The 55,956-nt window shown below is 71.5% G+C and carries 56 protein-coding genes and 1 pseudogene (1 of these 57 only partly in view); 22 read left to right on the top strand and 35 right to left on the bottom strand.

Going from position 1 to position 55,956, the window contains the following annotated elements; genetic code table 11:
- Positions 1-561 carry the 5' portion of a PQQ-binding-like beta-propeller repeat protein gene (locus AB0J64_RS16015; RefSeq protein ID WP_364026805.1) on the bottom strand. The gene continues 471 nt to the left of window position 1, outside the view, so the window shows 561 of its 1,032 coding nt (coding positions 1-561); it begins with the start codon at positions 559-561; the stop codon falls past the left edge of the window.
- 104 nt (positions 562-665) lie between these two features.
- Between AB0J64_RS16015 and holA the strand changes: the two genes are divergently transcribed.
- Positions 666-1,637 (top strand): DNA polymerase III subunit delta, encoded by a 972-nt coding sequence (gene holA, locus AB0J64_RS16010; protein WP_364026802.1) that lies wholly within the window; start codon positions 666-668, stop codon positions 1,635-1,637.
- A gap of 159 nt (positions 1,638-1,796) precedes the next feature.
- On the opposite strand, the gene AB0J64_RS16005 is transcribed toward holA, so the two are convergent.
- Together AB0J64_RS16005 and AB0J64_RS16000 are read right to left on the bottom strand one after the other, a co-directional pair.
- Positions 1,797-2,927 (bottom strand): epoxide hydrolase family protein, encoded by a 1,131-nt coding sequence (locus AB0J64_RS16005; protein ID WP_364026799.1) that lies wholly within the window; start codon positions 2,925-2,927, stop codon positions 1,797-1,799.
- A gap of 83 nt (positions 2,928-3,010) precedes the next feature.
- Positions 3,011-3,496, bottom strand: coding sequence for a MarR family transcriptional regulator (locus AB0J64_RS16000; protein ID WP_364026796.1), 486 nt, complete (start codon positions 3,494-3,496; stop codon positions 3,011-3,013).
- A gap of 68 nt (positions 3,497-3,564) precedes the next feature.
- Between AB0J64_RS16000 and AB0J64_RS15995 the strand changes: the two genes are divergently transcribed.
- Positions 3,565-4,755, top strand: coding sequence for an MFS transporter (locus AB0J64_RS15995; protein ID WP_364026793.1), 1,191 nt, complete (start codon positions 3,565-3,567; stop codon positions 4,753-4,755).
- Here AB0J64_RS15995 and AB0J64_RS15990 read toward each other — a convergent pair.
- From AB0J64_RS15990 to AB0J64_RS15965, 6 genes are all read right to left on the bottom strand, one after another.
- A complete protein-coding gene (locus AB0J64_RS15990) occupies positions 4,748-5,440 on the bottom strand; it encodes an ABC transporter ATP-binding protein (RefSeq protein ID WP_364026790.1) in 693 nt (230 codons plus the stop codon). The two genes, AB0J64_RS15995 and AB0J64_RS15990, sit on opposite strands and share 8 nt — an antisense overlap.
- Complete coding sequence (locus AB0J64_RS15985; protein WP_364026787.1) at positions 5,433-6,350, bottom strand: ABC transporter ATP-binding protein; 918 nt, start codon at positions 6,348-6,350, stop codon at positions 5,433-5,435. Before AB0J64_RS15985 ends, AB0J64_RS15990 begins: the two co-directional genes overlap by 8 nt.
- A complete protein-coding gene (locus tag AB0J64_RS15980; RefSeq protein ID WP_364026784.1) occupies positions 6,347-8,914 on the bottom strand; it encodes an FtsX-like permease family protein in 2,568 nt (855 codons plus the stop codon). Before AB0J64_RS15980 ends, AB0J64_RS15985 begins: the two co-directional genes overlap by 4 nt.
- On the bottom strand, positions 8,911-11,964 hold the full coding sequence (locus AB0J64_RS15975; protein WP_364026781.1) for an ABC transporter permease: 3,054 nt from the start codon (positions 11,962-11,964) through the stop codon (positions 8,911-8,913). The genes AB0J64_RS15980 and AB0J64_RS15975 overlap by 4 nt, the downstream gene beginning before the upstream one ends.
- A 178-nt stretch (positions 11,965-12,142) precedes the next feature.
- The gene (rpsT, locus tag AB0J64_RS15970; protein ID WP_364026778.1) at positions 12,143-12,412 is read right to left on the bottom strand and encodes a 30S ribosomal protein S20; all 270 of its coding nucleotides are present in this window, start codon (positions 12,410-12,412) and stop codon (positions 12,143-12,145) included.
- 108 nt (positions 12,413-12,520) lie between these two features.
- Positions 12,521-13,507, bottom strand: coding sequence for a glycosyl hydrolase family 18 protein (locus tag AB0J64_RS15965; protein WP_364026775.1), 987 nt, complete (start codon positions 13,505-13,507; stop codon positions 12,521-12,523).
- A 56-nt stretch (positions 13,508-13,563) separates the two neighbouring features.
- On the opposite strand from AB0J64_RS15965, the gene lepA reads away from it, so the two are divergent.
- Complete coding sequence (gene lepA / locus AB0J64_RS15960; RefSeq protein ID WP_364026772.1) at positions 13,564-15,390, top strand: translation elongation factor 4; 1,827 nt, start codon at positions 13,564-13,566, stop codon at positions 15,388-15,390.
- Between the two features lie 18 nt (positions 15,391-15,408).
- A complete protein-coding gene (locus AB0J64_RS15955; RefSeq protein ID WP_364026769.1) occupies positions 15,409-15,900 on the top strand; it encodes a GNAT family N-acetyltransferase in 492 nt (163 codons plus the stop codon).
- Positions 15,901-15,906: 6 nt separating this feature from the next.
- On the opposite strand, the gene AB0J64_RS15950 is transcribed toward AB0J64_RS15955, so the two are convergent.
- Both AB0J64_RS15950 and ccmA read right to left on the bottom strand, forming a co-directional pair.
- Positions 15,907-17,472, bottom strand: a complete 1,566-nt coding sequence (locus AB0J64_RS15950) for a DUF6297 family protein (protein WP_364026766.1) — start codon at positions 17,470-17,472, stop codon at positions 15,907-15,909.
- Entirely contained in the window at positions 17,472-18,095 is a 624-nt protein-coding gene (gene ccmA / locus AB0J64_RS15945; protein WP_364026763.1) for a heme ABC exporter ATP-binding protein CcmA, read from the bottom strand. The genes AB0J64_RS15950 and ccmA overlap by 1 nt, the downstream gene beginning before the upstream one ends.
- A 165-nt stretch (positions 18,096-18,260) precedes the next feature.
- On the opposite strand from ccmA, the gene AB0J64_RS15940 reads away from it, so the two are divergent.
- Entirely contained in the window at positions 18,261-18,503 is a 243-nt protein-coding gene (locus tag AB0J64_RS15940; RefSeq protein ID WP_364026760.1) for a hypothetical protein, read from the top strand.
- Positions 18,504-18,716: 213 nt separating this feature from the next.
- Here the strand turns inward: AB0J64_RS15940 and AB0J64_RS15935 are convergent, their stop codons facing one another.
- The 3 genes from AB0J64_RS15935 to AB0J64_RS15925 form a co-directional block, all read right to left on the bottom strand.
- Positions 18,717-19,424, bottom strand: coding sequence for a response regulator transcription factor (locus AB0J64_RS15935; RefSeq protein ID WP_364026757.1), 708 nt, complete (start codon positions 19,422-19,424; stop codon positions 18,717-18,719).
- 145 nt (positions 19,425-19,569) lie between these two features.
- A complete protein-coding gene (locus AB0J64_RS15930; protein ID WP_364027061.1) occupies positions 19,570-20,850 on the bottom strand; it encodes a histidine kinase in 1,281 nt (426 codons plus the stop codon).
- Positions 20,850-21,338: a hypothetical protein gene (locus AB0J64_RS15925; RefSeq protein WP_364026754.1), complete on the bottom strand. Its 489-nt coding sequence runs from the start codon at positions 21,336-21,338 to the stop codon at positions 20,850-20,852. Before AB0J64_RS15925 ends, AB0J64_RS15930 begins: the two co-directional genes overlap by 1 nt.
- Before the next feature lie 125 nt (positions 21,339-21,463).
- Between AB0J64_RS15925 and AB0J64_RS15920 the strand changes: the two genes are divergently transcribed.
- The gene (locus tag AB0J64_RS15920) at positions 21,464-22,108 is read left to right on the top strand and encodes an MOSC domain-containing protein (protein ID WP_364026751.1); all 645 of its coding nucleotides are present in this window, start codon (positions 21,464-21,466) and stop codon (positions 22,106-22,108) included.
- 26 nt (positions 22,109-22,134) lie between these two features.
- Here the strand turns inward: AB0J64_RS15920 and AB0J64_RS15915 are convergent, their stop codons facing one another.
- On the bottom strand, positions 22,135-23,343 hold the full coding sequence (locus tag AB0J64_RS15915) for a styrene monooxygenase/indole monooxygenase family protein (protein WP_364026749.1): 1,209 nt from the start codon (positions 23,341-23,343) through the stop codon (positions 22,135-22,137).
- 75 nt (positions 23,344-23,418) lie between these two features.
- On the opposite strand from AB0J64_RS15915, the gene hemW reads away from it, so the two are divergent.
- Complete coding sequence (gene hemW, locus AB0J64_RS15910) at positions 23,419-24,639, top strand: radical SAM family heme chaperone HemW (RefSeq protein ID WP_364026746.1); 1,221 nt, start codon at positions 23,419-23,421, stop codon at positions 24,637-24,639.
- Here hemW and AB0J64_RS15905 read toward each other — a convergent pair.
- The 3 genes from AB0J64_RS15905 to AB0J64_RS15895 are packed head-to-tail and all read right to left on the bottom strand — an operon-like array spanning position 24,636 to position 27,027.
- Positions 24,636-25,397, bottom strand: a complete 762-nt coding sequence (locus AB0J64_RS15905; protein WP_364026743.1) for a DUF4870 domain-containing protein — start codon at positions 25,395-25,397, stop codon at positions 24,636-24,638. The two genes, hemW and AB0J64_RS15905, sit on opposite strands and share 4 nt — an antisense overlap.
- Entirely contained in the window at positions 25,394-26,209 is an 816-nt protein-coding gene (locus AB0J64_RS15900) for a DUF3097 domain-containing protein (RefSeq protein WP_364026740.1), read from the bottom strand. Before AB0J64_RS15900 ends, AB0J64_RS15905 begins: the two co-directional genes overlap by 4 nt.
- A 17-nt stretch (positions 26,210-26,226) precedes the next feature.
- Positions 26,227-27,027, bottom strand: a complete 801-nt coding sequence (locus tag AB0J64_RS15895) for a hypothetical protein (RefSeq protein ID WP_364026737.1) — start codon at positions 27,025-27,027, stop codon at positions 26,227-26,229.
- A 158-nt stretch (positions 27,028-27,185) separates the two neighbouring features.
- On the opposite strand from AB0J64_RS15895, the gene hrcA reads away from it, so the two are divergent.
- The 3 genes from hrcA to AB0J64_RS15880 are packed head-to-tail and all read left to right on the top strand — an operon-like array spanning position 27,186 to position 30,077.
- Positions 27,186-28,199 (top strand): heat-inducible transcriptional repressor HrcA, encoded by a 1,014-nt coding sequence (hrcA, locus tag AB0J64_RS15890; protein WP_364026734.1) that lies wholly within the window; start codon positions 27,186-27,188, stop codon positions 28,197-28,199.
- An 11-nt stretch (positions 28,200-28,210) separates the two neighbouring features.
- Entirely contained in the window at positions 28,211-29,350 is a 1,140-nt protein-coding gene (gene dnaJ / locus AB0J64_RS15885; RefSeq protein ID WP_364026731.1) for a molecular chaperone DnaJ, read from the top strand.
- Position 29,351: 1 nt separating this feature from the next.
- Entirely contained in the window at positions 29,352-30,077 is a 726-nt protein-coding gene (locus AB0J64_RS15880) for a 16S rRNA (uracil(1498)-N(3))-methyltransferase (protein WP_364026728.1), read from the top strand.
- A gap of 30 nt (positions 30,078-30,107) precedes the next feature.
- Here AB0J64_RS15880 and AB0J64_RS15875 read toward each other — a convergent pair whose 3' ends face one another.
- Positions 30,108-30,752 carry a hypothetical protein gene (locus AB0J64_RS15875; RefSeq protein WP_364026725.1) on the bottom strand — a complete coding sequence of 215 codons (645 nt, stop codon included), beginning with the start codon at positions 30,750-30,752 and terminating at the stop codon, positions 30,108-30,110.
- On the bottom strand, positions 30,749-31,261 hold the full coding sequence (locus tag AB0J64_RS15870; protein ID WP_344987656.1) for a SigE family RNA polymerase sigma factor: 513 nt from the start codon (positions 31,259-31,261) through the stop codon (positions 30,749-30,751). Before AB0J64_RS15870 ends, AB0J64_RS15875 begins: the two co-directional genes overlap by 4 nt.
- A 278-nt stretch (positions 31,262-31,539) precedes the next feature.
- Here AB0J64_RS15870 and AB0J64_RS15865 point away from each other — a divergent pair, with 278 nt between their 5' ends.
- The 8 genes from AB0J64_RS15865 (at position 31,540) to era (ending at position 37,470) form a co-directional block, all read left to right on the top strand.
- Positions 31,540-31,884 (top strand): histidine triad nucleotide-binding protein, encoded by a 345-nt coding sequence (locus AB0J64_RS15865; protein WP_364026722.1) that lies wholly within the window; start codon positions 31,540-31,542, stop codon positions 31,882-31,884.
- A gap of 91 nt (positions 31,885-31,975) precedes the next feature.
- Positions 31,976-33,016 (top strand): PhoH family protein, encoded by a 1,041-nt coding sequence (locus AB0J64_RS15860; RefSeq protein ID WP_364026719.1) that lies wholly within the window; start codon positions 31,976-31,978, stop codon positions 33,014-33,016.
- Positions 33,013-33,489: an rRNA maturation RNase YbeY gene (gene ybeY / locus AB0J64_RS15855; protein WP_364026716.1), complete on the top strand. Its 477-nt coding sequence runs from the start codon at positions 33,013-33,015 to the stop codon at positions 33,487-33,489. The genes AB0J64_RS15860 and ybeY overlap by 4 nt, the downstream gene beginning before the upstream one ends.
- Positions 33,486-34,781 (top strand): hemolysin family protein, encoded by a 1,296-nt coding sequence (locus tag AB0J64_RS15850; RefSeq protein WP_364026713.1) that lies wholly within the window; start codon positions 33,486-33,488, stop codon positions 34,779-34,781. The genes ybeY and AB0J64_RS15850 overlap by 4 nt, the downstream gene beginning before the upstream one ends.
- 329 nt (positions 34,782-35,110) lie before the next feature.
- Positions 35,111-35,737, top strand: coding sequence for a hypothetical protein (locus tag AB0J64_RS15845; protein ID WP_364026710.1), 627 nt, complete (start codon positions 35,111-35,113; stop codon positions 35,735-35,737).
- 9 nt (positions 35,738-35,746) lie between these two features.
- The gene (locus AB0J64_RS15840; protein WP_364026707.1) at positions 35,747-36,064 is read left to right on the top strand and encodes a cytidine deaminase; all 318 of its coding nucleotides are present in this window, start codon (positions 35,747-35,749) and stop codon (positions 36,062-36,064) included.
- A gap of 2 nt (positions 36,065-36,066) precedes the next feature.
- Complete coding sequence (locus AB0J64_RS15835) at positions 36,067-36,543, top strand: NUDIX domain-containing protein (RefSeq protein WP_364026704.1); 477 nt, start codon at positions 36,067-36,069, stop codon at positions 36,541-36,543.
- A gap of 18 nt (positions 36,544-36,561) precedes the next feature.
- A complete protein-coding gene (era, locus tag AB0J64_RS15830) occupies positions 36,562-37,470 on the top strand; it encodes a GTPase Era (protein WP_364026701.1) in 909 nt (302 codons plus the stop codon).
- Positions 37,471-37,473: 3 nt separating this feature from the next.
- On the opposite strand, the gene AB0J64_RS15825 is transcribed toward era, so the two are convergent.
- The 7 genes from AB0J64_RS15825 to AB0J64_RS15795 are packed head-to-tail and all read right to left on the bottom strand — an operon-like array spanning position 37,474 to position 42,426.
- A complete protein-coding gene (locus tag AB0J64_RS15825; RefSeq protein WP_364026698.1) occupies positions 37,474-37,935 on the bottom strand; it encodes a hypothetical protein in 462 nt (153 codons plus the stop codon).
- A 52-nt stretch (positions 37,936-37,987) separates the two neighbouring features.
- On the bottom strand, positions 37,988-38,728 hold the full coding sequence (locus AB0J64_RS15820; RefSeq protein ID WP_364026695.1) for an urease accessory protein UreD: 741 nt from the start codon (positions 38,726-38,728) through the stop codon (positions 37,988-37,990).
- Positions 38,728-39,402, bottom strand: a complete 675-nt coding sequence (gene ureG / locus AB0J64_RS15815) for an urease accessory protein UreG (RefSeq protein WP_364026692.1) — start codon at positions 39,400-39,402, stop codon at positions 38,728-38,730. Before ureG ends, AB0J64_RS15820 begins: the two co-directional genes overlap by 1 nt.
- A 17-nt stretch (positions 39,403-39,419) precedes the next feature.
- Positions 39,420-40,106, bottom strand: coding sequence for an urease accessory UreF family protein (locus tag AB0J64_RS15810; protein ID WP_364026689.1), 687 nt, complete (start codon positions 40,104-40,106; stop codon positions 39,420-39,422).
- A 10-nt stretch (positions 40,107-40,116) separates the two neighbouring features.
- On the bottom strand, positions 40,117-41,823 hold the full coding sequence (locus tag AB0J64_RS15805) for an urease subunit alpha (protein ID WP_364026686.1): 1,707 nt from the start codon (positions 41,821-41,823) through the stop codon (positions 40,117-40,119).
- Positions 41,816-42,127, bottom strand: coding sequence for an urease subunit beta (locus AB0J64_RS15800; RefSeq protein ID WP_364026683.1), 312 nt, complete (start codon positions 42,125-42,127; stop codon positions 41,816-41,818). Before AB0J64_RS15800 ends, AB0J64_RS15805 begins: the two co-directional genes overlap by 8 nt.
- Entirely contained in the window at positions 42,124-42,426 is a 303-nt protein-coding gene (locus AB0J64_RS15795; RefSeq protein WP_344986305.1) for an urease subunit gamma, read from the bottom strand. The genes AB0J64_RS15800 and AB0J64_RS15795 overlap by 4 nt, the downstream gene beginning before the upstream one ends.
- A 137-nt stretch (positions 42,427-42,563) precedes the next feature.
- On the opposite strand from AB0J64_RS15795, the gene AB0J64_RS15790 reads away from it, so the two are divergent.
- Positions 42,564-46,043, top strand: a complete 3,480-nt coding sequence (locus AB0J64_RS15790) for a serine/threonine-protein kinase (RefSeq protein ID WP_364026679.1) — start codon at positions 42,564-42,566, stop codon at positions 46,041-46,043.
- Positions 46,044-46,059: 16 nt separating this feature from the next.
- Here the strand turns inward: AB0J64_RS15790 and AB0J64_RS15785 are convergent, their stop codons facing one another.
- The 3 genes from AB0J64_RS15785 to AB0J64_RS15775 form a co-directional block, all read right to left on the bottom strand.
- Positions 46,060-47,244: a glutamate--cysteine ligase gene (locus AB0J64_RS15785; protein WP_364026676.1), complete on the bottom strand. Its 1,185-nt coding sequence runs from the start codon at positions 47,242-47,244 to the stop codon at positions 46,060-46,062.
- Between the two features lie 35 nt (positions 47,245-47,279).
- Positions 47,280-47,624 (bottom strand): DEAD/DEAH box helicase, encoded by a 345-nt coding sequence (locus tag AB0J64_RS15780; protein ID WP_364026673.1) that lies wholly within the window; start codon positions 47,622-47,624, stop codon positions 47,280-47,282.
- 127 nt (positions 47,625-47,751) lie between these two features.
- Positions 47,752-48,477, bottom strand: a complete 726-nt coding sequence (locus tag AB0J64_RS15775; RefSeq protein WP_364026670.1) for a Mut7-C RNAse domain-containing protein — start codon at positions 48,475-48,477, stop codon at positions 47,752-47,754.
- A gap of 26 nt (positions 48,478-48,503) precedes the next feature.
- Here AB0J64_RS15775 and AB0J64_RS15770 point away from each other — a divergent pair, with 26 nt between their 5' ends.
- Positions 48,504-49,409, top strand: coding sequence for a TAXI family TRAP transporter solute-binding subunit (locus AB0J64_RS15770; protein ID WP_364026667.1), 906 nt, complete (start codon positions 48,504-48,506; stop codon positions 49,407-49,409).
- A gap of 30 nt (positions 49,410-49,439) precedes the next feature.
- Here the strand turns inward: AB0J64_RS15770 and AB0J64_RS15765 are convergent, their stop codons facing one another.
- From AB0J64_RS15765 to AB0J64_RS15745, 5 genes are all read right to left on the bottom strand, one after another.
- Positions 49,440-50,768, bottom strand: a complete 1,329-nt coding sequence (locus tag AB0J64_RS15765; protein WP_364026664.1) for a HAMP domain-containing sensor histidine kinase — start codon at positions 50,766-50,768, stop codon at positions 49,440-49,442.
- Positions 50,765-51,430 (bottom strand): response regulator transcription factor, encoded by a 666-nt coding sequence (locus AB0J64_RS15760; RefSeq protein WP_364026661.1) that lies wholly within the window; start codon positions 51,428-51,430, stop codon positions 50,765-50,767. Before AB0J64_RS15760 ends, AB0J64_RS15765 begins: the two co-directional genes overlap by 4 nt.
- A 9-nt stretch (positions 51,431-51,439) precedes the next feature.
- Positions 51,440-52,741, bottom strand: coding sequence for an MFS transporter (locus AB0J64_RS15755; RefSeq protein ID WP_364026658.1), 1,302 nt, complete (start codon positions 52,739-52,741; stop codon positions 51,440-51,442).
- A gap of 124 nt (positions 52,742-52,865) precedes the next feature.
- Complete coding sequence (locus tag AB0J64_RS15750; protein WP_364026655.1) at positions 52,866-53,840, bottom strand: GNAT family N-acetyltransferase; 975 nt, start codon at positions 53,838-53,840, stop codon at positions 52,866-52,868.
- Positions 53,841-53,907: 67 nt separating this feature from the next.
- Positions 53,908-54,153 carry a DUF2630 family protein gene (locus tag AB0J64_RS15745; RefSeq protein WP_364026652.1) on the bottom strand — a complete coding sequence of 82 codons (246 nt, stop codon included), beginning with the start codon at positions 54,151-54,153 and terminating at the stop codon, positions 53,908-53,910.
- A gap of 82 nt (positions 54,154-54,235) precedes the next feature.
- Between AB0J64_RS15745 and ddaH the strand changes: the two genes are divergently transcribed.
- A complete protein-coding gene (gene ddaH, locus AB0J64_RS15740; RefSeq protein WP_364026649.1) occupies positions 54,236-54,982 on the top strand; it encodes a dimethylargininase in 747 nt (248 codons plus the stop codon).
- A gap of 195 nt (positions 54,983-55,177) precedes the next feature.
- Positions 55,178-55,956 (top strand): annotated as a pseudogene (locus AB0J64_RS15735) (2-isopropylmalate synthase); the annotation flags it as partial.

The following is a 55,956-nucleotide window of genomic DNA, read 5'->3' as shown; positions in this document are numbered from 1 at the left end:
GACCGCTCCCGAGACTGACGGGATCCTCGCGACGCGTTCGCCGTTGCCGAGGTTCCAGGCGACCAACTCGTCCTCGTAGCGGGCGACGGTCAGGAGCCCTCGCCCGGACGGGATGGTCGCCAGGCAGTAGATGTCGGTATCCGGGCCGGTCAGCGTCCGCCCGATCTTCCGGCCCGATTCCAGGTCCCAGACCCGGACGGCCCCACCACCGTATTCAGGGCCGAGAATTGCCGCGAGATCACGAAAACCTCCGCCGGTCACCACGACCGGTCTGCCGTTCAGTTCGGCCGCCGTCAGCAGCGAGACGGTGTAGTGCGAGTCCGCCTGGTTCACCTCCTCGTACTCTTCCTGGACGTCTCCATGGAGATCGGGGATCTGCTCCTCCGGGGCGGCGGCGTCCAGGTCGAGAGGACATGCCCGCCGTTCGCCCGTGCGTAGGTCCCACGTCCAAACCGTCCCGGCGCGGTCGGCGCCGGCCACTCGCTGATCCAGAATGGCGAGCTTGTCGACCGCGTCATGGGTGTGACCGGAGAACCAGTGCAGCGGCCGGGGGGAGTCCATAAGCGCGGAGTCTACAAACGTTGCCGCTACACGCGGACAGAGCCAATGGTGCTCCAAGGGCTCTCAAGTACCGGGTTGTCGGTGGCGCATGGCATGCTCCTGACATGGCGGGAACCGATCCAGCACCTGTGACCCTGGTCCTCGGCGATGAGGAGCTGATGGCCGAGCGGGCGGTCAGCGGTGTCGTCGCGGCGGCTCGGTCCGCTGACCCGGCGGTCGAGGTGCATGACCTCGTGGGCGGCAAGGTCGGTGTCGGGGAGCTGACGCAACTGACCTCCCCGTCGCTCTTCGGCGATCGGTCCGTGGTGGTGATCCGATCGGCGCAGGATCTGGCGAAGGAAGTCATCGCCGAGATCGTCGTCTATGCCAAGCAGCCCTCCGACGACACCGTGCTGGTGCTGGCGCACCCAGGCGGGGTGAAGGGAAAGGCGCTGGTCGACGGGGTGAAGAAGGCCGGGGCCAAGGTGGTCACGGTCGACAAGGTCACCAAGGCGGGGGAGCGGCTCGACTTCATCAAGGGCGAGTTCAAGCGGGCCGGGCGGAGCATCGCCGGCGACGCGGCTCAGGCGTTGCTCGACGCCGTGGGCAATGACCTGCGGGAGCTGGCGGCGGCCTGCAGCCAGCTGGCGTTCGACACGGAAGACAAGACGATCAGCGCGGCCGCCGTGGCGCGCTATCACAAGGGCCGGGCCGAGGTGACCGGCTTCAACGTGGCGGACTCCGCTGTCGAGGGCCGCCTGGCCGACGCGCTGGAGCAGTTGCGGTGGGCTCTCGGCACCGGGGTCGCTCCCGTCCTGCTGGTGAGCGCGCTGGCCGGTGGGCTGCGCTCGCTGGCCAAGGTCGGCAGCGCGCCGCGCAACCTTCGGGGCGGGCAGCTGGCCAGCCATGTCGGTATGCCGCCGTGGAAGGTGGACCGGGTCAAGCGGCAGCTGAACGGGTGGGGGCCCGAGGGGTTGTCCAGGGCCATCCAGGCTGTGGCCAGTGCGGATGAGCAGGTCAAGGGCGGGGGAGCGGACCCGGCCTACGCGTTGGAGCATACGGTGCAGGTCATTGTCGCCTGCCGCACGGGGCGGTAGCGGGTCTCCCCTGCCCTGACGTGGTGTGGTGTCGTGCGGTGCCGTGTGCACGAGCGTCCAGCTGCCCTCGCCCCGCAGGTGGGTGCGGGCCTCGCACTTCGGCGTTGCCTTCTCTCCAGGGACGGGGTAGCGGGGCGAGGGGCGCAGCTTGGGCGGGTGTCAGGAGGTGCGGCGGAGAGGGCGGAAGAACGTGGTCAGCTCCCCATGCATCAGCTCCGGCTCCTCCAGCCCCAGGAAATGCCCCCCACGTCCAGGTTCGCTCCAGTGGCGGAGGTCGGTGCAGGATCGTTCGGCGATCGAGCGGGGGATGCCGGCCATGCACGGTTCGTGGCTGAGGGTGATGGCAGTCGGCACCGTGATCGGCGGACGAGGGGTGTTGTGCTCCCAGTCGTAGTACTGCCTGAACGAGGTGCCGATCGAGCCGGTCGCCCAGTACAGCGTCAGGATCGTGAGCAGGGTGTCGCGGTCGAAGCGGGACTCCACGTCGCCGTGGCAGTCGCTCCAATCCCGATATTTGTCGACTATCCACGCGGCCAGTCCGGCGGGTGAGTCGACCAGGGCGGCGGCGATGGTGTCGGGTCGCGTCCCCATGATGGCGCTGTAGCCGCCGTCCTGCTCGTCGTACGCCTCCTCCGCCGCCATGAACGCCTGCTCCTCCGCCGACATGGGCGGCTCGTCCAGCGAGGCGGGGAACGGTGGATGGATCAGGTGGATCCCGGCCACCTCTTCGGGATGAAGCGCGGCGAGCCACTGGATGGCCCCTCCGCCGATGTCGCCTCCGAAGGCGGCGTACCGCTCGTAGCCGAGGGTGTCGGTCATCAGCGTGTGCAGCGTACGCGCCATCGCGGCCCGGGTGAGCGGCTCGTCCGGCAGGTCGGAGTAGAGGAAGCCCGGCATGGACGGGATCACGACGTCGAAGGCGTCGGCCGGGTCGCCGCCGTGGCGGGCGGGGTCGGACAGGCGTGCCGCCAGGGGGAGCATCTCCAGGAAGCTGCTCGGCCATCCGTGGCAGAGGAGGATGGGCATGGGCGCGGGACCGGCCCCGGGGACACGTACGAAATGCAGGCCCCGCTCCCGGTAGTGCGGCAGCGCGTTGAGCTCCGCCTCCCGGGCGCGGTAGTCGAACCCCTCCGCCCAGTACGCCACGAGATCCCGCAGGTACGCGGGGTCGGCTCCGGCCTGCCACGGCCGCTTCCCGCTGCGATCCGTGAACCTGGTCGCACGCAAGCGAGCCCGCAGGTCGTCCAGCACGTCGCCGGGCACCTCGATGCGGAAGGGGGATGGGGCCACGTATTGCCTCCGAATCGCCGGAAATGACGTAACTGGCCTACCACCGGTGGCCTGCCTCGCTCAAATGGATTACCGGGCGCCCATCAGTGGCCGGCTTCCGCCTTAACCAGGAGCCGGTTGAGCAGGCCGTCCAGGAGGGCCTGGTCCGCGGGCGGGAGGGCGTTCACCAGGTCGGCCTCCACCTGCCCCCGGATCGTCATCGCGTCCATCCAGAGGTCGTGGCCCTTGGAGGTGAGCTCGACGTCAACCCGCCGGCGGTCCTCCGTGCTGCGCACCCGACGGACCAGACCCGATCGCTCCAGGGTGTCCAGCCGGCCCGTCATCCCGGCAGGGGAGAGCAGGAGGTCGGCGGCCAGCTCGGACGGGGTGGCCGAGCCGTCGCGCGCCACCAGCCGGTGCAGCGTCTCGAACTCGAAGTCCTGCATCCCCACCTCCTTCAGCGCCGCCTCCTTGGTGTGGGCCAGATGCTTGACGAGGAACTGCATCCGCGTCACGACCGCCTCCACCCGTTCGTCGAACGGGGCCCTGCCGCGCCAGCGGGCCAGGTGGCGATCGACCGAGTCCTCCATGCAACGGATCATACGACCGCAAGTATTTTGTTGACGAAACATTAGCTGGCGAAATATCCTGCTGACCCGTGATCAAGCGACTCCTCATCGGGCGGTGCCTGTCCGCGCTCGCCACCGCGCTCATCCCCACCACCCTGACGCTCGCGGTCCTGCGGGCGACCGGGGACGGCGGGGCGCTGGGCATCGTGCTGGCGAGCGAGATGGTGCCGCTCCTGCTGTTCCTTCCCGTGGGCGGGGTGCTGGCCGACCGGATCCGGCCCGAACGGGTCGCGCTGCTCGCCGACCTGACCCGGTGCCTGTCGCAGGCCGCCATCGCCGTGGAGCTGCTGCTCGGCGTGAACCGGCTCCTCGATCTGGCGGTGCTGTCAGCCGTGGCGGGGGTGGCCATCGCGTTCGGCAGCCCGGCCGTGCCGAGGCTGGTGGTCGCGGTGGTCCCCGGCGCGGACAGGCTGCGGATGAACGCGCGCATCGGCGTGGCCACCAGCCTGTCCGCGGTCGTCGCTCCGGCGCTGGCGGGGACGGTCACGCTGGCCGCCGGTCCCGGCTGGGCGGCCGCGCTCACGGCGGCGCTGTTCGCCTGCTCGGCGCTCACTCTCGGCGGGATCCGCACGCCCGCGGCGTCTCATGTCGGAAAGGTCTCCTCTTTCGGCAGGGACGTGGCCGAGGGGTGGCGGGAGGTCAGGGGGCGTCGATGGTTCCTGGCCTGCACGCTCGCGCACGGCGTGTGGCACTTCATGGCCGGGTTGTTCCTGACGCTCGCGCCCGTGACGGCCGTGCGGGAGCTCGGCGGCGAGGTGAGCTGGACGGTGATCGTGCAGAGCGGCACGGTCGGCCTGGTCCTGGGCGTGCTGGCCGTTCCTCGGCTGCCCATCCGCAGGCCGCTGGCGGTGGTCCAGGCCGGTGCCGCCTGCTACCTGCTGCCCATGGTGGCCCTGGCCGTGACGGCGCCCACCGCGGTGATGGCGGGCGCGTACTTCGTGGCGATGTTCGGGCTGGGGCTGCTCAGCCCGCTGTGGGAGACGGTGGTGGCCGACGAGATCCCGGAGCAGGCGCTGGGGCGGGTGCGCTCGTTCGACCAGCTCATCTCGTTCGCGTCGCGGCCGTTCGGACTGGCGGTGGCGGCGCCGCTGGCCGGCGTCACCGGGGTGACGGCGCTCGCCCTGACCGGCGGAGTGCTGGTCGCCGCCGCGAATCTCGCCGCCATCCTCCCGTCGCGACGGCACGCTCCCGCGGAAGGCGCCCCGGAGAGGGTCAGGTGAGTGCCGCCTCCTGCACGACGCCGTCGCTGATCTCGAGCACCCGGTCGGCCAGCGTGATCAGGCTGGGGTCATGGGTGGCGACCAGGGCCGTGACCCCTTCACTCCGTACGAGCGCCCGCAGCAGCTCCATGATCTGCCGCCCGGTCTGCGAGTCGAGCTGTCCGGTGGGCTCGTCGGCCACCAGCAGCCGGGGCCGGTTCGCCAGCGACCGCGCGATGGCGACCCGCTGCCGCTGCCCCCCGGACAGCTCGTACGGCCGCTGGTTGGCATGCTGCTCCAACCCCACCAGGGCCAGCAGCAGCCGGATGCGAGCCTCCCGCTCCTCCATCGGCATCCGCAGCAGCCGCATCGGCACCCCGACGTTCTCCGCCGCCGACAGCACCGGGATCAGCCCGAACGACTGGAACACGAACCCCACCACGTCCCGCCGCAAGGCCAGTAGCGCGTCCTCGGACATGGCGGTGACCTCGTGCCCGTCGACCACCACCCGCCCGGCGTCCGGTCTGTCCAGGCCGCCGATCTGGTTGAGCAGGGTCGTCTTCCCGGAGCCGGATCGCCCGCGCACGGCGACGAGCTCCCCAGGGAACACCGAGAAGGACACGTCCCGCAGCGCCACGACCTCCTTGGGCCCGCTGCGGTAGACCTTGCGCAGCCCTTCCACCACGAGCAGGGGCGAATCAGTCATCAGAGGGCTCCTCCCGGGCGGGCCACACGCCGATGTGGTCGGATTCGAGCTCGAGGCGTACGCGCCGCTCCATCTGGAGGGCGCTCATGAAGTCGCGTGGCAGCTGGAGCCGCCCCACCCGGTCCAGCACCGCGTACTCCTCGGCGACGATCTGCCCCTCGGCGCCCTCGCGCCGCAGCGTCTCGCTGCTGGTACGCCCGTCGCGGATGCCCACCGTACGGTCCACCTGCTCGGCCACCAGCGGATCGTGCGTCACGACGACCACGGTCACCCCCAGCTCCCTGTTGGCCTTCCGCAGCGCGTCGAAGACCTGCTCCGACGTCTCGCTGTCCAGCTCGCCCGTGGGTTCGTCGGCCAGGATGAGCTGTGGGGAATTGGCGAGCGCGACGGCGATGGCCACCCGCTGCTGCTCGCCGCCCGACATCTCGGGAACCTTGCGGTCGGCGCAGTAGCCGACCCCGACCAGCTCCAGCAGCTCGAGAGCCCGCCCTCCACGGCGCCCGGCCAGCTTCATCGGCAGCTCGACGTTCTCCCGGGCGGACAGGTACGGCAGCAGGTTCCGCGCGGTCTGCTGCCAGATGAAGCCCACCACGGACCGCCGGTACCGCAGCCGGTCACGGGCGTTCATGGACAGGAGGTCCATCCCCGCGACCTTCGCCACCCCGGCCGTCGGCACGTCCAGCCCCGACAGCACGTTGAGCAGCGTGGACTTGCCCGACCCCGAGGCGCCGACGATGGCCACCAGCTCGCCCTTGTCGATCACCAGGTCGAGCCCTTGCAGGGCGACGACCTCGACGCCCTCGGTCTTGTAGATGCGCACCAGGTTGTCGCACACGATGTGCGCGTCGCCGCCGAACGCGGCCTTCTCCCGGGTGGCCCTGGCTTCCAGCTCGGACAGGGTCGGGTTCATGTCAGGTCCCCCACTCGCAGGACGGCGCCGAGGTTGCGGCGGCGGCTGATGGCGGTGTGCGCGTACGCGCCGAGCACGGCGACGGCCGCGAGCCCGGCGGCCAGCGCAAGAGGTATGAGCAGGTCGAGCGAGTAGTCGCCGACGGGCAGGCCACCGGCGTACGACGCGAGGTTCACACCGGGCCCCAGCGCGTACGGCAGGAAGAGGCCCAGGCCGAGCCCGACCAGAGCGGTCAGCAGGATCATGGGCAGGATCTCCAGCACGGTCAGCCGCTGCGCCTGGCGGTCCGACAGCCCGAGCGTCCGCAGGAACGACACCGCCCGAGCCCGTTCTGCGGCGCCGACGACCAGGGACAGCACGACCGCGACCAGCGCGTACGAGCCCAGCGCCACCGTCACCACGACCAGCGCCCAGCGCACGGTACGGGTGAGCGGATCGTCCCTGATGGCGCCCAACGCCCGCTCCTGCGATCGCACGCTCGCCGACGGGATCAGCCGCGCCAGCGCACCGGGAGACACGTCTCCCTTGATCAGCAGCGTGTTCACGGCCGGCCGGGTCAGCACGCTCAGAGGCACGACCATGAACTTACCTTCGGTGTAGAAACCGGGCACCGAGTCGATCACGCCCCGGGTCGCGAGCTTGACCCGCGACTGCCACCCGATCTCGAACGTCCCCCGTCCTCGAAGCTCGGGGGAGACCAGCGCGCCATCGGACAGGGCGGGCAGGCTCACGGGAGCGCCGTCCAGGATCCGGCGCCACTGCGCCACGTCCACCGCGATGGCCTCCGCGTTCTCCGCGCCGTACCCGACCTGCACCCGTCCCGTCTGGGCGGTCACCACCTGCTCCACCCCGGCGAGCCCGCGTACCTGCGAGATCGTGGCGGCCGGGATCTCGATCTCCGACGTCACCTTGATCGGCGCGCCCACCTGCTGCCAGGCGGCCAGCTGCTGCGTGCTCGCGATCCCGTCGGAGATCACCGCCGCGAACACCGACACGCCCAGCGCGGGCAGCAGGATCAGCACCGGGAGCACGCTGGCGGAGCGCGCCCTGGCCGCCCTGGTCAGCCCCAGGAACGGCACGGCCGCCCGCCCGCGCGCGGCCAGCCGTACGAAGAGCCGCAAGGGGTACGGGTAGCAGCGCAAGGTGATCAACGCGGCGGCCAGCGTCAGCCCGACCGGCACCAGGAGCAGGAACGGGTCACCGCCCGCCAGCCCGCGGGCCCGCAGCAGGTAGGCCCCCGCCAGCGCGAGCGCCACGACCAGCACCTCGAGCGTGATGCGGCGAGCCGAGACCCGGCCGGCGGCGACGTCGTCGCGGCGTTCGTGCAGCGGGGCCCGATGCGAGCGGGCCACCCGGGCGGCGGCGAACCCGACGGCCACCAGGACCACGACGGCCGGCCCCAGGTGCACGATCGGCAGCACGGAGCCAGGGACCAGGAAGGACAGTCCATATCCGGCCAGACCGGCGGGCACCACCGCGACCCCGGTCACCGTGGCCGCGGCCCCGGCCACCTGACGCAGCGACCCGCCGCGCGCCCGCGCCACGGTCAGCGTGTGGTCGAGCCGGTCGGTCAGCAGCAGCACGGCAAGCGCGATCACGCCGAGCGCCACCGCCAGCAGCCCGCCGAGCACCAGGTACATCACGGTCTGCGCGGTGCCCAGCGCGGCGCGGAAGTCGGCGAGCAGCTTGGGCAGCCCGGTGTCCAGGTGGTACGGGCTGCCCGTGGACTGCAGCGCGGCCACCCGCCCGAACTCGGCGACCGCCGCGTCCACGTCGGACACGGCCAGCGCGCTCGCCCGCCGGGCGTCGATCGGCAGGATCCAGTGGTAGGAGAGGTTGCGTCCCTCGCTGCTGAGGGCGGCCAGGCCCTCGTCGGAGATGAGGGTCGTGGTGTGCTTCTCGAACTCCAGCGCGCCCGCCGGCTGGATCTTGGTGACCTGCAGAATCTCGAGGTTGTGGCTCCAGTAGCGGTCTGCCGGGTTCCTGGCCTTGAAGACGCCGACGATCTTCACGGCGACGTAGTCGTTCTCGCCGAGCATCTTCTGCTGGCCCACCTGGAGGCCCATCTCGCGCTGGGCGTCCTCCGCGACGCCCACCTCGAACACCGGGATCGTCGCGCCCTCGTACCGCATGGTCGAGGGCCTGCCGGGCGCGCGCCCCTGGACCCAGTCGACGCGCTGGGCCGCGTCCGAGAGCCAGCCCAGGTTGATGTACGTCTGGCCGCCGGTCCCGGTGACGGGCGTGCGGGTGGTCTTGGCGCTCATGTGGCCCGAGCCGGTCACGAGCGGGCGCAGCGCGGCCGGAAGGATCTCGCGCCAGCGGCGGTCGCGGAGGTCGAACTGGCCGCGTTCGTGCAGATCCTCCTCCGGCGAACGCGACTCCACGCTCACCGTCAGGTCGGCCTGCCACGCGGGGGCAGCGGCCAGCGAGCGGCGCAGCGCCTCGTCGAACGAGGCCTGCATCGCCCTGGGCAGGCCCGCGACCAGCAGGCAGGCGCTCAGCGCCAGCACGAAGAGCACGGCCAGCGTGCCCAGGTGCACGCGGGCGAGCAGGGCGATCCTCACCGTTCCTCCACGAGTTGCCCGTGGTCTCCGCGCAATCGGCGGGCCAGCCCGGCCACGATGGCGAACAGCACGGCCGCCACCAGCGCCAGCATCGCGACGGTGGCGCCCCACGGGATGTCGAGCACCACACCCGGCGTGACAGCCGAGGCCTGCCCGGTCAGCACGATGTGCGGCACCACCAGCACGCCGACGACCACGGCGAGCCCGGTGCCCGCGGCCAGGGACAAGCCGATGACGAACGCCTGCTCCATCGCCAGCAGCCCGAACACCTGCCTCGAGCTCACGCCGAGCGCCCGCAGGATCGCGAACTCGCCCCTGCGCTCCCGCGCCGCGACGGCCGCGTTCACCAGGAACCCGAGCGCCGCGAACACCAGCGCCGCCAGGAACCCGAGCATCAGCGCCCCCTGCAGCCCGCTGGCCAAGGGGTCGTCCTGCAGCTGGGCCGCCAGCTCCCGCTGGTCGAGCGCGGTCACGTCCCACTCGGGCCGGGACTTGAGCGCCTTCACCGCGGGCGCGGTGTCGTCCGCCGCGAGCCACCATTCGGTCGCGGGCCTGGGCAGCTGCGCCGCGGCCAGCTCGTACGACTGCAGCGTCCCCCAGTCGGCGAGCACGGCCTTCTGTCCCGCGGCGGTCGTCGGCATGCTCTCCACGACGGCCACCACCTTGACCTGGAGCACCCTGCGGTCGATGCTGGCGGGCCCGACCTGTCCGGCGGCCAGCTTGAGCGAGGCGGCCAGGTCGGCGGTGAGCACCACGGGCAGCGGTCCCGGCCGTGGCAGCGGCGCGAAGGGGGCCACCGTGGAGCGTGTCACCTTCGTGGCCAGACGAGGGGTCGTCAGCTCGCGTCCGTCGGCGCTGAGGCCGGTCAGGGTCAGGTTCACGGTGCCCTCCGGCGCGCCGGCGACGAGGCCGCGCAGCGACAGCGGGTACGTGATCTTCCCGGTGCGCCCGGCCAGAGCGCGGAGGTCGAGGTCGATCCGGTTCTCGCCCTTGTGCAGCACGCCGAGCGGCAGATCACGCCACACGCCCAGCGCGTCGGAGAGCACCAGCCGCGCCGGCAGGTCCGCGTCGGCCTCGGCCCGGAGCGTCAGCATGGACGGCTGACCCGGAATGTCCAGCTTGCCCGCCTGGTCTCCCACCAGCGCGCGTGACATCTCGCCGACCGGCTGAGGAGACAGGTCAGGACGCATGTGGAACAGCGTGCCGAGCTTGGTGGCGTCCACACCGAGCAGCAGCGCGCTCTCCCCGCTCACCTCGGTCTGCCCGCGAAAGCCCGGGGAGTACGCCGTGACGCCCGGCAGCGCCGCGAACGCCGTCCCGCGCCCGAGCGCCCCCAGCTCCGGCCCGTCCGGCGGCCCCGACAGCCGCAGGTCGGCCCCTACCTGGTGGCGGGCCTGGTCGAGCTGCGAGGCCCGCCAGGTGGACGCGGTGGCCATGGACACGACGCCGATCGCGATGGCCATGGTCAGCAGCAGGGCGGGGCCCGCGTACTTGAGCGGCCGCCTGCTCACCTGCCACGCCCCCAGCGCCGGTGCGAGCGTGGGCCGCCTGGAGGTCAGCCGCTCGGCCAGCTTCGAGATGCGCGGCACCAGCCGCAGCCCCAGCATGCCGCCCGCGAGCAGGGCCAGCGCGGGCCCGGAGATGATCAGCGGGTCGATGCCGAGCGCTCCGGCGGCCGTCGCGGTGACCGGCGCGCCGTAGTGCTGGAGCTGCCAGATCGCCAGCCCCGCCACCACCAGGAGCGCCACGTCCGCGCCCGCCCGCTCGATCAGGCCGCGCCCGCCGCCGCGACCGCGCGCCGACTGCTCCTCGACGTACGTGCGCCGCGCGCCCGCCAGCGCCGGCAGCACCAGCAGCACGGCCGCGGCCAGCGCCACGCCGAACGAGACGAGGAACGTGCCCAGGTCGGGCGAGGGCGCCAGCCGCACCCCGGACGCCTTGATCCACGGCAACTGGTTGACCAGCGCGAGCAGCGGCGGGCCCAGGAACGGCGCGGCGACCGCGCACGGCAGCGCCACCAGCAGCGCCTCGCCTCCCGCCAGCGCCGCCAGCCGCACCGTGCCCGCGCCGCGCGAGCGCAGCAGCGCCACCTCCATGCGCCGGTGGTCCGCGAGCAGCCGCGCGGTGAGCATCAGCGCGTACGCGGCCAGCAGCAGCAGCTGCAGCACGGGGATCAGCATCGTGGAGCGGGCCACCAGGGACGCGGTGTCGAGCTGGGTCAGCATCTCGGGCAGCCGGCTGGCGGCCACGCAACTCCCGCAGCCGTCCGCCTTCAGCCGCGCGCCCACCTGGTCGATCGCGCGGGCCATCGGCCGGAGCTGGGCGGGCGTCAGCGTGCGCAGGTCGGGCTCGGCGGTCCAGGTGGCGTTGACATTTGTGGCGAAGCGGGCGACGAACGTCTGCCGCGGCACCATGAGCGGCCCGTACGTGGTGAAGTCGCCGCGCTCCACGCCCCGGCTGAGCAGCTGCTCGCCCGCCCACCGCTCGCCGAACGGGTCGTTGAGCTGGAACACGCCCACGATGCGCACCTTGACCGGGCGCGGGTCCAGGCGGCCCTTCGTGGTGAACTCCTGACCCGTCTTGAACCCGGTCGCCGAGGCCGCCGACAGTGAGATCGCGGCCTCCACCCGGTCGCCGGCCTCGCGCGGCCAGGCGCCGGAGACGAGCCGGGCGTGCCGGTCGAGGCCGTCATAGCTGCCGAACCTGAGCAGCTCGGGCCGCTCCCGGCCGTCCTGGCCGGGCATGACGTAGGAGTCCGAGCGGAAGCTGGTGGTGAGGGCGGGCGGCCTGGTGTACGCCTTGCCGAGCTCGGCGCGTACGGCCTGGTCGAACTTCGGGAACGTCTGCGCCGTCACGGGGGCGCTGATGGTGGCGGCGATCTGGCGGTACGAGGCCGTCTCCATCGTCCTGCGGACACCGGCGTCGGCGATGGAGGAGGCGTACATGGTCAGCGCGACCAGCGTGGTCGTGGCCAGCAGGATCGAGCCGAACGCGGCCAGGAGGAGCAGCGGCTCACTGAACGCCCGCTTGACGACCAGCGGCCCCCGCATGCATCCCCCTTCGCCCGTTTAGTGCACCTTCGGGCAGGGGCCGGACGGGAGGCAAGGTGATCTTTGCAACGGTGACGCACCCGATACAGGCGTGTGATATCGAAACTGTGACAAAAGGGTGCGGAAAACGAAAACGCCGCACCCCAGGAGGGAGTGCGGCGTCGCTACGCCAGGTGTTCTACTTGGTGGCCAGCGCCGCGGCCTGCTTGGCGATCGCGGACTTGCGGTTGGCGGCCTGGTTCTTGTGAATGACGCCCTTGCTGACGGCCTTGTCGAGCTGGCGGGCGGCGGCCTTCTGCAGCGCGACGGCCTGCGCGACGTCGCCCTGCTCGGCGGCCTCGCGGAACTTGCGGACGGCCGTCTTCAGGGACGACTTGACCGCCTTGTTGCGCAGACGCGCCTTCTCGTTCTGCTTGTTGCGCTTGACCTGGGACTTGATGTTCGCCACGAAGAAGCCTCGGTGAAAGTCTGAAGTGATGGATGGGCGCGCGGGCTCGAGAGAGGGCGCGCCACACGCAGTTGTACAGGTTACCAATAACTCAGGTGCCTGCTCAAATCAACGCCAGCGCGTCATGTACTCCTGCCAGTCCTCCTCCGTGGCGGCGAAGTCCACGTAGAGGGCCAGGCCGAAGCGCTCCCGGCGGCCGTGCTCCGTGAGCGCGAGTTTAGCGCCATCCGCGGCCATGGCGACGCTCTCCGCGCCGTCGCCCCAGGCGACGCCGTGGTCGTGGTAGGCGGGGGCGCCGATGAGCAGGGACTTGCCGTCGGGCACCAGGTCCAGGGCCAGCTCGGCCTGGCGGGCCACGTAGCCGCCGTAGAGGGACTGCAGGGGCGTGAACGAGTCGTACGTCATGACGGCGACCTGGTCCACGCGGTCCACGACCTGCTTGAAGTAGCTCTCGGACCAGTACTTGTCGTGAGCCAGGACGGCCCTCGCGGTCAGGCGCATCCCCGGGTACGGCTCGATCTGCGGGGTGGAGGTGGACAGCAGCTTCGTGTGCTGCCGGGTCCTGTCGAGGAGCTCGAGGAACTCGGTGTCGTCGTCGCCGATCGGCTCGAAGTTGTAGTGGATGCCGTCGTAGCCCTGCTTCATGATGGCGGCGACTCCGGCCAGGACGTTCTCGCGGGACTTGGGGTCGTCCAGGTCGAGGCCGTTGTCGACGGACTGGCCGAGCCAGGCGGAGACGCGGACCTCGGGAAGGCGCTCATGCATCCACTTCACGAAATTTCCGGCGCTGGGGTATTTGGCGGGGTTAAGTGTGCCGTCCCAGTCGAAAGGGCCCGAGTGGACGTACACGTCCTTGATACCCGTGGCGCGCAGCCGGACCGCCAGCTGCTCGACGTCACGCTCCGTACGGCGACCGTCCACCCACATGTGGCCCAGCCACAGGGCGTCGTTGCCCGTGCTCTTCGCCCAGGCCGCCGCGGCACCGGTAAACTGGAGCCGGAGCGCGGCGGCGATCAGAGCGGCCAACGCGACCACGATGGCCAAGGCAAGCGTGAGCAGGCGCAGGCCGCGGCGGATGACGGTTCGGGCATTCATCCGGGCATGTCACCATGAAAGACTGCTTGACCTCAACCCTGTCGAAACGGACTTCGGTGCGCACTCAGCCTGGCCAGACCGACCCCGCGTTGATCCGCAACTTCTGCATCATCGCGCATATCGACCATGGCAAGTCGACCCTTGCCGACCGGATGCTCCAGATCACCGGCGTGGTCGACGAACGCTCCATGCGCGCGCAGTACCTCGACAGGATGGACATCGAGCGCGAACGAGGCATCACGATCAAGTCGCAGGCCGTGCGGCTGCCGTGGGACGGCCACGTGCTCAACATGATCGACACGCCCGGTCACGTCGACTTCACCTATGAGGTGTCCAGGTCGCTGCAGGCGTGCGAGGGCGCCATCCTGCTGGTCGACGCCGCCCAGGGCATCGAGGCGCAGACGCTGGCCAACCTCTATCTGGCCATGAACGCCGACCTGCACATCATCCCCGTGCTCAACAAGATCGACCTGCCGGCGGCGCAGCCGGAGAAGTTCGCCGAGGAGCTGGCGGGGCTGATCGGCTGCGACCCGTCCGACGTGCTCAAGGTGTCGGGCAAGACCGGCGAGGGTGTGCGCGAGCTGCTCGACCACGTGGTCCAGACGGTGCCCGCCCCGGTGGGCAAGGCCGACGCGGCCGCCCGCGCGCTGATCTTCGACTCGGTGTACGACACCTACCGCGGCGTCGTCACGTACGTGCGGGTCGTGGACGGCCACCTGGGCAAGCGCGAGCGCATCCTCATGATGTCCACCAGCGCCACCCACGAGACGCTGGAGATCGGCGTCATCTCGCCCGAGCCCAAGCCCGCCGACCTCGGCCTGGGCGTCGGCGAGGTGGGCTACCTCATCACAGGCGTCAAGGACGTCCGCCAGTCGCGCGTGGGTGACACGGTCACCTCGGCCGCCAAGCCCGCCGGTGGCATGCTGGCCGGCTACGAGCACCCGAAGCCGATGGTGTTCTCCGGGCTCTATCCGATCGACGGCGACGAATACCCCGAGCTGCGCGAGGCGCTCGACAAGCTGCAGCTCAACGACGCGGCGCTGGTCTACGAGCCGGAGACCTCGGCGGCGCTCGGGTTCGGCTTCCGGGTCGGGTTCCTGGGGCTGCTGCACATGGAGATCGTGCGCGAGCGGCTGGAGCGCGAGTTCGGCCTGTCGCTGATCTCCACCGCGCCCAACGTGGTCTACCGCGTGGTCATGGAGGACGGCAAGGAGCTCACCGTCACCAACCCGTCGGAGTTCCCGACGGGCGGGAAGATCGCGCAGGTCTTCGAGCCGGTCACCAAGTCGACGATCCTGGCGCCGGCCGAGTTCATCGGGGCGATCATGGAGATCTGCCAGGGGCGGCGCGGTCAGCTGCTGGGCATGGACTACCTGTCGGAGGACCGGGTCGAGATCCGCTACACGCTGCCGCTCGGCGAGATCATCTTCGACTTCTTCGACCAGCTCAAGTCGCGCACCCGTGGCTACGCCTCGCTCGACTACGAGCCGGCCGGCGAGCAGGAGGCCGACCTGGTCAAGGTCGACATCCTGCTGCAGGGTGAGGCGGTCGACGCGTTCAGCGCCATCGTCCACAAGGACAAGGCCTACACCTATGGCGTCGACATGGCGAAGAAGCTGCGGGAGCTGATCCCCAGGCAGCAGTTCGAGGTGCCGATCCAGGCCGCCATCGGGGCCCGGGTCATCGCCCGCGAGAACATCCGCGCCATCCGCAAGGACGTCCTGGCCAAGTGCTACGGCGGTGACATCTCCCGTAAGCGCAAGCTGCTGGAGAAGCAGAAGGAAGGCAAGAAGCGGATGAAGATGGTCGGGCGCGTGGAGGTCCCGCAGGAGGCCTTCGTCGCCGCGCTCGCCACTGACTCCAGCACCGACAAGAAGAAATGAACCGCCTAGTCTGAAACCATGGAAGTGGTGCAGACGGCGCGATTGCTGCTTTCCCGGGTCACCCCCGACGATCTAGCCGCTGTCCACGAGATCCACTCCGACCCGCGGACGAACGTCTACAACCCCGCAGGACCGACTCCCGATCTGGAGTCGAGCCGGGCCATGCTGGATCTGTGGCTGGCCGACTGGGCCGAGCGCGGGCTCGGCTACTGGGCGGCGCGGGCCAAGGGCGAGCCGGAGGTGCTCGGGTTCGGGGGGCTGCGCCACGCCCTCCTGGGCGGGGAGCACGTGCTGAACCTCTACTACCGCTTCCGGCCGTCCGCCTGGGGACACGGGTACGCGGGTGAGCTCGTGGAGGCGGCGCTGCGGATCGGCAAGGACCTTGGCACGGTCGTGGCCGTGATCCGCGACATCAACGAGCCGTCGCACCGGGTGGCGGAGCGGGCCGGCATGCGCAAGGACCGGACGATCCCGTACGGGGGCGTGCCGAGCGACGTCTACGTGGCCTGACCCGCGCTATCTGCGCCACACGTACGCCACGAGCGTCAGGACCCCGAACACGCCCTGGGCCGCCAGGAACCCGCCCAGTGCGCCCGATGGGGACAGCAGGGCCGCGATGGCGGGCAGGCATCCGAGCACGGCCAGGTCCGCCCCGGTGGCGGCCCAGAGCAGCGGGCCGGTCGGGATCGCGCCGCCCGGGGTGTCGATGACCGGCATGGAGTGGTCGACCGGGCCGCGCCTGGCCATCCGCAGCGCACCGGCGGCCAGCGCGGGAGCGACCAGCGGCCCGAACAGCCACCAGCTCCCGGCGAACGCGCTCAGCCCGGCCGCCCCCACACTCGCCGACACGCTCAGTCCGGCCGATCCCACACCCGCCCACGGGCCCAGGCCGTCCAGCGCCAGGCTCGCCGACGCGCTCAGGCCGCCCAGCGCCAGGGTTGCCCACGCGCCGCTGAGCAGCGTCGGCAGCAGCGCGCGGGCCGCGAGCGCGGGGCGCGCCCCGACGCCGATGATCCGGGAAAGGGCCGGGTTGTCGCGGTCCCGGCGCGCACCTGACACGCTCGCCGCCGCCACGGCCAGCGCCCCCGCCAGCACGACCGCCCCCGACGCCACCGGACCCGCGCCCGCCTGGGCCAGCACGACGGGCAACGCGGCCGCCCCGGACATGGCCGCCAGCCGCCCGGGCCGGCGTGCCAGCCGCCGCCAGTCCTGCCAGGCCAGCGCGAGCGGCGCGGGCAGTGACGGCCACCGCCGCGACCTGAGCGTCCTCGCCCGCCAGTGGTTGTCCTCGGCGATCCAGGTGAGCGCGCCGGGATCGAGCCCCATGGCGGCGTTCGCCACGTGGCCCGCACGGGTGGACGAGGCCAGGAGGGTACGGGTGGGGATCCGGTCGAGCGACGCCCACGCCCGCCGTACCAGCAGCGCGGACACCACGGCAGCCGCGGAGGCGGCCGTGGCGACCGTCGAGAGGGGGGCGCTCGCGGCGATGGCGAGCACCGTACGGGCCTGACCGCTCACCGCCACGACGGCCAGGACCAGCAGCGCGACGATCGCCACCGTCAGCCAGAACTGCCAGGACGGGGAGGCCTGACCGAGCACCGCCAGCGCCATGCCGCCCACGGCCGCCGACACTCCCAGCACCAGCGCGCCGAGCAGCCGCCAGACGAGCCGGTCGGGCGCGCCCAGCACCGCCAGCATCCCCAGCCCGAGCGCCGCGCCCGCCACCACCGCGACCATGATCAGCACCCGTCCGGTACGCGCGAGCAGGCGCCGCCGGTTGAGTGGCGAGAGCAGGAGCCAGGACGCGTCGGCGGGGGACAGCAGGACGGGCCCCGCCGCCCGGGCCGCGAACAGGAAACCGGCCAGCGCCAACGCGACCAGCGCAGCACCCGCGCTCATGCGCGCGGGATCGACGGGTCCGGCCAGCCCGGTGAGCACGGTGGACAACGGCCGGCCGAGCACCGCGATGAGCATCATCAGGCCGAAGCCGGAGGCGTACCGGTCGAGGAGGCCGCGCGGGGTCCGGCCGCGCGAGCGGACGTACGCCCGCACCGACCGCACGCTTCCCTCGGCCCCGCTCATCACGCGATCACCCCTGAAGGTGAAACCTGGCGGGCGCGGGTGGCCAGGCCCTGGTCGTGCGTGGCCATGACCACCGTGCCGCCCTCAGCCGCGTATGCACCGAGCAGGTCGGCCAGCCGGGCCCGGAAATCGGCGTCCAGCCCGCGTTCCGGCTCGTCCAGCAGCAGCAACGTGCTGGGCCTGAGCAATGTGGCGGCCAGGGCGAGGCGCTGGCGCTGGCCGGTGGACAGGTTCAGCGGCGCCGAGTCGGCCCGCTCCACCAGCGCGAACTCCTCCAGCGCCGCCTCGACCGTCATGCGCGTTCGGGCGTGCACGGCTCCCATCAGCTCCAGGTGCTCCCGGGCGGTGAGCCCCGGATACCAGGCGGGCTCGTCGCCCAGCAGCGCGACCTCGCGCCAGAACGCGGCATCGTCGGCAGGCGCCTTCCCGAACACCCGCACCTCACCCGAGGCGGCGGGCTGGAGCCCGGCCAGGCAGCGCAGCAGGGTCGACTTGCCGGACCCGTTCGGGCCGACCACGGCCACGATCTCGCCCGTGGAGACGGTCAGCTCCATGCCTCGCAGCACGGGGTTGCCGCCCAGTTCGACCGTGAGGTCGTGAACGTTGATGATCGAGTCGGACACCGTTCGAGCGTAGCCACCGGCGTGATCGATCGCGCGGGCGGGCGATCATCGGGGGATTTTCTGTCGGTGCCGTCGCCTACCGTTCTGTTCCGAACACCAGTGCGACTGGAGGGTGACGTGATTGCTTCTGAGCGCTTTGAGCGTGCCGCCGTGTTGGGGGTCGCCGTGGCTGAGGAGACTCGACGGCTGCTGCGACTCCACCTGGCTTCGGAGCAGGAGGAGGACGACGGCACGGTGCTCGTCGATGTGCCCTATCCCGATGCGGTCGTGGTGACGGCGCTGCTCGACGTGGCGGCGGAGTGTTTCGGCGAGCGGGGCGACTCGGTCGAAGAGACCAGGCAGGCGGCGTTGGAGACGTTGTTACAGCTGGCCGGGTTCGATGGCGAGTCCCAGCTCAACGCGAGCTGAGCCGGTCCCGGCACCCCTGTGGCCCGCCTACCCGCCGCCTCAGGGGTGCGCGACCACGGCTTGCGGGAGCGGCGTCCGTGAGAGGGCGCCCGTGACCCGGCCGCTCATGCTCCCCGAGGCGCCTCCGCGGTCCGCGCGGCGTGCCTCCGGTCGGGGCGGAGTCCGGGTGGCGGTCTCCTCGTGGTGGCGGTCTTCGTGCAGTGGGGAGGTGGCTCAGTGCGGGCGTGCTATGCCGTGCCGGAACGCGTAGGTGACCGCCTGTGCCCGGTCCCGCAAGTGCGCCTTGGCGAAGAGGTTGTTGATGTGGGTCTTGACGGTGGCCTCCGTGACGTGAAGGCGGGAGGCGATCTCGGCGTTCGAGAGGCCGTTGGCGATAAGAGCCAGCACCTCGCCCTCACGCCGGGTCAGCCCGTGAGGAAGCGCGCCCGGATCCGTCGGGGTGCACGCCGGGGTGCTGGTTCCGGCAGGAGGGACGGGGATCGTGGCGGGTTGGGGGGGAGATGTCGACATGGTGTCCAGGAGGCGGCGTTGGACGGTGGGGTCGAGTTGGGCGTCGCCGCGCATCACCGTGGCGACGGCTCTGGCGATGTCGTCGGAGTCGGCGTCCTTGGTGAGGAAGCCGCGCGCACCGGCTTTCAGCGCGGCGAAGACGGACGCGTCATCGGAGTACGTGGTGAGCACCACGACCTGGGTGTCCGGGTACGCCGAGCGGATGCGCCCGGTGGCCTCCACGCCGTCCATGCGCGGCATGCGCAGGTCCATGAGCACCACGTCGGGCCGCTGCTCCTCGACCAGCCGGAGCGCCGCCTCGCCGTCGCCCGCCGCGCCGACGACCTCGATCTCGGGGAGCAGGCCGAGCAGCAGCACCAGGCCCTCACGCACCACGGCCTGGTCGTCGACCACGATCACCCTGGTGGTCAACGGGGCACCTCCGAGCGCTCTGCGGGCAGCATGGTCTCCGGCGCGAACGGGGCACGCGTCGCGGGGACCGCACGAAGGCCGGGAAAGGCGGTGCATGCGTGCGGAGACACCCCGGACGGAGACGGTCCAGGGCGTGCGGTCGAGGTCATGACGGCACCTTCAGATGGACGAGGAAGCCGCCGTCGTGCTCGCCTGCCGACAGCGTTCCGCCCAGGAGTTCGGCGCGTTCGCGCATGCCCACGAGGCCGTAGCCCCCTCCGGGGGAGCCCTTTTCGGCGGAGGCCGGGTTGGTGACGCGCAGTTCGCACCAGGGCGGGCCGAACTCGAGCTCGACCGTGGCCGGGCTGCCGGGGGCGTGGCGGCGTACGTTCGTGAGGGCTTCCTGGGCGGTGCGGACCAGGGCGAGCTCCGTTTCCGGCGGCAGGCGGCGCTCAGGTCCCGAGACCCGGAGCGTGCAGGGCTGGTGCGTGGTGCTCTCGAAGTCCTCCGCTAGCGTGCGCAGCGCCACGGGGAGCGCGGGCGGATCCTCGCGCAGTGCCGCCACCGCGCGCCTGGCCTCCTCGAGCCCCGACTTGGCCAGGTCGCGGGCGTGGGTGACGCGTTCGAGCGCCTCGGCGCTCCGCTCCGCGCGGAGCAGCAGCTTGGCGCCCTCCAGATGGACGAGCTGGGCGGAGAGGGAGTGGGCGAGGATGTCGTGGATCTCCCTGGCGATCCTGGCGCGTTCCGCGAGTACGGCCTCACGTGCCTGGGCGGCTCTGGTGGCCCTGCGCTGCTTGGCCGCGTACGAGAGCAGGAAGACCAGGCAGGTGCTGAGGATGAGGGGGAGGTCCTGGGCTGGGTTGCCGGCGATCCAACCCGCTACGACCAGCCCCACGACGACCAGTACGCCGATGGGCAGCGCCTGGCGCATGGGGAAACGGGTCACGGCCAGGCCGACGCAGATGAGCAGCGCCCCGATCGCCGCACCACCGCCCTGGGTCAGGGTGCCGAGGACGATGGAGAGGACCACGGCCAGGCCGAGGGCGATCAGCGCGACAGGCACGCCGAAGACGAGAAGGGGGCGACGGTCGTCTGATGGTGGGCGGTCGCCGCCCTCTCCTGACAGGCGGTTGTGCGGGTCCGGGGGTGGGCTTGCGGGCCGATGCGGCCGCCGCAACGCCTTCCACAGCGGCAGGTCGTGGAGGCGCGTTCGTCGAAGAGCGGTCAGCGGGTCGACCGTGCCCCGCTGTGCCACCGGACGTTCGGGGCGGCGGATCGCCAGAAGCACGGTGAGCAGGGCGACAGCCAGCGCGACGCTCATGAGGGTGATCGCAAGGGAGGTGCCGGTCAGGCCCGGGGCGGGGGTCGCTCTCATCTGGACCCCGGCCAACAGCGCGATCGTCCCCAGCCGCAGTGCGGTGGGGACGATTCTGGACGGCTCACGCATCACCTCACGACGGTATCGGGTCGCCTGCCCGCGCCTGAGAGGGCACGTCCCCGCTGAGCGACGAGGTACGCCTGGGCGCCGATGGTGAGGCCGACGAACAGCAGGATCCCCGTGGGGGAGGAGGTGAGGCCGAGGGCCTGGCCGGCGAAGTAGAGGCCGACGCGGACCGCGATCGACACCAGCCACGCCAGCAGGGTCCAACCCGTGGCCTTCGACCAGGCGGCGCCGGACTCGTCCAGCCATACCCGTACGGTCGTCGCACGCCACACGCCGAGTGCGACGGCGACGACGGCCGCCACCAGCAGCAGGCCGATGCTGAGCGCGAGGTGCCGGGCGTCGATGAGGCCGCCCGTGACGACGCCGACGACGCTCATGGCGGCGGCGGTGTAGAGCAGGCCCCGCTTGGCTGTGGGGCGGGTCTTCATCTGGCGGTAGACGACGAAGATCGTGGCGAGGACGATGAGGAAGGAGATCGGCATGTAATCCACGGGTTTGACCGTAGGGACGGGACGGGCGTAGCGGATCGGCCCGAGGGTTGAGAACGCGGATCTCCACCCTGGGGTGGAGGGGGATGGGCTCGCTCTTCGGAGGGGCTGCGGGTTACCGTCCGGATATGCGCGTTCTCTCGGTAAATGTGGGCAAAACGGTCGAGGCTGAGTGGGCGGGGAACCTGGGGCGTACCGCGATCGACAAGCAGCGGGTCACGCACCGGGTGAAGGTGCTGGCCAACGGGCTCGCCGGGGACGAGCGGGCCGACAAGGAGGCTCACGGCTCGCTCGACCACGCTGTTTACGCGTACGCCAGGGAGGACTACGACTGGTGGGGGCGTGAGCTCGGGCGCGAGCTGCGTGACGGGCGGTTCGGGGAGAACCTCACCACGTCCGGCATCGACGTCACCGGCGCCCTGATCGGCGAGCGGTGGCGGGTGGGCACCGCCGTGCTGGAGGTGAGCGGGCCCAGGATCCCGTGTGTGGTGTTCCGCAACTGGATGGACGAGCCCGGGTGGGTCAAGCGGTTCACGCGGGTGGGACGGCCCGGGGCGTACCTGCGGGTGGTCGAGCTCGGGGAGCTGGGCGAGGGAGACCCGGTGGAGATCGTCTCGCGGCCCGAGGCCGGCATCACGGTGGGCGACTGGTTCCGCGCCCGCCACGGGGACGCGGACGCGCTCCGCCGCGTTCTGGCCGTTCCCGGGCATGACGCCGAGTGGGACCGCATGGCGGAGCGGGTGCTCGGCCAGGCGCCCTGGCCGCCGGACTGACGTGGTTCGCGCCGGCGTCGAGGCGGTCACGGACCCGGCGGGCGGCCGACGATCCGCGCCACCTCCTCCGGGCTCGAGAACACCGCCCACGCGTACGCCGGGTCCGCGAACAGCTCCAGGACCAGGTCCGCCACGTCCTGCCTGCTCGCTGCCGCCAGCAGCAGGGTCAGGACGTGCTCGGCCGGCGGACGCAGGAAGGAGTTCGTCCAGTGGGTGACCGGTGCCGCCGCCGCCCACATCCGCTCGGCCGTGGCGTGGCCGAAGGCGGTGTCGTACGGGCCGCCCGCCGCGATGGCGTCGGCCGCGATCCAGGCGCAGGCCGAGCCCAGGTTGGCGCCCTGGCCGGTCAGCGGGTCGCTGGTGATCCAGGCGTCGCCGACGGCCAGCGCGATCCGGCCGCCGGGCAGCTCAGCCACCGCCTGCCGCACGACCGGCGGGACCGCGCCCCGCAGCAGGTCGTGCTCGCCCAGCAGCTCCAGACCGGGGTCCGCCCGCTCGGCCAGCCGCGGCGCGTGTCGGGGGAGCAACCTCGCCAGCTCTGCGGCGACCTCGGCGGCGGGCAGGCGGGAGATCGGCTCCAGCGGCCCGCCGGGGACCGCCTCGACCAGGACCGCGGAGGCCACGCCTTGCCTGGTCATCATCGGCATGCGGAGAATCTCCCCGCACCCGGGCGAGATGTTGTAGCTGAACATCGGACCGAGGTCGAGACCGCCGTACAGCCCGGCCGTGAGAACGCGCTGCGGCCGGTCGAACGGCGAGCGCGCCGGGTCGCGCGGGAACAGCTCCGCCACCGAGCGCCGCCCGGCCGCCACCACCATCAGCTCGTGCTCCCGCGACCAGCGGTCCACCTGCGCCGCGTCGGGCGCCGCGCCGGTGACGACGACCTCGCCGCCCCGGCCGGTGAAATCGTCCAGGTACGCGGGCAGCAGCAGCCGGAAGTCGACCGCGTGGAACGGCTCGGAGATCCTGCCGACGAACTCCAGCGGCGGATCCCCCTTGATCGAGAGCCTGGCGGATCCCATCAGGCACCTTGGATCCCGGTAGTGCCCGATGCCCAGCTCCCGCTCCCGCGCCAGGGTGTGTCCCATCCTGCTCACCGTGTTGGGCAGGCGCCCCGAGCGCATGGCGTCGGCGTCGGCCTCGACGTAGAGCGTGGCGTCGATGCCGAGCTGCTGCAGGCGCAGCGCGAGGGTCAGGCCGGAAATGCCCGCCCCCACGATGCCGATGCCCGCCATGAGGGGACCCCTTTCGGCCGGTTCTGGCATCCGCGAACACCCCGAGCATCTCTGAGCACCCGGCAAACTGGAAGCGTGCCATCCACCCTGCCTGACGGCGATCCCGCGCCCACCACGGGCGAGCTGCCCGACAGCGCCCTGAAGGGCCTCGGCGAGCGGCCGTTCGGCTTCTACGTGCACGTGCCGTTCTGCGTGACCCGCTGCGGCTACTGCGACTTCAACACCTACACCGCCGCCGAGCTGGGCCCCGACGCCTCGCAACGGGACTACGCGGACACGGTCGTCGAGGAGATCCGCCTCGCGCGCCGCGTCCTGGGCGCGGCCGACCTGCCGGTGGAGACGGTGTTCTTCGGCGGCGGCACGCCCACGCTGCTGCCTCCGGAAGACCTGTCCAGGATCCTGGCCGCGATCGACTCGGAGTTCGGGTTGCGGCCGGGGGCCGAGGTGACCACCGAGGCCAACCCCGAATCCGTGGACCCCGCCTACCTCGACAAGCTCCGCCAGGGCGGCTTCAACCGGGTCAGCTTCGGCATGCAGAGCGCACGCGAGCACGTGCTCCAGGTGCTCGACCGCCGGCACACCCCCGGAAGGGCGGCGGCGGCCGTGCGGGAGGCCAGACAGGCCGGGTTCGAGCACGTCAACCTCGACCTCATCTACAGCACGCCCGGCGAGTCCGACGACGACTGGCGGTCCTCGCTCGCCGCCGCGATCGAGGCCGGGCCCGACCACGTGTCGGCGTACTCGCTGATCGTCGAGGAGGGCACCAGGCTGGCGGCCAGGATCAGGCGCGGCGAGCTGCCCATGCCCGACGACGACGTGGCCGCCGACCGCTACCAGATCGCCGACGAGCTGCTGTCGCAGGCCGGGTTCAGCTGGTACGAGGTCTCCAACTGGGCCACCTCCGAGCAGGCGCGCTGCCGCCACAACCTGCTCTACTGGACCGGCGGCGACTGGTGGGCCGCCGGTCCCGGCGCCCACAGCCACGTCGGCGGCACCCGCTGGTGGAACGTCAAGCACCCGGCCGCCTACGCCCAGCGCCTGGCCGCCGGCGCCTCGCCCGCCCACGCGCGCGAGGTGCTCGGCGACGACGACCGGGCGGCCGAGCGGCTGATGCTGGAGCTGCGGCTGTCGTCCGGCTATCCGCTGGCCGAGGTGGCGCCCGCCGCGCGCCCGGCCGTGGCGAGCGCCCTGGCGCGCGGGCTGCTGGAGCCCGGGCCGTTCAGGTCGGGCCTGATGGTGCTCACGCTCCAGGGGCGGCTGCTGGCCGACGCCCTCGTCAGGGATCTGCTGGTCTAGGTGATCATGCGGATGGAGAACGGGTAGCGGTACCTCTCGCCCCGGTTGGTGGCTATGGCGGCCAGGATGTGGAAGATCAGGGACAGGACCCAGATGACCGGCAGCAGGAGCAGGCCGATGAAGATGAACGCCAGGACGAAGGCGATGACGTAGCCGATGAACATCGTGATCTGGAAGTTGAGCGCCTCCGCCGCCTGATCCCTGACGTAGGGGGACTCGTCCTTCTTCATCAGGTAGATGATCAGCGGGCCGATCCATGAGACCAGCAGGCCGAGCAAGTGCGAGAGCATCGCCATGGTTGTGTCGTCGGTGCCCGGGCGGGGGCCGAACCTGCCGGGGACGTACGGCTCTCCCGGGGGCGTGGCATATCCGTAGCCGGGCTGCGGCGGCGGGCCGTAACCGGGTGGGGGAGGGGCATAGCTCGGGGGCTGCTGGCCATAGCCGGGCTGGCCATAACCGGACTGACCGTAGCCGGGCTGCCCGTATCCGGGTTGACCGTAACCCGACTGTCCGCCGTAGCCCGGTTGCCCGTAGCCGGGCTGGCCGTAGCCCGGCTGTCCATAGCCGGGCTGCGACCCGGGTTGCTGCCCGTAGCCGGGCTGGGAGCTGGGCTGCTGCCCGTAGCCGGGCTCGGAGCCGGGCTGCTGTCCGTAGACCGGCTGCTGAGGGCCGGAGCCCTGGCTGGGCGGGATGTCAGACGGTGGGACGAAGCGGGTGGCGTCGTCGTCCGGCGCCGGCTGCGGCGGGTCCTGGCTCATGATGCCTCCGTAACGAAGTCGATCAGTTCCTCGACCCGGCCGAGGAGTTCCGGCTCCAGGTCTGCGTACGTGGAGACGGCGCCGAGGATCCGCCGCCACGCCTCCGCGGGCTCCATGCGCCAGCCCAGGGCGGCGATCACGCCCTCTTTCCACGGCACCCCGCGCGGCACGGCGGGCCAGGCCGGGATGCGCAGCACGGACGGCTTGACCGCCTCCCAGATGTCGACGAACGGATGCCCCACGACGAGCACGTCCGGCGAGGTGATCTCGGCCGCGATCCTGCTCTCCTTGGACCCGGGCACGAGATGGTCCACCAGCACCCCCAGCCGGCGCCCCGGCTCCGGACCGAACTCCGCCACGATGGCCGGCAGGTGGTCCACGCCCTCCAGGTATTCGACCACGACCCCTTCGACCCGCAGGTCATGGCCCCAGATCTTCTCGACCAGGGCGGCGTCGTGCACGCCCTCCACATAGATCCGGCTCTCCCTCGCGACTCTCGCCCGCAGCCCCTCCACGGCGATCGAGCCGGACGCGCTGCGCCTGGGGGCCGCGGGGGCCGCGGGGGCCGCCACCGGGCGTACCAGCGTCACGGGCCGGCCCTCCAGCAGGAACGCGGCGGGCGCGAGCGGGAACAGCCGGCGCTTGCCGAACCGGTCTTCGAGCGTCACGGCCTCCTTGTCGCAGGCCACCACCGCGCCGCAGAAGCCGCTGTCGGCGTCCTCCACGACGAGGTCCAGCTCGGCGGGCACTTTGGGGATCTTGCCCTTCCCCGGCCGCCGCCAATTTCCCGCCAGCACATCGCCCTCGTACACACGGGGACCGTAGCAAATCACCCGGCGACCGCAAGGCGCTTGCGCGCGCCGCTGCGGCGTACCAGGACGACGATCGTGCCGATGACGGCGACGAGCAGCCCCGCGCCCGGGATCAGCAGGAGCGCGGCCACACCGCCGGCGATGCCGCCCGCGGCCGAGGCCAGCGGACGGCCCACGCCGTACCGCACGTCGGCCTGCTCCTGGGTGGTGCAGGTGAGCTGGTAGTCGCCCTTGGACGGCGCGTTGATCACGAAGAGCTCCACCCAGGTGACGGACCCGGACGTGACCGTCTGCCTGCCCGTGGTCTTGGCGAGCTTGGCCTGGCCGGAGATCTCGCACACGTAGTTGACCTGCGTGTCGCTGGAGAGGTAGACCGCGGGCCGGTCTGCCGGGTCGACCGGGATCGTCACGCTTTCGCCGGCCGCGAACGTCCTGCTCGGGGCCAGGTCGCTCACGCTGCTCACCAGGCCCGTGGAGAACACCACGACACCGGCGATCGCGCACACGACGAAGACGCCCCAGACGAGCCCGATCCACCACAGGCGCGGCTTGATGGCTTTCGAGTCGATTCGAGGGGGAAATTGGGGTTGTTGGCCGTATTGTCCGTACTGAGGAGGTGGGCCGTATTGGGGCGGTGGGCCGTACTGCGGTGGCGGGCCGTACTGCGGCGCGGGCCCGTACTGCGGCGGAGGCTGCCCGTAGCCCGGCTGTGAGCCGGGCTGGGGGCCGTAGCCCGGCTGGGACCCAGGTTGAGGGCCGTAACCCGGCTGTGAGGCGGGCTGCGGGCCGTACGGCGGAGGGGGTGAATTGTCGCTCATGTCGGCAAGTGTGGTACTTGCCCCTTGTAAGAAGCTAGGAGCCAGGTTGCGACCTGCTGTTATCGCACCTTGTGGGCGAGAGCCGTACACTTGGCACTCAGGAACTCAGAGTGCTAGATGGTTGCGTTCCTCAAATGGCAGAGGCAGGAGGTGAGCACGTGCTCGACGATCGGAAGCTGGCGGTGCTCCGCGCCATTGTCGAAGACTACGTGTCCACCAACGAACCGGTGGGCTCCAAGGCGCTCGCCGAGCGCCACAACCTGAAGGTCTCCCCCGCGACGGTCAGGAACGACATGGCCGCGCTGGAGGAGGAGGGCTACATCACCCAGCCGCACACCAGCGCGGGCCGCGTGCCGACGGACAAGGGCTACCGCCTGTTCGTCGACCGGCTCTCGCAGGTCAAGCCGCTGTCGGCGGCCGAGCGCAGGGCGATCGAGACGTTCCTCGCGGGCGCGGTCGACCTCGACGACGTGGTCACCCGCACGGTCCGGCTGCTCGCGCAGCTGACCCGGCAGGTGGCGGTCGTGCAGTACCCGACGCTGACGCGTTCGACGGTCAGGCACGTCGAGCTGGTGCCGCTCAACGAGCGGCGGGTCATGCTCGTGCTGATCACCAACACCGGCCGCGTCGAGCAGCGGGTGATCGAGCTGCCCGAGGACATCGAGGACACCCGCATCGCCCACCTGCGCGCGGTGTTCAACGCCTCCCTCGACGGCTGCGGCCTGAGCAACGTGCCCGAGCTCGTCGCCGACCTGCCCGAGCGGCTGCCCGTCGAAGACCGGCCCGCGGCGGCCACGATCCTGTCGGTGCTGCTGGAGACGCTGGTCGAGCGGTACGACGAGAAGATCGTGTTCGCCGGCGCGGCGAACCTCGCGGGCGCCGACTTCGCGACCGGCCTGCGTGACGTGCTCGAGGCGCTGGAGGAGCACGTCGTGCTCATGCGGCTGCTGGGCGAGACTTCCAACGACACACCGTCCGCGCTCACCGTGCGCATCGGCTCCGAAAACCCCTACCTGCGGGGGACATCCATCGTCGCGACCGGATACGGTTCTGGCGACAACCAACTGGCCCGGCTCGGCGTGCTGGGACCGACGAGGATGGACTACCCAGTTACGATGGGCGCCGTGCGCGCGGTGGCACGCTACGTCAGCCAGATCCTGGCTGCATCATAAGAGGTCGATAAGTGGCAAACAGCGACTACTACGCCACCCTCGGGGTGCGCCGTGACGCCAGTCAGGACGAGATCAAGAAGGCGTACCGCCGCCTGGCCCGCGAGCTGCATCCCGACGTGAACCCCGATCCTGAGACCCAGGAGCGGTTCAAGGAGATCACGCAGGCCTACGAGGTGCTGTCCGACCCGAACAAGCGCCAGATGTACGACCTGGGTGGCGACCCGTTCGGCGGAGCGGGAGCAGGCGCGGGCGCCGGCGGCTTCGGAGCGGGCTTCCCGTTCAGCGACATCATGGACGCCTTCTTCGGCACCGCGGCGGGCGCCAGAGGGCCGCGTTCGCGTGCCCGCAGGGGGCGCAACGCCACCATCCGGGTCGAGCTGGACCTGCGCGAGACGGCGTTCGGCACCACCCGCGAGCTGGTCGTCGACACGGCCGTGCTCTGCGAGGTCTGCCACGGGGCCGGCGCGGCGCCCGGCACGCATCCCGACACCTGCGACATGTGCAGCGGGCGCGGCGAGATCTCCCAGGTCACCCGGTCGTTCCTGGGTCAGGTCATGACCTCGCGGCCGTGCCCGCAGTGCGGCGGGTTCGGCACCATCATCCGCCACCCCTGCCAGGAGTGCTCCGGCGACGGCCGGGTGCGCACCCGCCGTACGATCAAGGTCCGCATCCCCGCGGGCGTCGAGGACGGCACCCACATCCAGCTCGCCGGCGAGGGTGAGGTCGGCCCCGGCGGCGGCCCGCCCGGAGACCTGTTCCTGGAGATCGTCGAGCGTGCTCACGAGATCTTCGAGCGGCGCGGTGACGATCTCCACTGCACCGTGCAGCTCCCGATGACGGCCGCCGCGCTCGGCACCATCCTGGCGGTCGAGACGCTCGACGGCTCCGAGGAGGTCGACGTCCGCCCCGGCACGCAGTCGGGCCAGGTCATCACCATGTTCGGGCGGGGCGTGCAGCGGCTCAACGAGTCCGGCCGCGGCGACCTGCTGATCCACGTCAACGTCGAGACCCCGACCCGCCTCGACCCGGCGCAGGAGGAGCTGCTGCGCGAGTTCGCCAAGCAGCGCGGCGAGGAGCGGCCGCCGGGCAAGTTCGCCCCCGGCCAGCAGGGCTTCTTCTCCCGGCTGCGCGACGCCTTCAACGGCAGGTGACGTGACCGTCCCGGTGTTCCTGTCCGAGGAGCTGGACGGGCCCGAGCTGACGCTCGCCGGCCCCGAGGGGCGGCACGCGGCCTCCGTGCGCCGCCTGCGGGCCGGTGAGCGGGTCGATCTGACGGACGGCGCCGGTACGGTCGCCGAGTGCGTCGTGCGCGAGGCGCTGAAGGACTCACTCAGGCTCGACGTGCTGTGCCGCTACGAGGTCGAGCTGCCGGAGCCGCGGCTGACCGTCGTCCAGGGGCTGCCCAAGGGCGACAGAGGCGAGCTGGCGGTCGAGATGATGACCGAGGCGGGCGTCGACGTCATCGTGCCGTGGGCGGCCTCGCGCAGCATCACCCAGTGGAAGGGCGACAAGGTCGCCAAGGCGCTGCACCGCTGGCGCTCCACCGCCCGCGAGGCGGGCAAGCAGGCCCGCAGGTTCCACCTGCCCGAGGTGACGGAGCCCGCCACCACCGCGCGGGTCGGGGAGCTGCTGGCGGGCGCGGCGCTGGGGCTGGTGCTGCACGAGGAGGCGGCGGAGCCGCTGTCCGGCGTGGCGCTGCCCGCGTCGGGCGACATCGTGGTGGTCGTGGGGCCCGAGGGGGGCGTCTCGGAGGAGGAGCTGGCCGGGTTCCGGGCGGCCAAGGCGGTCTCCGTGCTGCTGGGGCCGACGGTGCTGCGTACGTCCACGGCGGGGGTGGCGGCGGCCTCCGTGCTGCTCACGCGTACCGGGCGCTGGTAGAGCCCTTTTAAGGGCGTTGTGTAGGAGGCTTCAGGGCGTCGTATGGGAGGCGTCCACCAACGGGCTGGTCACGTCGGCGGGGGTCTCGGTGACGTTGTCGTCGGGCGGGCACTCATCGACCGGGCACGTCGTGGGCTGCAGCGTGTCCTCCGCCGGCGGCGTTGGCGACGGAGTCGGCGAGACCGAGGGGCACTCGGACGGCGGGTCGGCCTGCTCGGCCTGGGTCGTCGGGCACGTGGTCGGAGTCGGCGTGGGGGTCGGCGACGGCCTGCTGGTCGACTCCGCCCGCTTCGAGGGCCGGGGCGTCGGGCTCTTGGTCACGTCGGGAACCACGATGGGGTGCTGGTCGTGGGTCGGCTGCCTGGACGGCGGCGGCGGTTCCTGGGAGCGCGTGGTGGAGGAGTTGGACGGGACCCTGGAGGTGTCGTTCTCGACGGGTTGCGAGTTGATGATCTGCGTGCGCAACTGCGGAACGGCCATCACGATCGTTCCCGCTACGAGGACGGCGCTGGCGGCGGCCGCGCCCGCACGCCACCAGAACAGATTACGGACACCGCGCCGTTCGATGCGGGCGCGGATGATCTCCAGTCCGTCCGGCGAGGGCACGACCGCGTCCGCCTCCGCTCGGAGCGCACGGCGCAGGAGATCGCCGTGCTCGTCGGGGGGCTGGGTCATGACATTTTCTCCAGAACGGATCGCAGTGCGGCCATGCCACGTGCGGTGTGGCTCTTGACCGCGCCCTTGCTGATGCCCATCGCGTGGGCGATCTCAGCTTCGGACAGATCACCGTAGTACCGCAGAACCAGTGCTTCTCTCTGACGGGTGGGCAGGGCCCGTAACGCCTCGATGACGGCGGAGCGTTCCAGTTCGCCGATCGCGCCGTTCTCGGCGCTCGGGGCGTCGGGCAGTCCCTTGGGAGCGTACTTCTCGACGACCGCGCGGTGACGCAGCACGGAACGGGACCGGTTGACGACGGATTGACGGAGGTAGGCGAGAGCTTTGTCGGGGTCACGCAGCCTGCGCCAGGCGCCATGGATGGCGACGAACGCGTCCTGCACGACTTCCTCAGCAGTCGCCGTGTCTCGCACCAGCAACACGGCGAGACGCACCAACGACCGGAAGTGCGCGCTGTAGAGCGCGGTCACGGCCATGTCGGCATCCCACCCGACCGGCGCCGCCCCCATCGACCTGTCGGCCAGAAGGGTTTCGGTGGTCACATCAATGGGACGCTCAGCCTTCCCAGAGGGTTTACGCTCTTCCGGTTCTTGAGGTTTCCCCGGTTCCTTAGGGTGCATTACCCAGTCGTGTCCTCGCCAGGTGGCGCTCGCCCGACCCTGAATCGTCCTATTTCGCTGAAGTGTCGCACACTCACCCTAACCGCGTGGATCTTCCTTCGCACGACACAGAGGATTACCGATTGGCAACGGGTTACGTACGCCGGTGCTCTCGATAGGGTGATCAGGTGAGCGATTGTCTCTTCTGCAAAATCGTCGCCAAGGAGATTCCCGCCGAGATCGTTTATGAAACCGGCAGGACACTGGCGTTCCGTGACGTCAACCCGCAGGCGCCCACGCACGTGCTGATCATCCCGAAACAGCACCACGCCACCGCGGCGGCACTCGCCGATGTCGACGACGGGCTCGCCGACGAGGTGCTCAAGGCCGCCCACTCGGTGGCTGTGCTGGAGCACGTGGCCGACAGCGGATACCGCGTGGTGTTCAACACCGGGCTCGGCGCCGGGCAGACCGTTTTCCACGTACACGCCCACGTCCTGGGCGGGCGCGACCTGACCTGGCCGCCCGGCTGATATTGGGGGGAGCGATCGGCCCGGTCCCGGATACGATGGGCACAGAAGAACACCGAAAGAGACCGGGAGGCATCAGGCCACTGGCCTGCCCATGTCCGAACTACACGAATCCCGACGCACGGCACCTCCCTCGCGCACTCAAGCCAAGGTGCTGATTCCGGACGAATACCCGATGGTCAGCCTCCTGGGCTCCCGCGACGAGCTGCTTCGCGTCATCGAGGGCGCTTTCAGGGCCGACATCCACGTTCGCGGTAACGAGATCACCGTCACCGGCAGCCCCGACGAGAGCGGCACGGTGGTGCGGCTCTTCGAGGAGCTGGTCGAGGTGCTGCGCAGCGGCGGCGAGCTCACCCCTGACGCGGTCGAGCGCAGCATCGCCATGCTCCGCCTGACGTCCGACCGCCCCGCCGAGGTGCTGTCCCTCGACATCCTCTCCTCGCGCGGGCGCACGATCAGGCCGAAGACGGTCAACCAGAAGCGGTACGTCGACGCGATCGACAAGCACACGATCGTGTTCGGCATCGGCCCCGCGGGCACCGGCAAGACCTACCTCGCGATGGCCAAGGCCGTGCGTGCGCTGCAGGAGAAGCGGGTCAACCGGATCATCCTGACCCGCCCGGCCGTCGAGGCCGGCGAGCGGCTGGGCTTCCTGCCCGGCACGCTCTACGAGAAGATCGACCCCTACCTGCGGCCGCTCTACGACGCGCTGCACGACATGCTCGACCCCGACTCCATCCCCAAGCTGATGGCCGCGGGCACGATCGAGGTCGCGCCGCTCGCGTACATGCGTGGTCGCACGCTCAACGACGCCTTCATCATCCTCGACGAGGCACAGAACTCCTCGGCCGAGCAGATGAAGATGTTCCTCACCCGTCTCGGCTTCAACTCCAAGATCGTGGTGACCGGTGACGTGACGCAGGTCGACCTGCCCAACGGCACGGTGAGCGGGCTGCGGGTCGTCCAGGAGATCCTCGACGGCATCCCCGACATCCACTTCGCCCGCCTGACCAGCTCCGACGTGGTCCGCCACAAGCTGGTGAGCGAGATCGTGGACGCGTACGGGCGCTACGACGCCACACAGGCCGCCCAGGAGCCGAAGAGCATCCAGCACCGGGGGAAGCGGCGACCATGAGCATCGAGATCAACAACGAGTCGGGTGTCGGGGTCGACGAGGAGAGCCTCGTCGCCCTGGCCACCCACGTGCTCGGCGAGATGGGCATCAACCCGCTCGCCGAGCTCTCCATCGTGGTGGTCGACGACGACGCCATGTCCGAGCTGCACGAGAAGTGGATGGGCGAGCCGGGCCCGACCGACGTGCTGGCGTTCCCGATGGACGAGCTGCGTCCCGGCGGGGGCGCGCGCGGCGACCTGGAGAGCCCCACTGACCCGGCGCTGCTCGGCGATGTCGTGCTCTGCCCGCAGGTGGCCGCCAGGCAGGCCGAGGAGGCGGGCCACAGCACGGCCGACGAGCTCGAGCTGCTGTGCACCCACGGCATCCTCCACCTGCTCGGCTACGACCACGCCGAGCCGGAGGAGCACAAGGAGATGTTCGGCCTGCAGGCCCGGCTCCTCGAGTCGTGGCAGGAGGTGCGCAACACGCGGTGAACGCCTGGTTGCTTTCGGCCATCGCCCTCGTGATCATCGGTGGCCTGATCGCCAGTGCGGAAACGGCACTGACGCGCATCTCCAGGGTGCGTGCCGAGGAATACGTACGCGAGGGCCGGCGGAGCGCTGTGCGCCTGCAGGCCATCGTCGACGATCCGCCGCGCTACCTCAATCTGCTCCTGCTGCTCAGGCTGAGCTGCGAGCTGGTGGCCACGGTCATCGCGACGCTGCTGTTCATCGACCTCATGCACGACCAGGGCTGGGCGTACGTCTGGGCCGCCGTCGTGATGATCGTGATCAGCTACGTCGTGGTGGGCGTCATGCCGCGTACGCTGGGGCGCCAGCACGCCGAGCCGGTCGCGCTGGCGAGCGCCCCCATCGTGTACGGCCTGACCCGCATCTTCGGCCCGCTGCCCAAGCTGCTCATCCTGCTCGGCAACGCGCTGACCCCCGGCAAGGGGTTCCGCGAGGGGCCGTTCACCTCGGAGGCCGAGCTGCGCGACCTGGTCGACCTGGCCGAGGAGCGCCGGGTGATCGAGCCGGACGAGCGCGAGATGATCCACTCCGTCTTCGAGCTGGGCGACACGCTGGTGCGCGAGGTCATGGTCCCGCGCACCGACATGGTCTACATCGAACGCGGCAAGACGATCAGCCAGGCCCTGTCGCTGGCGCTGCGCAGCGGGTTCTCCCGCATTCCCGTCGTGGGCGAGAACGAGGACGACGTCATCGGCATGGCGTACCTCAAGGACATCGCCCGCAAGATCCACGAGTCCGGCGAGGGCGGGGGCAAGGAGACGGTCGAGTCGGTCATGCGGCCGGCCGCGTACGTGCCCGAGAGCAAGCCCATCGACCAGCTCATGCGGGAGATGCAGGCCCGGCAGATCCACATCGCCATCGTCATCGACGAGTACGGCGGCACCGCCGGGCTCGTCACGATCGAGGACGTCCTGGAGGAGATCGTCGGCGAGATCACCGACGAGTACGACCAGGAGGCGCCCCGCGTCGAGTCCATCCCCGACGGCGGGATGCGGGTGACGGCCCGGATGCCCGTCGACGAGCTGGGCGAGCTGTTCGACACGGAGATCGACGTGGACGACGTGGAGACCGTGGGCGGGCTGCTCGCCCACGCGCTCGGTCGGGTGCCGATCGCCGGGTCGCAGGCGGAGGTGGCCGGGCTCAAGCTCACCGCCGAGAGCCTGGCGGGCCGCCGCAACCGCATCAGCACCGTCGTGGTGCGCCACGCCAAGCCTCCGGAGGAGGAGATCGACCCGGCGCCCGACGACCACGACTGATCTCATCCGAACTGCGGATGAAGCGGGGCCAAGGCCGCAAGCGTTCTACAAGTCTTCTGCAAGCCCGCCAGGGCACTCTCTTACCACGACATCCAGTGCGGTGGGTGTCGCAAGGGGAGGCACTCGAACGCCGGGTGGGGTTCGCGGCGGGAGGGTGCACCTTGGGGGGAACGACGGCGTCTCGGCCGGCTTGCCGGCTGAGACGCAGGTCGGCGTCAAGGGTGCCCCCATCCGGACAACCGGGTGGAGGCACCCTTTTTGCGTATTGGTGGAATCTCCGGTGGATTGCCACATTCCTCGACAGGGGAAGCTGCGATCCAGGGGGGATCATGAAACGCGAGATCATCGCCTGCGGGCTGCTGGCCTGCGTTCTGGCAGGATGCGGGGGCGGGAACGCCGCGAACGTTCTCGACCCGCGGGCCGCGGCACAGTTGCGCGACGTGCTCCGTAAGGGGCCGCAGCTGCCCGACGGGTTCGCGGTCAGGCCGGAGCAGGCGTGGCGGATGCCGTTCACGCAGGGCGACGAGAACTGCCTGGCCGTGCTGGAGCCCGCGGGAGGGCAGGCGCCCGGACAGGCGCTGACGGCCCAGGCGGCGGTCAGCTACCGGGGCGACGGGCTGGGGGAGCAGGCCGGCGTGGGGCTGGCGCGCTACGCGGACGGAGAGGCGGAAGAGCACCTCGACGAGCTGGCCAGGGCCATGGAGTCGTGCCGCGAGGTACGCACCTCCTCCGGCACCGACCTGCGCTCGCAGACGCTCCCGCTCGAGATCTCGGCGGACGAGAGCGTGAGCGCGCGGCTGCTCGGGCGGCTGAACGGCTACCCGTACGCGATGGACGTCGTGCTGTCACGGGTGGGTGACACGCTCGTGTCGGTGGTGCACACGAGCATGGACGACATGGACCCCGCCCGCACCCGCGAGGTGGTCGACGCGGTCATCTCCATGGCCAGCGCCTAACCTGGTTGCGTGACACTCGATCCTGAAGACAGCAAGATCATCACTCTGGCCCGTGCGGCCAGGGCGCGCAACGAGGCTTCCGAGGGCGCCGCCGTGCGGGATGAGACCGGCCGTACGTACTCGGCGACGAACGTGGCGCTGGACGCGCTGACGCTCTCGGCGGTGCAGGTGGCGGTGGCCATGGCGGTCTCCAGCGGCGCGCGGTCCCTGGAGGCGGTCGCGCTGGTGAGCGAGGGCGGCCCGAGCGCCGCCGACGAGGCCGTGGCCGCGGAGCTGGGCGTCAAGTCCCTGCTCGTGGCCGGCCCTGACGGCACGCTGCGGGGCTGACCATGCCGATGTCGCCGTTCCTGGCGAGGCTGCGGGAGAAGGTCGGCTCCGAGCTGCTCATGCTGCCGTCGGCGGCCGCGTTCGTGTTCGACGACGCGGGCAGGCTGCTGGTGGCCCGGCACGGCGATGTGGGTCTCTGGGCGGCGCCCGGCGGCGGCATCGACCCGGACGAGCGGCCGGAGGACGCCGCCGTCAGGGAGCTGCGTGAGGAGCTCGGCATCGAGATCGAGGTACGAGGCCTGATCGGGGTCTACGGCGGCCCCGATTTCCGCACCGTCTATCCGAACGGCCACCAGGTCGGCTACGTCATCGCCGTTTACGGTGGCGTCCTGGTCACGGGCGTGCCCGAGCCTGACGGCGTCGAGATCAACGACCACCGGTGGGTGACCGAGCAGGAGCTTTCCGAGCTGCACACGACCCCGTGGACGCCCCGGGTGGCGCCCGAGGCGTTCGCCTGGTGGCGTGAGCACGCTCGTTGATGGGACACAATGCAGTACGTGACTTCGCCAGACAGCCATCGCGCCGGATTCGCCTGCTTCGTGGGGAGGCCGAACGTCGGCAAGTCCACGCTCATGAACGCCCTGGTCGGCAGCAAAGTGGCGATCACCTCGTCCAAACCGCAGACGACCAGGCGCGCGATCAGGGGCATCGTGCACCGTCCCGACGCACAGATCGTCATCGTCGACACACCCGGCCTGCACCGGCCGCGCACGCTGCTGGGGGAGCGGCTCGACAGCCTGGTGCTGTCCACGCTGACCGAGGTGGACGTGATCGCGTTCTGCGTGCCCGCCAACGAGCCGATCGGCAAGGGTGACCGGTTCATCGCCGACAAGCTCTCGGCGGTGAAGAAGACGCCGCTCGTGGCCGTGGTGACCAAGTGCGACCTGGCGACCAAGGAGCAGATCGCGGAGCAGTTGCTGGCGGTGTCGCAGGTGGCGGAGTTCGCGGCGATCGTTCCGGTGTCGGCGCAGTCCGGCGAGCAGCTCGACGTGGTGGCCGACGTGCTGATCGAGCACCTTCCCGAGTCGCCGCCGCTCTACGAGGACGGGCAGCTCACGGACGAGCCGGAGCAGGTGCTGGTGGGCGAGCTGATCAGGGAGGCGGCGCTGGAGGGCGTACGCGACGAGCTGCCCCACTCGATCGCCGTGGTCGTGGACGAGATGCTGCCCCGAGAGGGCCGCGACGACCTGCTGGACATCTACGCGCACATGTTCGTGGAGCGTCCCTCGCAGAAGGCGATCGTCATCGGGCACAAGGGAGAGCGGCTGCGCGAGGTCGGCACCAAGGCCCGCAAGCAGATCGAGGCCCTGCTGGGCACGCGCGTCTACCTCGACCTGCGGATCAGCGTGGCCAAGGACTGGCAGCGCGACCCGAAGCAGCTGCGGCGGCTGGGCTTCTACGACTGATCGTCAGGCACGTCGGAGCAGTGCCAGGACGGAGAGCACGACGACCGCCACGGAGCAGCCCAGCGCGGCGAACCAGCCGAACTTGACCACGGGCCCGATCGACAGCACCTCGCCCAGGTCCACGGAGATCCGGTCGCGCAGCCCGCTCCCGTCGGTCATGAAGAGCACCAGCACCGCCACCGCCGCCGCTCCGGGGAGTGCGGCCAGGGCGGCGACCCTCGGGCGGGTGAGCAGCCCCGCGACGCCGCATCCCAGCGCGATCAGCCCCGCCACCAGCGTGTAGACGCCGAACCGGTCGTCGATGCCGCGGATGTCGTCGGCCAGCCCGCCGCCGATGAGGTCGCTCCTCACCTCGAGCCCGGCCCACGGGAGCACGGCGCAGCCCACCAGGAGCGCTCCGGCGACCACCACGCCGAGCGCGTAGCCGCGTCGGGTCGCCGGGGCAGGCTGGAAGTCATCGGCCACACGATCACTGTAAGCCGGGGACGCGCCTCTCACCATCACCACGGCGACACCCTCAGAGGGTCGTCGGCATCAAGGTGGTGGCGGTGCGTTCGCCCCATTCGAGGCGGGAGCGGAGCAGGACCGCGTCGCCCGCCAGGGCGGAGACCAACGTGCCCGGGCCGGCCAGGGGGAGGACGGCGACGCCCTCGGCCACGGCCGGCTCCTTGGCGGTCGTCGTGAGGAACGTGGTGCCGACGCAGCGAGCCGTGCCGTAGACGGCGGGGGACGTGTCCAGGACGGGGTCGCCGACGGTGAACTCCTGCCGGAGCAGCGGGCGGCCGTCGCACGTCGCGTCGAAGCGGGCATGGCAGCGTCCCGGCGCCTCGCCGTGCCGGCCGAAGACGATCTCCTCGCGCCACCGCACCTCGGCGTCCGCCGCCAGCTCGAGGCGTACGAGGAGGCGGTGCCGGGAGCCGGCGGCGAGCACCGTGGGCTCCGGCGCGAACCGGAGCGTGGCGCCCGCCCCCACCCGGGCGGTGACCAGCATCTCGGACTCGCCGTCCCCCGGCAGGACCAGGGTTGCGGCGACCGAGCCCAGCTCCAGGGTGGTGCGTGGGGCCACGTCGAGGTCCAGGTGGAGCCGGTCGCCACCGAGCGGGCCCGCCGCCGTGGAGACGAGGTGCACGGTGTACGGCCCCGTCTGGCGCAGCGTCAACGGCGGCGCCGAGGTCAGGCGGTGGAGCAGGGTCCGGCCGTCCGTGGACAGGGCGGTGGCCACCGCGGCAGCGGCCCGCATCGCGCGCCGGCCGGACATCACGAGATGGAGGCCGCGTGGGCCTGGGCCCAGGCCGTCACCTGCTCGGAGACCCAGCCGGCGACCGTGGCGGCGGTGGGATCCTGCCTGATCGAGGTGAACAGCACCGGCCTGTCCCCGCGTACGGCCGCCGCGTCGCGGTCCATCACGTCCAGGTCGGCGCCCACCATCGGAGCGAGGTCGGTCTTGTTGATGACCAGCAGGTCGGCCGTCGTGACCCCCGGACCGCCCTTGCGCGGCACCTTGTCGCCGCCCGACACGTCCAGCACGAAGATCTGCCTGTCGGCCAGCCCCCGGCTGAACGTGGCCGTCAGGTTGTCGCCGCCGCTCTCCACGATCACCAGGTCCAGCGGGCCGAACCGGTGCTCCAGGGTCTCCACGGCGTCCAGGTTCGCGGCGATGTCGTCGCGGATGGCGGTGTGGGGGCAGCAGCCGGTCTCGACGGCGAGGATGCGCTCCTGGTCGAGCACGCCCGTCCGGCGGAGGAAGTCGGCGTCCTCGGTCGTGTAGATGTCGTTCGTGACCACGCCCAAGGACAGCGACGGGCCCAGCGTCCTGCACAGCGCGGCCACCAGAGCCGTCTTCCCGCTGCCCACCGGCCCGCCCACGCCGAGCCGCAGCGCCCGGCCGCGGCCGTCGGGGGCGTGGTGGTGGTCGTCGTGATTGGCGCCCATATGTCGGGTTCCCTTCCTTAGGAGACGAACAGCCTGACCTCGGCCCGCGCATGCTGCTCGGCCAGGAGATCAAGAGCCGGGGACGAGTATGCGGGCAGCGTCCCCCAGAGGTGGGGGTGTGCGTCGGCGGCGGCGAGGTGGGCCTGCGCGGCCACGGCGGTGAGGTCCGGGGTGAGGTCGGCCATCAGCCCGTGCACGGCCACCGGGTCCAGCCCGAGCAGTCGGACGGCCGCCGTGGCGGGGCCGCTGATCGCGTGGTACGCCGCCGCCATGGCCGCCTCCTCCGGCGTCGCACCCGCCGCGTGCGCCGCCACTCCGAGGGTGATCGGATGATGGGGGTTCGGTACGTCCCGCGCCAGCTCGTCGAGCACCGGCGACGGCCACACGCGGCGGGCGACCCTCAGCAGGAGCCTGCCCTGCGTCCTGGACGCCTCCCGCTGGGCGGGCGCGGCGGTCCTGGCATCGGCCTCGGCATCGAGCATCACCCACCCCGATGAGGTGGCGGCCTGGATGCAGGCGGCGGCGGTCAGGGCGGCGGCGACCGTGCCCGCCGTGTGGAGGCGTCCACGGAGGAAGCGCGCCAGCGAGGGCACGTCGTGCACCGCCCCCGACGTGACCGCCTGCTCGGTCCCGCCCGAGTGGGCATGGCCGCCGGCCGGGAGGCGGGAGTCGGCGAGGAGGAGCAGGGCCGGGTTCATCGCCATCGGAGACCCATCAGAAGAGGAAGTAGCGCTGGGCCATCGGAAGGGTGGTGGCGGGGGCCGGCTCGATGAGGTCGCCGTCGACGCGGACCTCGAACGTGTCGGGTGCCACCTCGATCCTGGGCATGGCGTCGTTCAGCGGCATCGAGGACTTCCCGCGCCGCCGTACGTCCGCCACCGGCGCCAGGCGGCGGCGTACGGACAGACGGTCGGTGAGGCCGGAGTCGAGAGCGAGCGGGGCGACGAAGTGCAGGGAGGTGGCGGCGGCGGTCACCGGCGAGGCGCCGAACATGGGACGGGGCAGCACCGGCTGGGGCGTCGGGATGGAGGCGTTGGCATCGCCCATCTGGGCCCAGGCCACCACGCCGCCCTTGAGCACGAGGTCCGGCTTGACCCCGAAGAACGCCGGGTCCCAGAGGACGAGGTCGGCGAGCTTGCCGCGTTCGACGGAGCCGATCTCGCCGTCCAGCCCGTGGGCGATAGCCGGACATATCGTATATTTCGCGATGTACCGGCGGGCGCGCAGATTGTCCGCAGGCCCGCCGAGAGACCCGCGACGGCCCTTCATGACGTGCGCCGTCTGCCACGTACGGATGATCGTCTCCCCGATCCGCCCCATCGCCTGCGAGTCCGAGCCGATCATCGAGATCGCCCCCAGATCGTGCAGCACGTCCTCGGCGGCCATCGTCGTGGGCCTGATGCGGGACTCGGCGAACGCCAGGTCCTCCGGGATCGACGGGTTGAGGTGGTGGCACACCATGAGCATGTCGAGGTGCTCGTCGAGCGTGTTGACGGTGTGCGGCCGGGTGGGGTTGGTGGAGGAGGGCAGGATGTTGGGGTAGGCCGCGACGCGGATGATGTCCGGCGCGTGCCCGCCGCCGGCCCCCTCGGTGTGGTACGCGTGGATCGTCCGGTCCCCGATGGCCTTCAGCGTCGACTCCACGAACCCGGCCTCGTTCAGCGTGTCCGTGTGGAGCGTCACCTGCACCCCGGCCGCGTCGGCCACCTTCAGGCACGCGTCGATGGCGGCCGGCGTCGAGCCCCAGTCCTCGTGCAGCTTGAAGCCGGAGGCGCCGGCCCTGAGCTGCTCCAGCAGGCCCTCGGACGAGACGGTGTTGCCCTTGCCGAGCAGCGCGAAGTTCAGCGGGTACGCGTCCAGCGACTCCAGCATCCGGCCCAGGTACCAGGCCCCGGTGACGGTGGTCGCCTTGGTGCCCTCGACGGGTCCGGTGCCGCCCCCGACGATCGTCGTCACCCCGGACCCGATCGCCTCGTCGAGGAGTTGCGGGCAGATCAGATGGACGTGCGAGTCGACGGCCCCGGCGGTGAGGATCTTGCCGTTGCCCGCGAGCACCTCCGTGGAGGGCCCGATGACCAGATCGACACCGTCCATCGTGTCGGGGTTCCCGGCCTTGCCGATGGCGTGAATGCGGCCGTCGCGGATGCCGACGTCGGCCTTGACCACGCCCCAGTGGTCGAGGATCACCGCGCCGGTGATGACCAGGTCGGCCGCGCCCTCCGCCCGGGTGGTCCGCGCCTGCCCCATGGACTCGCGGATCACCTTGCCGCCGCCGAAGACGGCCTCGTCGCCGGGGCCGGCGGGCCCGATCGACAGGTCCTCGGTGACCTCGATGAACAGGTCGGTGTCGGCCAGCCGGATCCGGTCGCCGACCGTGGGACCGTACAGTGCCGCGTACCGGGCGCGCGAAATATCAGCCATCGAGCGGCCCTGCCCACTCCGGCCGCAGCCCCGGGACCACCCGGTCGCCCGCCAGCGGCACCAGCGTCACGTCGCGCTCGACGCCCGGCTCGAACCTGATCGCCGTCCCGGCCGGCACGTCGAGCCGCCTGCCCCAGGCCGCCTGCCTGTCGAACTCCAGCCCCGGGTTGGCGGCCGCGAAGTGGTAGTGGGAGCCCACCTGCACCGGCCGGTCGGCCGTGTTGACCACCCGCACGGTCACCCGCTCGCGCCCGGGGTTGAGCGTGAGATCGCCCTCGGGGTGGGCGTACTCGCCGGGGATCACGGGATCGGCCTGTGCACGGTGACCAGCTTCGTGCCGTCGGGGAACGTCGCCTCGATCTGCACGCTCTCCAGCATCTCCGGAACGCCTTCCATGACGTCGGCCCGGCCGAGCACCGACCGTCCCGCCTCCATCAGCTCGGCCACGGTGCGCCCGTCCCTGGCCCCCTCCATGAGGAACGACGCGATGACGGCGGTGGCCTCGGGATGGTTCAGGCGCAGGCCCCTGGCCTGCCGCTCGCGCGCCACCCCGGCGGCGACGTGGATGAGCAGCCGCTCCTGCTCGTGTGAGGTAAGCCGCATGGCCGGACCATAGGAACCGGCGGTTTCGTGACTGTTGCCAAGGGATGTCGTGTTGGTTTCGCGCCGTAGGTCAATTCGTACTATTCCGTGCGCGGCCTTCCTCGGAGGGGGCTGCGTAGATCAAAATTGACTGTCTGATGGCTTCTCTCACACCCTCCGATCCGCACCGGCTGGGCCGCTACTGGCTGGCCGGGCGGCTCGGCGCCGGTGGCCAGGGCGTGGTGTACGAGGCGTACGGCGAGGCCGGCGAGCGGGTCGCGGTCAAGGTGCCCAGGTTCGACAGCGCCACCGCCAGGGCCAGGCTGGCCAAGGAGGCGTCGGCGGCCCGGCGGGTGGCCTCGTTCTGCACCGCCAGGGTGATCGAGGCGCAGGTGGACGTGGCCGCGCCGTACATCGTCAGCGAGTTCGTCCCGGGGCCCAGCCTGCGGCGGGTGGTCGAGGAGTCGGGGCCGTTCGAGGGGGACCGGCTGCGCCGCCTGGCCATCGGCGTGGCGACCGCGCTGACGGCCATCCACCGGGTCGGGATCGTGCACCGGGACCTGAAGCCGGACAACATCATCCTCGGTCCGGACGGGCCACGGGTGATCGACTTCGGGGTGGCCAGGGAGGTGGGGCCGACCACCTCCGGGCCGCTCATGGGGACGCCGCAGTACATGTCGCCCGAGCTGTTCCACGGGCGGCGGGCCACCGAGGCGGCCGACATGTGGGCGTGGGCGATGGTGGTGCTGTTCGCGGCGCGGGGGCGCGACGCGATCAAGGGCGGGGAGCCGGTGGCGGTCATCGCCCGGGTGCTGGGGTTCCGGCCCGGCGCCGACGGCCTGCCCGACCCGCTCGGACCGCTGGTGAGCGCCGCTCTCGCTGAGGAGCCCGCCGACCGGCCCTCCGCCCGGACGGTGCTCCTGCGGCTGGTCGGCGACGGGGAGGGAGATCCACTCACCCGTGGGGGGACGCTCGCCGGAGAGCTCAGGGGCGCGGCGGCGGAGCCGGATCTCGGGGCCGTCGCGGAGGACCTCTATGGCGAGCTGACCGAGGCCGAGCGGGAGGGCGTGCCCCAGGTCTTCCTGCGGATGATCGACGGTGACTCGCTCAGGCCGGTCGGCCGCGAGGAGCTTCCCGAGGCCGCGGCCGTGGACGCGCTGCTCACCGTGTTCGCCGATGCGGGTCTCGTGGTGCGCCACGGCACCGCGTACGAACTGGCCCGCCCCGGGCTCGTCCAGGCCTGGCCCAGGCTGCGGGAGTGGGTGGCCGCCAACCGCGAGGGACTGCGCGTGCACCGCCGCCTGGCCGAAGCGGCGGCGCTGTGGGAGAGCCACGGCAGGAAGCCCACCGACCTGCTGCACGGCTCCAGCCTCGACAGGATCCTGCGCTGGGCGGCCACCGAGCGCAAGGACCTCACGCTGGCCAGGCGGGAGCGCGAGTTCCTCGACGCGGCGGCCCGGCAGGCCAGGCGGCAGTCCAGGAGGCGGGGGCTGCTGGCGGCGACCCTGGCCGTGCTGCTGGTGGCCGCGCTCGGCGGGCTGGGGCTGGCCGAGCACCTGCGCAGGGAGTCCGACCGCCAACGTGACGACGCGCTGGCCAGGGAGCTCACCCTGCGCGCCGCCGACCTGCGGCAGACGGAGCCGCCGCTGGCCCGGCTGCTCACCGTGGCGGCCTGGCGGCTGAGCCCGTCGCTGCCGGAGACGCGGGGCGCGCTCTACGACTCGCTGTCCGAGCCCACGGCCGACGTCTTCACCGACCCGTACCGGGGCGCGGACTCCGTGTACGGCATCAGCCGTGACGGCCGCACCCTGGTCGCCGTACAAGGTGGGCGGGCCAGGGTTTGGGACGTGCCGTCACACCGGCAGATTCACGAGATCGGCGGGCTGGAGGCGGGCGTGCGCTGGGCCGCGATCAGCCCCGACGGCCGCACCCTGGCACTCCAGTACGCGCAGGGCGTACGGCTGTGGGACGTCGTCACGGGCCGCCCGCGTGGTGACTGGTTCGGGGGGCACGCCGGGCTGATGAACGATCTGGAGTTCGACAGGACCGGGCGGCTGCTCGCCCTGCCGAAGCGTCCGTTGCGGGAGGGGCGGTGGTGGGACATCTCCACCGGCAAGCAGCTCACCACTCCCGAGGGGATCGGCCTGGACGCGGTCAGCGCGGACGGCCGGCTCGGCGTGGTCACCCACAGCGGGGAGGGCAAGGCACAGCTCTGGGACCTCAAGGCGGGCAGGCAGCTGGCCGCCCCATGGCTGCCGCGCCGGGAGGGCATCCTCGACGCCCAGTTCAGCGCCGACGGGCGGGCGCTGGCACTCACCCATCCGAGGGGTCGCGGGAGCGCGGTGAGCGTCTACTCGGTGCCGGACGGCGCGGCACTGGTGAGCGGCGACTCCGGGGCCTCGGTCGAGTTCGGCTTCGGCGACCGGTACGTCGCCACCTGGGAGTGGGGGAACGAGCTGATCATCCGGCGGCGGTCCAACGGGGCCGTCGTGCTGCGGCGGGTCCCGCCGGCGCCCGTCAGCGACCTCCGCTTCGACGAGGGGCGGCGGGCGCTGCGGCTGCTGAGCGACGGCGGGGTCGTCCACACGCTGGACGTGTCCATGCTGTTCGACCGGTCGACCAGCGGCGGCGGTGACCAGGACCAGGTGCTGCTCGACCCGTCGGAGCGGGTCCTGGCGGCCAAGGAGCGCGGCGCCCTGACCCTGTGGGACGTGGCGACCGGCCGTTCGCTGGCCGCCCCGATCCCGTGGCGAGGTGAGGGGGACGCGATGGCGTTCAGCCGCGACGGCGGCCGGCTGGCCTATGCCGACGGCGCCACGGTCCACGTCGTCCGGCTGCCACAGGGAGCGGAGACCGGCGGGTTCCGGCTGGCCGCCAAGGACGCGAGCGGGGCCGACTCGCTGGCCTTCAGCCCGGACGGCCGCACCCTCGCGATCTCTCCGTCTGGCGGCGCCGGCGACCTGCCGGTGGAGCTGTACGACCTCCAACGCGGCACGTCCAGGAGCACGTCCGGCCCGGCCCCCGGGCACCTGGCCTTCCGCCCGGACGGCCGCCTGCTGCTGGGCGGCGTGACACCGCACCGCATCGACCCTGCGAAAGCCGCCGAACTGCCTCCGGCACCGGGGATCGGGCAGCTCGAAGGCCCCTTCGCCTTCAGCCCGGACGGCCGGCGGTTGGCGATCTTCGGATCCGACCGGATCAGTCTGTGGAACGGCGACCTCACCACCAGGCTCGCCGACTTCCCCGCCATGCCCGCGAGCGCCGTCGGACAGGTCGAGAGCCTCCCCGCCGTGCGCGTCATCGCGGTCGAGCGGCTCGCCTGGTCACCTGACGGACGCATGATCGCCGCGTACGAAGGAGGCGCCCGCATCCGCCTCTGGGACGTGGCCGACCGCCGGATGCTGGGCGTGGTCTTCGACGGCCTGCAGTCGACGGAGACCAGCCTCAACGGCTACCTGGCCTTCTCCTCCGACAGCAGGAGGCTCTACAGCGTCACGGCGGACGGCACGGTACGCACGCATGAGCTCGACGGCGGCCGCGTGGCCGCCGCCGTGTGCGGGCGCGCGGGCCGTACCCTCACCGCCCAGGAGTGGTCCCGCTACCTGGGCGGCATCGACCCCTTCACCCTCTGTCCCTAGGCGGGCCGACCCGGCCTCACGCCACCGGCCGGTACGACGGAAGGTCATGACCTCCGGCGGGATCGCTCCATTCGCACGCCCGGGTCTCGGCCAGCAACTGGTCCGCCACGTCCTCCAGGTGCCCGCGCCGGGCGAACGCCTGGCGCTGCCGCGCCGCCGAGTCGCCGATCTCCAGCACCTGCCGGGCCAGTGCCGAGACGAGCTCCCAGTCGCCCGCCTCCTCGAGCTGCGGGCGCAGGCCGTTCACCAGGTTCCGGATCACGGTGGCGGCGGGTCGGGGCACCCCTTCGACGGGATCGACGAGCTCGCCCGACAGCCCTGAGCGCGCCGCCTGCCAGGTCGCGGCCCGCACCGTCTCCAGGTGCACCTCGTGCTCCGGCTCCCGGCGCACGGCCGCCAGTTCCCTGGCCACCAGCGCTCTGAACAGCCCGGCGATCAGCAGGACGTCCTCGACCCGCGGGCAGGAGTCGCAGATCCGCATCTCCACCGTCGGCACGTGCTGCGACGGCCGGATGTCGAAATAGACCATCCCGGAATCGCTGATCACACCGGACTGGATGAGCTCCTGGATCATCTCCTCGTACTCCGCCGCGGAGTCGAACTTGGCCATCGGGCCCGTCGTGGGCCAGCGCTGCCAGACGAGGGTGCGATAGCTCGCGTACCCGGTGTCGGTGCCGTCCCAGAACGGTGAGCTGGCGCTGATCGCCAGCAGCGGCGGCAGCCACGGAGACAGGCGGTAGGCGACGGAGACCGCCAGGTCCCGGTCCGGCACCTCCGCGTGCACGTGAGTGCCGCAGATCAGCTGTTCGCGGGTGAGCTGCTGGTAGTCGCTCAACATCTGCTTGTAGCGTGGATCATTGAAGACCTTCAGCTGGTCCATGTCGACGAGCTGCGCGCTGCCGGACGCGATGACGCCCAGGCCCAGCGCTTCGGCCTGCTCGACCAGGGTCGTACGCGACCCGCACAGATCGCGGGCCAACTCCTCCAGCGTCGAGCACGGCTTGCTGTTGGACTCCACCATCGACCGCTGCAACTCGTGCGTGAACCGGTCCGGAGGAAGCACCGGCAGCAGCAGGTCGGCGCGGGCGGCCACATGGCGCGTGCCCGCATCCACGATGTGGAACTCCTCCTCGACGCCGACACGGATCGTTGCCCCAGACCGCGACATGGCCACCACCTCCGACGCATCAGGTTCGTTCATGACCTGACTAACTCCCCCAAAAACGCGCGTTCAGCTCAAGAGGTCCTGTTCGAGCCCGCCCGCAGCGCCTCGAAGGCCGCCGTCCGCTTACGTGCCCGCGTTCCCGCGTCCAGGCTCACCGCGTCCTCGTCGTGGCTGCGCAGGGCCTCGACCTGGTCGCGCTGCAGGGCGATCAGCGGCGACACCACCAGGGTCGGCCCCTTCAACAGCAGCGCCGGCACCTGGTAGATCGCCGACTTGCCGCTGCCGGTCGGCATCACCACCAGCGTGTCCCTGCCCTCGGCCAGTGCCGTCATGGCGCGCAGCTGGCCCGGACGCAGATCGGTCAGGCCGAGGACCTCCCTGGCCGTCCGTTCGCACTGCGCCCTTGTGTCCGGCATCCGTCCCTCCTTGCGGGCCTCGCGGGCCTCGCGGGCAGAGCCTCCTTACTGCCCCGCCCATCCCCCGGCATGTCACCTGGTACGGCCCGGTTACGTGCGCGGGCGTTTCACCCGTACAGCTTCGTCCCTAGGCGGTCCAGGCGCGGGCCGACCTGACGATCTCCTCCAGGTGGTCGCTGTGCGCGCCGCGCCAGTAGACCTGGCCGCACTCGCCGCACCGCCCGTACAGGTCGTAGTTGCGCTCCGTGCCCGCCTCCAGCAGCGACGCCACCTCGTGCTTGGCGACCGGCTCCAGCTCGCCGTTGCACGCCGTGCAGCGCGTCCACGGGCGCAGCGGCGGCGTGAAGCGTTCGAGCAGGTCGCGGAGCTGATCGGCGGGGCGGGAGCCGCGCACGTACGCGCCCAGCCAGAGCGCGCGGCGGCGCAGCAGGCCGCGGTCCTGCGTGAGCAGCACCCGGCGCTCCTCGTTGGCCTGCACCACCAGCGCCGGGTCGTCCATGTCGTTGTGGTAGGCCGTATCGATGCCGAGCAGGCGCAGCCGCCGCGCCAGCGTGCCCAGGTGCACGTCGAGCAGGAAGCGCGGCTCACCCGGCAGCGGCTGCGGGCGCGGGACCGGGTGCACCTCCACCACGTCGCCGGGCACGAGCTGGTACGAGGGCGGCACCCCGCGGCCGTCCACGACCATCGGCCCCACCTCGGTCAGCGGGATGCCGAGCGACTCGACGTGGTGGCCCAGCGTGGAGGTGCCGTCCGGCGTCACGCGCTGCCACTCCTGCCGCCGGCTCACTGGCAGGAACATCGTCAATTCCGAGGCGATGCGCAGGCGTGTGTCCCGTTCGCTCACAAAGTCCATTCTGGTGGACCGGATACCGTGAATTCATGTCGATATCCCGCCGCGCCTTCCTCGGGCTCCCCGCGCTGGCGGCCGGGTGCTCGGCCTCCGGCGGCACATGGCCCGAGCTGCGGCTGGCGACCGGCGTGACGGGCGGGATCTACGAGCAACTCGGCGACGGGATCGCGCAGGAGCTGCGGCGACTGGGGCTCACGGTGCGGGTGATGAACACCGCGGCCAGCGTGCAGAACCTGACGATGATGACCGACGGGCGGGCCGACGTGGCGTTCGCGCTGGCCGACAGCGCCGACGACGCCGTGCGGGTGCGGCACCAGCCGGTCTCCGCGCTGGCCAGGGTGTACATGAACTACGTCCATCTGGTGGTGCGCGGCAGCTCCGGCATCGCCGCCGTCAAGGACCTGGCGGGCCGGACGGTCTCCATCGGGCTGGAGGGCTCGGGCACCGCGGTGAGCGCCACCCGCGTGCTGGCCGTGGCCGGGCTGTCCAGGCCCGCCGTGGTCAGCAGGCTGGGCCTCGACGAGTCGGTCCAGGCGCTGCGTGACGGCGAGATCGAGGCGTTCTTCTGGTCCGGTGGGGTGCCCACGCCCGCCCTGACCTCCCTCGGGGACATCGAGCTCGTGCCGCTCGATCCGCTGGTGCCGGTGCTGCGCCGCCACTTCGGCCCGCTCTACGAGCACGCGCTGGTGCCCGCCGGCGTGTACGGCAGCGGCAGGCCGGTGCCGACCGTCGGCACTCCCAGCTACCTGATGTGCCGGACCACGCTCCCGGACGACCTGGCGTTCACGATCACCGAGACCGTCTTCCACGCCCGCGACCGCCTCCAGGCCCCGTCGGCGCCGGGCGGGCGGCTGGACATGCGCTACGCCATCGGCACCGGCGTCGTCCCGCTCCACCCGGGCGCCGCCCGCTACTACCGGTCCGTCTACGGCTGAGCCCTCAGCCGCCCGTCATCACCGGTCCGTCTAGGGCTGACTCTTCAGGCGCAGCTCCACGACCAGGCCGTGCGGCACGGCGGGCAGCAGCGCCAGCGCGGCGCCGCACGTCCTGGCCAGCTCGGCGGCGATGGCCAGCCCCAGGCCGCTGCCCGGCACGTTCGCGTGGGCTCCGGACCGCCAGAACCGTCCCAGCGCCTCCGAGCGCTCCTCCTCGCTCAGTCCAGGCCCGTCGTCGGCCACCCGCAGCACGCCGTCGTCCAGGGTGACCGTGACCGTGCCGCCCTCGGGCACGAACTTCTGGGCGTTGTCGAGCGCGATGTCCGCGATCCTGGCCGCGGCCTCCGGAACGACCTCCGTTTCCGGGATGTCGGCCACGAGCCGCACGCCCTTGGCCGCGTACACCTCACGCCACGCAGCCAGCCGCGGCGCGAGCGGAACCTCCTTGCCCTCGACCACCGCGCCCGCCTCCACCCGAGCCAGCGCCAGCAGGTCCTCCACCAGCAGCGCCAGCCGGTCCAGCTCCGCCATCGCCTCCTCGAACTCGGCCGCGCCCTCGCCCCGCAGGTGGGGCTCGAGGTTCTCCAGCCGCAGCCCGAGCACGGTGAGCGGGGTGCGCAACTCGTGCGAGGCGTCCGCCACGAACGCCCGCTGCCGCTCCATCGCGCTGGAGACCGCGTCGGCCATCGCGTTGAAGCGCTCCTCCAGTCGCCGCAGCTCGGAGGGCCCGGCGCCGGGATGCGCGCGGGCGTCGAGCCGGCCGTGCGCGATGGCCTGCGTGGTGCGGTCGAGCTCGGTGACGGGCCGCAGGATCCAGCGGGCCAGCCGCCGGGCCGCCAGCGCGGAGTACGCCAGCGCCACCAGCGCGCCGAGCGCCAGCGCGCCCCACACCAGCGACACGTCCAGCCGGGCCCGGCCCGTGGGGGCCTCGAGCAGCACCACCCCGGACAGCTGCGCGTCCCGTCCTGCGGGCTCGGCCAGCAGCACCGTGGCCGGGCCGAACGGGCTGATCGTGGGCAGGTCCTCGGTGGTGCGGCCGGCCAGCGCGAGGCGGGTCGCGTCCCGGTCGTCGGCGTCGAACCGGCCCACGGTGGCCAGGATGGAGCCGTCGCGGTCGCGTACGCGCACCGCTGCGCCGTACAGCTCGGCGTAGCGGTTGATCTCGGAGATCAGCCCCGCGCGGTCGTCCTCCCTGGCCGCCTGGTCGGCCAGCTCCGCGAAGCGGGTGGCGTCGGCGCGGCGGTCGAGGAGGAGGCGGTTGGTGCGGTGGGAGGCGTAGGCGAGGCCGAGCGGCACGGCCAGCGCCGCGATGAGGAACACGATCAGCGTGGTGAACGTGACCACCAGGCGGGAGTTCACGCCGTCGAGCCCAGCCGGTAGCCGGTGCCCCGCAGCGTCTCCACCAGGCCGGGGCGGCCGGTCTTGGAGCGCAGGTTGGCCACGTGCACGTCCAGCGACCGGGACGCCGACAGCAGCGGGTCGCCCCAGACCTCGTCGAGGATCTCCTCCCTGCCGCGCACGACACCGGGCTCGCGCGCCAGCATCGCCAGCACGTCGAACTCGCGCCTGGTCAGCGTCACGAGCTCCCCGGCCACCGTGACCTGCCTGGACTCCAGGTCGATGCGGACGTCGCCGACGCTCACCACCTCGTCGCGGGCCGGGCGCGGCCTGGTGCCGCGGCGCACCACCGCCTCCATGCGGGCCATCAGCTCGACCGTGCGGAACGGCTTGACCAGGTAGTCGTCGGCTCCGGAGCGCAGCCCGCGCAGCACCTCGCGCTCCTCCGTACGGGCCGTGACCACGATGAGCGGCACCGCCGACACCCGGCGCAGGCGGCGCAGCACGTCGAGCCCGTCCATGTCGGGCAGACCGAGGTCGAGCAGGACGAAGTCGACGCCCCCCGCCAGGCGGAGGGCGTCGACGGCCAGCCCCGCACGGCTGACCTGGTGGCCGTGCCGGGCGAGGGCCGTGGTGAGCGCGGAGGCGAGCCGATCGTCGTCCTCGACCAGCAGAACTCGCATACGGCCAGGTTAGACGGAGACCGGCGCCGATTCCCCCTGCTCGGACCTGGTCAGCGCCGCATCGCGGGTCTCGCGCATGGTGAGGTAGACCACCAGCGAGATCGCCGCGAGGGCGGAGACGTACCAGTAGAAGCCGGACTCGATGTCCGCCTTCTTGAACCAGAGGGCCACGTACTCGGCCGTGCCGCCGAACAGCGCGTTCGCGATCGCGTACGGCAGCGCCACACCGAGGGCCCGCACCTGGGTGGGGAACAGCTCGGCCTTCACCACCGCGTTGATCGAGGTGTAGCCGGTCACGATGACCAGCGCGACCAGGGAGAGCACCAGCGCGCCGCCGAACGTGGTGGCGCTGCCCAGCGCGGTCATCAGCGGCACCGTGCCCAGCATCGAGCCGATGCCGAACGTGATCAGCAGCGGCCGCCGGCCGATCCGGTCCGACAGCGCCCCAGCCAGCGGCTGCAGCAGCATGAAGATGAAGAGCGCGGAGAAGCTGACGAGAGCCGCGGTCTCCTTCGCCATGCCCGCGGTGTTGACCAGATACTTGGTGAGGTAGGTGGTGTAGGTGTAGTACGCGACCGTGCCGCCCATCGTCAGCGCGATGACCAGCACGGCCTCCTTCTTGTGCGCCCAGAGCTGCCTGATCGTGCCGCGCTCCTCGGAGTGCCTGGTCTCCTCGTCGTGCGCCTCGGTCTCCAGGAGGTTGCGCCGCAGGTAGAACACGACCGCCGCGCCCACCGCGCCCACGATGAACGGGATGCGCCAGCCGTAGGAGCTGAGGTCCTCCTTCGACATCGTGTTCTGCAGGATGATCTGCAGGCCGAGGCCGACCAGCTGCCCCGCGGTCATCGACACGTACTGGAAGCTAGAGGCGAAGCCGCGCTTGCCCTGCGGGGTGGCCTCGGTCAGGTAGGTGGCGCTGGCCGCGTACTCGCCGCCGACCGACAGGCCCTGCAGCAGACGGGCCAGCAGCAGGACCAGTGAGCCGAAGGCGCCCGCCGTGGCGTACGTCGGGGCGATGGCGATGAGCAGCGCGCTGGCCGACATCAGCGTCACCGTCAGCGTCAGCGCCGCCTTGCGGCCCTTCCTGTCGGCGAAGCGGCCGAGCAGCCAGCCGCCGACCGGACGCATGAAGAAGCCGACGGCGAAGATGCCCGCGGTGTTGAGCAGCTGTGCCGTCGAGTCGCCTTCAGGGAAGAAGGACGCGGCGAAGTAGACGGCGAAGCTGGAGTAGACGAACCAGTCGTACCACTCGACCAGATTGCCGACCGACCCGCCGATCACTGCCTTCCAGGGCACGCGTGCCTTGCTCACGGAGAACCTCCTGGGGGGAGTAGGTGCAGGTCAGAGCCTCTCCCCAGAAGGATGTTCGGACAAGGGCAGGAGGCCCAGATCTAACGTCCGCTTAACATGCGCGCAACCCCCGGCCTCTAGGGCCCTACAGCGTCAGCCGCCACTCGTTCCACTCGTCGAACAGCTCGAAGCCCATGGCCTCGTTGATGGCCAGCATGTGGGCGTTGGAGGTGGCGTTCCAGGTGATGATCCGCTCCAGGTGGGGCTCGTGCTCGCGGAGCCGGAGCAGGTTCGCGATCTTGAGCAGCAGGCCCAGGCGGTGGCCCCGGTGCTCGGCCAGCACGGTCGTGTCCGCCTGGTGGCCCCAGCCGGTGGAGCGGTCGGCCTCGACATAGACGCGCGTGTATCCGGCCGGCGCCCCGTCGCAGTCGCGGCGGGCGATCGCCGTGTACGCGGTCAGCCCGCGGCGCGGGATGCTCTCCTCGCGGTGGCGGATGCGGTCGAGGCTGAAGGTCATGTTCTCGATGTCCGCGTCGCGCGGGGCGTCGTTCATGCCGTTCATCAGGGCCGCGACGTCGGCGATCCGATCGGGCCCCGCCGGACCGGTCCAGCTTTCGAGGTGGTAGCCCTCGACGCGGGGGAGCATGCGTTCCAGCGCGTCCCAGTCGGCCTTGCGCAGGTCGAGCGTGCGGCGGGCCTCCATGAGGGAGACCGTCATGCCGTGTGCCGTCGCGAAGCGGGTGCCCACGCCGGTGGCGGGGGTCTCCGCGAGGAGCAGGGTCCTGCCGTGGGCGCGCAGGCGATCGAGAACGTGCTCGAACAGCGCCGAGCCGAGCCCCCGGCCGCGCCGCTCAGGGCGTACGACGAGGGGGAAGAGCCACCCCATATGGGTGTTGTCGAGCTGGGGGAGCGACAACCCGTAGCCGCCCGCGACCTCGCCGTCCTCGACGACCGCCCACAGCTCGCTCCGCGCGCCCGGCTCGTGCGCGGCGACGTCGTGGCGGAAGCGGGCGAGCGACATCGTCGGGCCCAGGTCGTCGGTGTAGCCCGCGACGTACGCCTCGTGCAGGCCCGTGACCAGGTTTCCCGGCCGGTCGAGATCGATGGGCTGAATGCGCATGCGCCCAGCAAATCGCACCGGGAACGACCGGGGCGAGCGAATTTACCGCCGGTGATCGCCCGCCTTTTTACTGCCGGTAATTCTCCACCTCGCCGGCCGGGCGGGCGGCGGCGTGATCGGGATCGTCACCGGCGTTGCGCCTGGCCCGGCGCTGCCTGAGCAGGTCCCAGCACTGGTCGAGCGCGTTCTCGAGCTCCTTGATGCGCGCGTGCTCCTCGTCGGTGGTCACTTCGCCCTTGGTCAGCCTGTCGCGCAGCTCGTGCTCTTCGGTGACCAGATCGCCGATCCTGGTGAGAATCTCGTCGTCCCGCATGCCTGAACTCTAGTCACCGGACTCGTCCGGCCGCTCGGGCGGGGCGCTGTTGGGTGGGGCGGTACGTGATAGAACACGCCCTATGCCTGGTATTGCGCTGGTAAGGAAGCCCGGCCCTCGGATCGCCGAGGGCATCGTGACCCACATCGAGCGCGAGCCGGTCGATCCCGAACGGGCACTGCACCAGCACGACGCCTACGTGGCCGCGCTGGCCGCCGCCGGGTGGCGGGTCACGTACGTACCGGAGGCCCACGAGTTGCCGGACGCGCCGTTCGTGGAGGACACCGTGGTGGTGTCGGGGCGGCTCGCCGTGCTGACCAGGCCGGGCGCGGAGGAGCGGCGGCCCGAGGTGGAGTCCGTGGCGGCCACCGTCCGCCGGCTGGGGCTCAAGGCGGTCAGGATCGCGGCGCCCGGGACGCTGGACGGGGGAGACGTCCTCCAGGCCGGCCGCACCGTGTACGTCGGCAGGTCGGCGCGCACCAGCGCCGGCGGCATCGCCCAGCTCGCGGGCCTGCTGCCGGAGCGCCGGATCGTGCCCGTGGACCTGAACGGCGTGCTGCACCTCAAGTCGGCGGTGACCGCCCTGCCCGACGGGACACTCATCGGCGACCCGCGCCACGTGGACCTGCCCGGGCTGCTCGAGCCGCCGGAGGAGGCCGGGGCGCACGTGGTGCCGCTGGGCGGCGACCGCGTCCTCCTGGCCGCCTCGGCGCCTCGGACCGCCGCGCTGCTCGAGCAGCGCGGAGTGAGCGTGACCACGGTGGACATCTCGGAGTTCGAGCGGCTGGAGGGATGCGTGACCTGCCTCAGCGTCCTGATCGCGGACTGACTTCATTGATTGCCGGCTGCTTCTCATCATCTGAGACCCAGGACGGCGCATCCCGAGACGTCTGGTAGCGTGCAAGGCATGCTGCGTGGGCTGCTTCTTAGCTGCCGCGGCGGGGGCCTCTAGGCCGGCTCCCTCGCCGCGGAGCCAGTCATGCGCGTCGGCCGTTCTCATCCGACCGACGAGGAGTCAGCAGACATGACCGCTCAGCAGCCCAGCCCCATGCCGATCCATCGCTATCAGCCCTATGCGCCCGTACGCCTGACCGACCGCACGTGGCCCGACCAGGTCATCACCAAGGCGCCCCGCTGGTGCGCGGTCGACCTTCGCGACGGCAACCAGGCCCTGATCGACCCGATGGACCCCCATCGCAAGCTCAAGATGTTCGAGCTGCTCGTACGCATGGGCTACAAGGAGATCGAGGTCGGCTTCCCGGCGGCCTCGCAGACCGACTTCGACTTCATCCGGCAGATCATCGAAGAGGGCCGCGTCCCCGACGACGTGGTCATCCAGGTGCTGACCCAGGCCAGGCCCGAGCTGATCGAGCGCACCTTCGAGTCCATCGAGGGCGCCAAGCAGGCCATCGTCCACCTGTACAACTCGACCTCCACCCTCCAGCGCCGCGTGGTGTTCGGCCTGGACAAGGAGGGCATCACCGCCATCGCCGTCGAGGGCGCCAAGCTGGTCAAGAAGCTCGCCGACGCGAGCGACGTCGACGTCTACTTCCAGTACTCTCCCGAGTCGTTCACCGGCACCGAGCTCGAGTACGCCGTCGAGGTGTGCGACGCGGTCAACGACGTGTGGCAGCCCACCCCCGACCGCAAGGTCATCATCAATCTGCCGGCCACGGTCGAGATGGCCACCCCCAACGTCTACGCCGACCAGATCGAGTGGATGCACACCCGCACCAGGATCTCGCCGGGCCCCGGCGCGGGCCGGGGAAGCCAGGTCTCGCGCAGGCCGTCCGCGTTCCCCCA

The sequence above is a fragment of the Nonomuraea sp. NPDC049695 genome (assembly GCF_040674955.1).
Taxonomy (GTDB): domain Bacteria; phylum Actinomycetota; class Actinomycetes; order Streptosporangiales; family Streptosporangiaceae; genus Nonomuraea; species Nonomuraea helvata.
Note: the sequence above shows the minus strand (reverse complement) of the source record. Positions and strands in the feature narration are given on the sequence as shown.

Excerpts from the sequence above, each read along its gene's own strand:
- holA (WP_364026802.1), top strand. The coding sequence starts at position 666 with ATGGCGGGAACCGATCCAGCACCTGTGACCCTGGTCCTCGGCGATGAG.
- AB0J64_RS16000 (WP_364026796.1), bottom strand. The coding sequence starts at position 3,496 with ATGGAGGACTCGGTCGATCGCCACCTGGCCCGCTGGCGCGGCAGGGCC.
- AB0J64_RS15990 (WP_364026790.1), bottom strand. The coding sequence starts at position 5,440 with ATGACTGATTCGCCCCTGCTCGTGGTGGAAGGGCTGCGCAAGGTCTAC.
- AB0J64_RS15985 (WP_364026787.1), bottom strand. The coding sequence starts at position 6,350 with ATGAACCCGACCCTGTCCGAGCTGGAAGCCAGGGCCACCCGGGAGAAG.
- AB0J64_RS15975 (WP_364026781.1), bottom strand. The coding sequence starts at position 11,964 with ATGCGGGGGCCGCTGGTCGTCAAGCGGGCGTTCAGTGAGCCGCTGCTC.
- AB0J64_RS15965 (WP_364026775.1), bottom strand. The coding sequence starts at position 13,507 with ATGAATGCCCGAACCGTCATCCGCCGCGGCCTGCGCCTGCTCACGCTT.
- AB0J64_RS15955 (WP_364026769.1), top strand. The coding sequence starts at position 15,409 with ATGGAAGTGGTGCAGACGGCGCGATTGCTGCTTTCCCGGGTCACCCCC.
- AB0J64_RS15950 (WP_364026766.1), bottom strand. The coding sequence starts at position 17,472 with ATGAGCGGGGCCGAGGGAAGCGTGCGGTCGGTGCGGGCGTACGTCCGC.
- AB0J64_RS15930 (WP_364027061.1), bottom strand. The coding sequence starts at position 20,850 with ATGCGTGAGCCGTCCAGAATCGTCCCCACCGCACTGCGGCTGGGGACG.
- AB0J64_RS15920 (WP_364026751.1), top strand. The coding sequence starts at position 21,464 with ATGCGCGTTCTCTCGGTAAATGTGGGCAAAACGGTCGAGGCTGAGTGG.
- AB0J64_RS15915 (WP_364026749.1), bottom strand. The coding sequence starts at position 23,343 with ATGGCGGGCATCGGCATCGTGGGGGCGGGCATTTCCGGCCTGACCCTC.
- AB0J64_RS15905 (WP_364026743.1), bottom strand. The coding sequence starts at position 25,397 with ATGAGCCAGGACCCGCCGCAGCCGGCGCCGGACGACGACGCCACCCGC.
- AB0J64_RS15895 (WP_364026737.1), bottom strand. The coding sequence starts at position 27,027 with ATGAGCGACAATTCACCCCCTCCGCCGTACGGCCCGCAGCCCGCCTCA.
- AB0J64_RS15875 (WP_364026725.1), bottom strand. The coding sequence starts at position 30,752 with ATGACCCAGCCCCCCGACGAGCACGGCGATCTCCTGCGCCGTGCGCTC.
- AB0J64_RS15870 (WP_344987656.1), bottom strand. The coding sequence starts at position 31,261 with ATGGGGGCGGCGCCGGTCGGGTGGGATGCCGACATGGCCGTGACCGCG.
- AB0J64_RS15860 (WP_364026719.1), top strand. The coding sequence starts at position 31,976 with ATGTCCGAACTACACGAATCCCGACGCACGGCACCTCCCTCGCGCACT.
- ybeY (WP_364026716.1), top strand. The coding sequence starts at position 33,013 with ATGAGCATCGAGATCAACAACGAGTCGGGTGTCGGGGTCGACGAGGAG.
- AB0J64_RS15845 (WP_364026710.1), top strand. The coding sequence starts at position 35,111 with ATGAAACGCGAGATCATCGCCTGCGGGCTGCTGGCCTGCGTTCTGGCA.
- AB0J64_RS15835 (WP_364026704.1), top strand. The coding sequence starts at position 36,067 with ATGCCGATGTCGCCGTTCCTGGCGAGGCTGCGGGAGAAGGTCGGCTCC.
- AB0J64_RS15820 (WP_364026695.1), bottom strand. The coding sequence starts at position 38,728 with ATGTCCGGCCGGCGCGCGATGCGGGCCGCTGCCGCGGTGGCCACCGCC.
- ureG (WP_364026692.1), bottom strand. The coding sequence starts at position 39,402 with ATGGGCGCCAATCACGACGACCACCACCACGCCCCCGACGGCCGCGGC.
- AB0J64_RS15810 (WP_364026689.1), bottom strand. The coding sequence starts at position 40,106 with ATGGCGATGAACCCGGCCCTGCTCCTCCTCGCCGACTCCCGCCTCCCG.
- AB0J64_RS15805 (WP_364026686.1), bottom strand. The coding sequence starts at position 41,823 with ATGGCTGATATTTCGCGCGCCCGGTACGCGGCACTGTACGGTCCCACG.
- AB0J64_RS15795 (WP_344986305.1), bottom strand. The coding sequence starts at position 42,426 with ATGCGGCTTACCTCACACGAGCAGGAGCGGCTGCTCATCCACGTCGCC.
- AB0J64_RS15790 (WP_364026679.1), top strand. The coding sequence starts at position 42,564 with ATGGCTTCTCTCACACCCTCCGATCCGCACCGGCTGGGCCGCTACTGG.
- AB0J64_RS15785 (WP_364026676.1), bottom strand. The coding sequence starts at position 47,244 with ATGAACGAACCTGATGCGTCGGAGGTGGTGGCCATGTCGCGGTCTGGG.
- AB0J64_RS15780 (WP_364026673.1), bottom strand. The coding sequence starts at position 47,624 with ATGCCGGACACAAGGGCGCAGTGCGAACGGACGGCCAGGGAGGTCCTC.
- AB0J64_RS15775 (WP_364026670.1), bottom strand. The coding sequence starts at position 48,477 with ATGGACTTTGTGAGCGAACGGGACACACGCCTGCGCATCGCCTCGGAA.
- AB0J64_RS15770 (WP_364026667.1), top strand. The coding sequence starts at position 48,504 with ATGTCGATATCCCGCCGCGCCTTCCTCGGGCTCCCCGCGCTGGCGGCC.
- AB0J64_RS15760 (WP_364026661.1), bottom strand. The coding sequence starts at position 51,430 with ATGCGAGTTCTGCTGGTCGAGGACGACGATCGGCTCGCCTCCGCGCTC.
- AB0J64_RS15750 (WP_364026655.1), bottom strand. The coding sequence starts at position 53,840 with ATGCGCATTCAGCCCATCGATCTCGACCGGCCGGGAAACCTGGTCACG.
- AB0J64_RS15745 (WP_364026652.1), bottom strand. The coding sequence starts at position 54,153 with ATGCGGGACGACGAGATTCTCACCAGGATCGGCGATCTGGTCACCGAA.
- ddaH (WP_364026649.1), top strand. The coding sequence starts at position 54,236 with ATGCCTGGTATTGCGCTGGTAAGGAAGCCCGGCCCTCGGATCGCCGAG.